This is a genomic window from Streptomyces sp. PA03-3a (genome assembly GCF_033792735.1).
In the GTDB taxonomy this organism is placed as follows: Bacteria; Actinomycetota; Actinomycetes; order Streptomycetales; family Streptomycetaceae; genus Actinacidiphila.
In genome coordinates, this window is sequence record NZ_JARAVM010000001.1 from 456,843 (window position 1) to 507,891 (window position 51,049).

At 72.1% G+C, this 51,049-nt stretch carries 45 protein-coding genes and 2 pseudogenes; 24 read left to right on the forward strand and 23 right to left on the reverse strand.

Going from position 1 to position 51,049, the window contains the following annotated elements; all coding sequences use genetic code 11:
* The first annotated feature begins 70 nt into the window (after positions 1-70).
* The 5 genes from PV342_RS01930 (at position 71) to tatC (ending at position 3,285) form a co-directional block, all read left to right on the forward strand.
* A complete protein-coding gene (locus PV342_RS01930) occupies positions 71-544 on the forward strand; it encodes a VOC family protein (RefSeq protein WP_361007801.1) in 474 nt (157 codons plus the stop codon).
* A 117-nt stretch (positions 545-661) separates the two neighbouring features.
* A complete protein-coding gene (locus tag PV342_RS01935) occupies positions 662-1,771 on the forward strand; it encodes an alpha/beta fold hydrolase (protein WP_400797476.1) in 1,110 nt (369 codons plus the stop codon).
* 51 nt (positions 1,772-1,822) lie between these two features.
* The gene (locus PV342_RS01940; protein ID WP_018562111.1) at positions 1,823-2,062 is read left to right on the forward strand and encodes a twin-arginine translocase TatA/TatE family subunit; all 240 of its coding nucleotides are present in this window, start codon (positions 1,823-1,825) and stop codon (positions 2,060-2,062) included.
* 84 nt (positions 2,063-2,146) lie between these two features.
* Positions 2,147-2,407, forward strand: coding sequence for a Sec-independent protein translocase subunit TatA (tatA, locus tag PV342_RS01945; protein ID WP_361007806.1), 261 nt, complete (start codon positions 2,147-2,149; stop codon positions 2,405-2,407).
* 20 nt (positions 2,408-2,427) lie between these two features.
* The gene (gene tatC / locus PV342_RS01950) at positions 2,428-3,285 is read left to right on the forward strand and encodes a twin-arginine translocase subunit TatC (RefSeq protein ID WP_500315657.1); all 858 of its coding nucleotides are present in this window, start codon (positions 2,428-2,430) and stop codon (positions 3,283-3,285) included.
* 17 nt (positions 3,286-3,302) lie between these two features.
* Here tatC and PV342_RS01955 read toward each other — a convergent pair whose 3' ends face one another.
* A complete protein-coding gene (locus PV342_RS01955; protein ID WP_391578614.1) occupies positions 3,303-3,752 on the reverse strand; it encodes a MarR family winged helix-turn-helix transcriptional regulator in 450 nt (149 codons plus the stop codon).
* A 137-nt stretch (positions 3,753-3,889) separates the two neighbouring features.
* Here PV342_RS01955 and PV342_RS01960 point away from each other — a divergent pair, with 137 nt between their 5' ends.
* Together PV342_RS01960 and PV342_RS01965 are read left to right on the forward strand one after the other, a co-directional pair.
* Entirely contained in the window at positions 3,890-5,362 is a 1,473-nt protein-coding gene (locus PV342_RS01960; protein ID WP_500315658.1) for a dihydrolipoyl dehydrogenase family protein, read from the forward strand.
* Positions 5,363-5,449: 87 nt separating this feature from the next.
* On the forward strand, positions 5,450-5,926 hold the full coding sequence (locus PV342_RS01965; RefSeq protein ID WP_361007813.1) for a MarR family winged helix-turn-helix transcriptional regulator: 477 nt from the start codon (positions 5,450-5,452) through the stop codon (positions 5,924-5,926).
* An 88-nt stretch (positions 5,927-6,014) separates the two neighbouring features.
* On the opposite strand, the gene PV342_RS01970 is transcribed toward PV342_RS01965, so the two are convergent.
* The 6 genes and pseudogenes from PV342_RS01970 to PV342_RS01995 form a co-directional block, all read right to left on the reverse strand.
* Positions 6,015-6,698 (reverse strand): hypothetical protein, encoded by a 684-nt coding sequence (locus tag PV342_RS01970; RefSeq protein ID WP_400796610.1) that lies wholly within the window; start codon positions 6,696-6,698, stop codon positions 6,015-6,017.
* Between the two features lie 100 nt (positions 6,699-6,798).
* Positions 6,799-7,272 (reverse strand): helix-turn-helix domain-containing protein, encoded by a 474-nt coding sequence (locus PV342_RS01975; RefSeq protein WP_500315659.1) that lies wholly within the window; start codon positions 7,270-7,272, stop codon positions 6,799-6,801.
* Between the two features lie 108 nt (positions 7,273-7,380).
* On the reverse strand, positions 7,381-7,992 hold the full coding sequence (locus PV342_RS01980) for a GOLPH3/VPS74 family protein (protein WP_400796607.1): 612 nt from the start codon (positions 7,990-7,992) through the stop codon (positions 7,381-7,383).
* A gap of 112 nt (positions 7,993-8,104) precedes the next feature.
* A pseudogene (locus PV342_RS01985) lies at positions 8,105-8,443 on the reverse strand (RrF2 family transcriptional regulator); the annotation flags it as partial.
* Between the two features lie 41 nt (positions 8,444-8,484).
* Positions 8,485-9,561 (reverse strand): PP2C family protein-serine/threonine phosphatase, encoded by a 1,077-nt coding sequence (locus tag PV342_RS01990; RefSeq protein WP_500315687.1) that lies wholly within the window; start codon positions 9,559-9,561, stop codon positions 8,485-8,487.
* Positions 9,562-9,711: 150 nt separating this feature from the next.
* Complete coding sequence (locus tag PV342_RS01995) at positions 9,712-10,458, reverse strand: hypothetical protein (RefSeq protein ID WP_500315660.1); 747 nt, start codon at positions 10,456-10,458, stop codon at positions 9,712-9,714.
* A 658-nt stretch (positions 10,459-11,116) separates the two neighbouring features.
* On the opposite strand from PV342_RS01995, the gene PV342_RS02000 reads away from it, so the two are divergent.
* Positions 11,117-12,085, forward strand: coding sequence for an esterase-like activity of phytase family protein (locus PV342_RS02000; protein WP_386994308.1), 969 nt, complete (start codon positions 11,117-11,119; stop codon positions 12,083-12,085).
* A 557-nt stretch (positions 12,086-12,642) separates the two neighbouring features.
* Positions 12,643-13,524, forward strand: a complete 882-nt coding sequence (gene sigJ, locus PV342_RS02005) for an RNA polymerase sigma factor SigJ (RefSeq protein WP_400796598.1) — start codon at positions 12,643-12,645, stop codon at positions 13,522-13,524.
* Between the two features lie 113 nt (positions 13,525-13,637).
* On the opposite strand, the gene PV342_RS02010 is transcribed toward sigJ, so the two are convergent.
* Positions 13,638-13,991 (reverse strand): alpha/beta fold hydrolase, encoded by a 354-nt coding sequence (locus PV342_RS02010; RefSeq protein ID WP_500315661.1) that lies wholly within the window; start codon positions 13,989-13,991, stop codon positions 13,638-13,640.
* A 517-nt stretch (positions 13,992-14,508) separates the two neighbouring features.
* On the opposite strand from PV342_RS02010, the gene PV342_RS02015 reads away from it, so the two are divergent.
* The 3 genes from PV342_RS02015 (at position 14,509) to PV342_RS02025 (ending at position 17,639) form a co-directional block, all read left to right on the forward strand.
* Positions 14,509-15,033, forward strand: a complete 525-nt coding sequence (locus tag PV342_RS02015) for a cupin domain-containing protein (RefSeq protein ID WP_018562125.1) — start codon at positions 14,509-14,511, stop codon at positions 15,031-15,033.
* 146 nt (positions 15,034-15,179) lie between these two features.
* Entirely contained in the window at positions 15,180-16,022 is an 843-nt protein-coding gene (locus PV342_RS02020) for an alpha/beta fold hydrolase (protein ID WP_018562126.1), read from the forward strand.
* A 465-nt stretch (positions 16,023-16,487) separates the two neighbouring features.
* Positions 16,488-17,639, forward strand: coding sequence for an amidohydrolase family protein (locus PV342_RS02025; protein ID WP_400796590.1), 1,152 nt, complete (start codon positions 16,488-16,490; stop codon positions 17,637-17,639).
* A 182-nt stretch (positions 17,640-17,821) separates the two neighbouring features.
* On the opposite strand, the gene PV342_RS02030 is transcribed toward PV342_RS02025, so the two are convergent.
* From PV342_RS02030 to PV342_RS02045, 4 genes are all read right to left on the reverse strand, one after another.
* The gene (locus PV342_RS02030) at positions 17,822-19,036 is read right to left on the reverse strand and encodes a WD40 repeat domain-containing protein (protein ID WP_500315662.1); all 1,215 of its coding nucleotides are present in this window, start codon (positions 19,034-19,036) and stop codon (positions 17,822-17,824) included.
* Positions 19,033-19,599: a SigE family RNA polymerase sigma factor gene (locus tag PV342_RS02035; RefSeq protein WP_400796582.1), complete on the reverse strand. Its 567-nt coding sequence runs from the start codon at positions 19,597-19,599 to the stop codon at positions 19,033-19,035. The genes PV342_RS02030 and PV342_RS02035 overlap by 4 nt, the downstream gene beginning before the upstream one ends.
* A 274-nt stretch (positions 19,600-19,873) precedes the next feature.
* On the reverse strand, positions 19,874-20,293 hold the full coding sequence (locus tag PV342_RS02040; protein ID WP_400796577.1) for a hypothetical protein: 420 nt from the start codon (positions 20,291-20,293) through the stop codon (positions 19,874-19,876).
* A gap of 161 nt (positions 20,294-20,454) precedes the next feature.
* The gene (locus PV342_RS02045; protein WP_400796574.1) at positions 20,455-21,399 is read right to left on the reverse strand and encodes a hypothetical protein; all 945 of its coding nucleotides are present in this window, start codon (positions 21,397-21,399) and stop codon (positions 20,455-20,457) included.
* A 190-nt stretch (positions 21,400-21,589) separates the two neighbouring features.
* Between PV342_RS02045 and PV342_RS02050 the strand changes: the two genes are divergently transcribed.
* From PV342_RS02050 to PV342_RS02060, 3 genes are all read left to right on the forward strand, one after another.
* Positions 21,590-22,183, forward strand: a complete 594-nt coding sequence (locus PV342_RS02050) for a DinB family protein (protein ID WP_361007837.1) — start codon at positions 21,590-21,592, stop codon at positions 22,181-22,183.
* A 37-nt stretch (positions 22,184-22,220) separates the two neighbouring features.
* Positions 22,221-23,321 carry a M20 family metallopeptidase gene (locus tag PV342_RS02055; protein ID WP_500315663.1) on the forward strand — a complete coding sequence of 367 codons (1,101 nt, stop codon included), beginning with the start codon at positions 22,221-22,223 and terminating at the stop codon, positions 23,319-23,321.
* A 154-nt stretch (positions 23,322-23,475) separates the two neighbouring features.
* Positions 23,476-24,459 carry an aldo/keto reductase gene (locus PV342_RS02060; protein WP_400796568.1) on the forward strand — a complete coding sequence of 328 codons (984 nt, stop codon included), beginning with the start codon at positions 23,476-23,478 and terminating at the stop codon, positions 24,457-24,459.
* Positions 24,460-24,527: 68 nt separating this feature from the next.
* On the opposite strand, the gene PV342_RS02065 is transcribed toward PV342_RS02060, so the two are convergent.
* Both PV342_RS02065 and PV342_RS02070 read right to left on the reverse strand, forming a co-directional pair.
* On the reverse strand, positions 24,528-27,062 hold the full coding sequence (locus tag PV342_RS02065) for an alkaline phosphatase D family protein (protein ID WP_500315664.1): 2,535 nt from the start codon (positions 27,060-27,062) through the stop codon (positions 24,528-24,530).
* Positions 27,063-27,315: 253 nt separating this feature from the next.
* Positions 27,316-29,808 (reverse strand): SpoIIE family protein phosphatase, encoded by a 2,493-nt coding sequence (locus tag PV342_RS02070; protein ID WP_500315665.1) that lies wholly within the window; start codon positions 29,806-29,808, stop codon positions 27,316-27,318.
* A gap of 436 nt (positions 29,809-30,244) precedes the next feature.
* On the opposite strand from PV342_RS02070, the gene PV342_RS02075 reads away from it, so the two are divergent.
* A complete protein-coding gene (locus tag PV342_RS02075) occupies positions 30,245-30,628 on the forward strand; it encodes a hypothetical protein (protein WP_500315666.1) in 384 nt (127 codons plus the stop codon).
* A gap of 40 nt (positions 30,629-30,668) precedes the next feature.
* Here the strand turns inward: PV342_RS02075 and PV342_RS02080 are convergent, their stop codons facing one another.
* Positions 30,669-31,199: a hypothetical protein gene (locus PV342_RS02080; RefSeq protein WP_500315667.1), complete on the reverse strand. Its 531-nt coding sequence runs from the start codon at positions 31,197-31,199 to the stop codon at positions 30,669-30,671.
* Between the two features lie 515 nt (positions 31,200-31,714).
* Here PV342_RS02080 and PV342_RS02085 point away from each other — a divergent pair.
* Together PV342_RS02085 and PV342_RS02090 are read left to right on the forward strand one after the other, a co-directional pair.
* Entirely contained in the window at positions 31,715-32,029 is a 315-nt protein-coding gene (locus PV342_RS02085; protein WP_500315668.1) for a DUF6416 domain-containing protein, read from the forward strand.
* A gap of 232 nt (positions 32,030-32,261) precedes the next feature.
* Positions 32,262-32,960: an alpha/beta fold hydrolase gene (locus tag PV342_RS02090; protein ID WP_391578631.1), complete on the forward strand. Its 699-nt coding sequence runs from the start codon at positions 32,262-32,264 to the stop codon at positions 32,958-32,960.
* Between the two features lie 51 nt (positions 32,961-33,011).
* On the opposite strand, the gene PV342_RS02095 is transcribed toward PV342_RS02090, so the two are convergent.
* Positions 33,012-33,194, reverse strand: a complete 183-nt coding sequence (locus PV342_RS02095; protein ID WP_500315669.1) for a hypothetical protein — start codon at positions 33,192-33,194, stop codon at positions 33,012-33,014.
* Between the two features lie 493 nt (positions 33,195-33,687).
* Here PV342_RS02095 and PV342_RS02100 point away from each other — a divergent pair, with 493 nt between their 5' ends.
* Both PV342_RS02100 and PV342_RS02105 read left to right on the forward strand, forming a co-directional pair.
* Entirely contained in the window at positions 33,688-33,975 is a 288-nt protein-coding gene (locus PV342_RS02100) for a hypothetical protein (protein WP_500315670.1), read from the forward strand.
* A gap of 175 nt (positions 33,976-34,150) precedes the next feature.
* Positions 34,151-34,415 (forward strand): annotated as a pseudogene (locus PV342_RS02105) (site-specific integrase); the annotation flags it as partial.
* A gap of 650 nt (positions 34,416-35,065) precedes the next feature.
* Here PV342_RS02105 and PV342_RS02110 read toward each other — a convergent pair.
* The 4 genes from PV342_RS02110 to PV342_RS02125 all read right to left on the reverse strand — a co-directional run bounded on the left by PV342_RS02110 (position 35,066) and on the right by PV342_RS02125 (position 40,172).
* Positions 35,066-37,291, reverse strand: a complete 2,226-nt coding sequence (locus tag PV342_RS02110; protein ID WP_500315671.1) for a HEAT repeat domain-containing protein — start codon at positions 37,289-37,291, stop codon at positions 35,066-35,068.
* An 88-nt stretch (positions 37,292-37,379) separates the two neighbouring features.
* A complete protein-coding gene (locus PV342_RS02115) occupies positions 37,380-38,066 on the reverse strand; it encodes an NADPH-dependent F420 reductase (RefSeq protein ID WP_500315672.1) in 687 nt (228 codons plus the stop codon).
* A 32-nt stretch (positions 38,067-38,098) separates the two neighbouring features.
* The gene (locus tag PV342_RS02120; RefSeq protein WP_500315673.1) at positions 38,099-39,130 is read right to left on the reverse strand and encodes an LLM class flavin-dependent oxidoreductase; all 1,032 of its coding nucleotides are present in this window, start codon (positions 39,128-39,130) and stop codon (positions 38,099-38,101) included.
* A complete protein-coding gene (locus PV342_RS02125; protein WP_361013346.1) occupies positions 39,123-40,172 on the reverse strand; it encodes an LLM class flavin-dependent oxidoreductase in 1,050 nt (349 codons plus the stop codon). Before PV342_RS02125 ends, PV342_RS02120 begins: the two co-directional genes overlap by 8 nt.
* A 104-nt stretch (positions 40,173-40,276) precedes the next feature.
* Here PV342_RS02125 and PV342_RS02130 point away from each other — a divergent pair, with 104 nt between their 5' ends.
* Complete coding sequence (locus PV342_RS02130) at positions 40,277-40,753, forward strand: MarR family winged helix-turn-helix transcriptional regulator (protein WP_400796543.1); 477 nt, start codon at positions 40,277-40,279, stop codon at positions 40,751-40,753.
* Positions 40,754-40,809: 56 nt separating this feature from the next.
* Here the strand turns inward: PV342_RS02130 and PV342_RS02135 are convergent, their stop codons facing one another.
* Together PV342_RS02135 and PV342_RS02140 are read right to left on the reverse strand one after the other, a co-directional pair.
* On the reverse strand, positions 40,810-41,619 hold the full coding sequence (locus tag PV342_RS02135) for an SDR family NAD(P)-dependent oxidoreductase (RefSeq protein WP_500315674.1): 810 nt from the start codon (positions 41,617-41,619) through the stop codon (positions 40,810-40,812).
* Positions 41,620-41,750: 131 nt separating this feature from the next.
* The gene (locus tag PV342_RS02140; RefSeq protein ID WP_386994272.1) at positions 41,751-42,596 is read right to left on the reverse strand and encodes a GNAT family N-acetyltransferase; all 846 of its coding nucleotides are present in this window, start codon (positions 42,594-42,596) and stop codon (positions 41,751-41,753) included.
* Positions 42,597-42,748: 152 nt separating this feature from the next.
* On the opposite strand from PV342_RS02140, the gene PV342_RS02145 reads away from it, so the two are divergent.
* Positions 42,749-44,860 carry a HEAT repeat domain-containing protein gene (locus tag PV342_RS02145; RefSeq protein ID WP_500315675.1) on the forward strand — a complete coding sequence of 704 codons (2,112 nt, stop codon included), beginning with the start codon at positions 42,749-42,751 and terminating at the stop codon, positions 44,858-44,860.
* 35 nt (positions 44,861-44,895) lie between these two features.
* Here the strand turns inward: PV342_RS02145 and PV342_RS02150 are convergent, their stop codons facing one another.
* Positions 44,896-45,957 (reverse strand): multicopper oxidase domain-containing protein, encoded by a 1,062-nt coding sequence (locus tag PV342_RS02150; RefSeq protein ID WP_500315688.1) that lies wholly within the window; start codon positions 45,955-45,957, stop codon positions 44,896-44,898.
* Between the two features lie 201 nt (positions 45,958-46,158).
* Between PV342_RS02150 and PV342_RS02155 the strand changes: the two genes are divergently transcribed.
* Positions 46,159-48,639, forward strand: a complete 2,481-nt coding sequence (locus PV342_RS02155; RefSeq protein WP_400796528.1) for a ThuA domain-containing protein — start codon at positions 46,159-46,161, stop codon at positions 48,637-48,639.
* A 47-nt stretch (positions 48,640-48,686) separates the two neighbouring features.
* On the forward strand, positions 48,687-50,855 hold the full coding sequence (locus PV342_RS02160; protein ID WP_400797465.1) for an OmpL47-type beta-barrel domain-containing protein: 2,169 nt from the start codon (positions 48,687-48,689) through the stop codon (positions 50,853-50,855).
* The last annotated feature ends 194 nt before the right edge of the window (positions 50,856-51,049 follow it).

The window sequence follows — 51,049 nt, forward strand, 5'->3', positions numbered from 1 at the left end:
GTCCTCGTCCCTCCGAAACGGTGACCCGCCCGCGTGCGGCGCACCGCCGTCGATCAAGAAGGACCTCCCCATGTACATGAAGCTCGAAGTGGTCATGCTGCCCGTGTCCGACGTCGACCGCGCCAAGGCGTTCTACGAGGCGGCGGGATTCCGCCTGGACCTCGACAAGGCCGTCAGCGCGGACTGGCGCGCGGTGCACCTCACCCCGCCGGGCTCGGAGTGCTCGGTGATGTTCGGCACGGGGCTCACCTCCGCCGAGCCGGGCTCCGCCCAGGGCCTCTACCTGGCCGTTCTCGACATCGAGGAGGCCCGGGCGGAGCTGATCGCCCGTGGCGTCGAGGTGAGCGAGGTGTTCCACGACGCCGGCGGCCTGCTGTTCCACGGCCACGCCGGCGGTGACACCACCCACCTGCTGGAGGGCCAGGGGCGGCTCGCCGGCCTGCACCCCGAGCGCGCCTCGTACGGCTCGTTCGCCACCTTCAGCGACCCGGACGGCAACGGCTGGGTGCTCCAGGAGATCAAGCAGCGCTTCCCCGGCCGCTGACCGGCCTCCGGCGCCGGCTCCCTCCCGCAGGGGCGTAGGGGGCCGTACGGACGCACGGCCCCCTACGCGCCAATACGCGCACATGCTCGTTCATAGCGAAAGGAATCCCCCGTGAACATGCCCCCCGTCGAGCCGCCGGGGCAGGACGGCCCCGCCGCGAAGCCGGCGTCGCACCGTGCCCCGCGCGGACTCTCGCGACGCACCTTCGTCGGCGGCGCGGCCGCCTCCGCCGCCACCGTCGCCGGCCTCTCGCTGGCAGGCGGGCTCCCGTCGGCCTCCGCCACCCCGCCCACGCGGGCGCCGCACGCGTTCGGGACGGTCTCCTCGGCGCCGCGGCTGCCGGCCGGGTTCACCCGGACCTTCAGCAGCCGCTTCGTACGGGCCGGCGGGCTGCGCCAGCACGTCGTCATCGGAGGTGAGGGGCCGCCGCTCCTGCTGGTGCACGGCTGGCCGCAGAACTGGTACGCCTGGCGCATGCTGATGCCGGAACTGGCCCGGCACCACACCGTCGTCGCCGTGGACCAGCGCGGCATGGGGCTGACCGACAAGCCCCGCAGCGGGTACGACACCGGCACCCTCGCGGACGACCTGGTCGCGCTGATGGACGCCCTGGGCCACGAGCGGTTCGCCGTCGTCGGCCACGACACCGGAATGATCACCAGCTACGCGCTGGCGGCCGACCACCCGGAACGGGTCGCCCGCGTCGCCCTCGCCGAAGTTCCCGGCCCCCCGCGGCAGTCCGCGTCACCGCCTCTCTTCCTGGACGAGCGGGACAACAACAGGCTCTGGCACATCCCGTTCAACCGGGTCGACCACGAGCTGATCGAAACGCTGGTCAGGGGCCGCGAAGAGGACTTCTACGGCTACGAGTTCGACATCCAGGGCGGGGAGCGGCTGCCGCGGTACGCACGCGAGTACTACGTGCGCCTCTTCTCCGACCCCGCTACCCTCCGCGGCAGCTTCGGCTTCTACCGCGCGTGGGACGCCACCGCCAAGCAGAACGACAGGCGCGCGGAGAAGAAGCTGACGATGCCGGTCCTGGCGATCGGCGGCTCCGAGAGCTGGGGCGCCGGCGTCGCCGACGCGATGGGGCCCCTCGCCCAGGACGTACGGGGTGTGGTCATCCGTGGGGCCGGCCACTGGGTCGCCGAGCAGGCGCCCGGCGAGATGCTCACGGAACTCGGCACGTTCCTCGCCCCGTACCGCCGCGCCGCCGGCCGCCGGTAACCCTCGGCCGGGGCCCACCCGGGCGATCCCCACCCACAGACGGGAGGCACGGTGTTCTCCGACATCGGCCCGCTGGAAGTACTGACGCTGCTCGTGGTGGCGGTCGTCCTCGTCGGACCGGACAAGCTCCCCGGGCTGGTCTCCGACACCGTGCGTGCCCTGCGCGGGCTCCGTGAGCTCGCGCAGGGCGCCCGGGCGGGCCTGCGGGACGAACTCCCGCCCGACATACGGGACCTGGACCTCACCGACCTCGACCCGCGCGATCCGCCCGCCGGCGGCCGGCGGCCGTGACGGGGCCGTCCTCACCGACCCCGCAGGGGATCGCGGCACCACCTCGGCACCCTGGCACCCTGGCACCTCAGAAAGGAAATCCCCATGTTCGGCAGGCTCGGAGCACCCGAGATCCTTCTCATCCTCGTCGTAGTCCTCCTCCTCTTCGGCGCCAAACGGCTTCCCGACATGGCCCGCTCCTTCGGGCAGTCGCTCCGGATCCTCAGGAGCGAGACCAAGGCCATGCGGGACGACGACGGCGACGGGACGACCGGCCCCGCGCCGGCCCCCGCCCTCGCCGGCGGTGACCGCACCCCCCACGCGGCGCCCGGGGACGCCGTGGCGGACGCGCCCCACCGGCGCTGAAGCGCCCGGACGGACCGGCGATGACCACCGGCACCGCGCAGGGCCCCGACGGGATGACCCTCCGGGAGCACCTGCGCGAACTGCGCAACCGGCTGCTCAAGGCCGTGGGGGCGATCCTGCTCGCCACCGTCGTCGCGGCCCTCTTCCACCGGCAGCTGATCGGCTTCCTGATCGACCCGCTGCCCGGCTGCGCCCCCGGCCGCCTGACCGGCGCCCCAGCGGCGGACGGCGCGGGCCACTGCGGCGTGATCGCCCTCAACGGCCTCCTGTCGCCCTTCAGCCTCGTGCTGAAGGTGTCGATCACCGCCGCCGTGGTGGGCGCGAGCCCGGTGTGGCTGTACCAGCTGTGGGCCTTCCTCGCGCCGGGCCTGCACCACCACGAGAAGAAGTACACGCTGGCCTTCCTCGGCGCCGGCATCCCGCTGTTCCTGACCGGCGCCGCGGTGGCCTACCGGACGCTGCCCACGACCACCCGGGTGCTGATCTCCTTCACCCCCGACGACGCCACCAACATCCTGCCCGTCGACGACTACCTCGACCTGGCCACCCGCATGGTCGTGGTGTTCGGCCTCTCCTTCGAACTCCCGGTGCTCCTCGTGCTGCTGAACCTCGGCGGGGTGATCAGCGCCCGGCGGATGACCGGCTGGTGGCGCGGCATGCTCATGGGAGTCGCCGCCTTCGCCGCGGTCGCCACCCCCAGCACCGACCCGGTCAGCATGCTGCTGCTGGCGACCCCGATCGGCCTGCTGTACGGGGCGGCGTGCGCGATCGCCTGGTGCCACGACCTCCGCCGCCGTCGGCGCGGCGCGTCCGGGCGTACCGACCCGGCCGGTGACGCCGCCGAAAGCCGCGGCGACGCCGTCGTCAGCCGGTCATGAGGTGCCCCGGCGGCGGCTCACTCCGCCCAGGGCTCGAAACCGGTGTCCAGGACGGCCTCGAGGAACCCGCGCAGCCGGGCCGCGTCCTCGGTACCGAAGCGCTCCTCGAACCGGGTCTGCACGTCGTCCCACAGGGGGAGCGCGGACTCCATCCGCGCCAGGCCCTCCGGTGTGATCGTGACGATCCTCGCGCGGCGGTCGGCGGCCGAGGTCTCGACGGTGACCAGACCCTCCCGCGCGAGCGGCTTGAGGTTGGAGGCCATCGTCGTGCGATCCATGGCGATCATGTCGGCGAGAGCGGTGATCGTCAGCTCCCCCCGGGCCCCGAGGTGCTGCAGGATGCTGAACTGCGTCGCGCGGAGGCCGACCGGGGCGAGCGCCTTGTCGTAGGTCGCGCCGAGATATCTGGCCGCCTTGCGCAGCGCCAGGTTGTTGCACAGCGCGGCCTTGGACTCCGCAGCGCTCATGGTCACCTCCCAAACATCCCACCCATGATACGAGCATCTGCTCCCTCACGGGAACGGCGGTCCCCGCCGCGCGGCCGCGAGCCCGTCGCGACGGGCGGCTCCCGTGGCCGAAAGAACACAGAACGACAGGAGAAGTGATGGACACGACGGACACCCAGCAGGCACACCGCACCTACGACGTGGTCGTCATCGGCGGTGGCCCGGTCGGCGAGAACGTCGCCGACCGCGCCGCGGCGGCGGGGCTCAGCGCCGTGATAGTCGAACGCGACCTGCTCGGCGGCGAGTGCTCGTACTGGGCCTGCGAGCCGAGCAAGGCGCTGCTGCGACCGGTGGTGGCGCGGGCCGACGCGCAGCGCGTGCCCGGGCTGGACCACGCGGTGGCCGGTCCGCTGGACGCCGCCGCGGTCCTCGCGCACCGCGACGCGATGGCGGCGTACTGGAAGGACGAGGACCAGGTCGCCTGGCTGGAGTCGGTGGGTGTCGACCTGATCCGCGGCCACGCCCGGCTCGCCGGTACCCGCACGGTGGCCGTGCGCACGCCCGAGGGGGACGGCGTCGAACTGACCGCCCGGCACGCGGTCGCCGTGTGCACCGGCACGGGAGCGGCGCTGCCGGACCTGCCCGGTCTCGACGCCGTCCGTCCGTGGACGAGCCGCGAGGCGACGACCGCCGGCGCGGTGCCCGGGCGGCTGGTCGTGGTCGGCGGGGGAGTGGTGGCCGTCGAGATGGCCACCGCCTGGCAGGGCCTCGGCTCCCGGGTGACCATGCTGGTCCGCGGCGAGGGCGGGCTGCTGCCGAGGATGGAGCCGTTCGCGGGCGACCTGGTCGCCGACCACCTGCGCGAAGCCGGCGCCGACCTCCGGTTCGGGGCCTCCGTGGCCGCGGTGGCCCGTACGGACGGCGAGGTGCGCGTCACCCTCGCCGACGGCGATCACGTGGTGGCGGACGAGATCCTCTTCGCGACCGGCCGCACCCCGCGGACCCGGGACGTAGGCCTGGAGACCGTCGGCCTCACCCCGGGAGACTGGCTGCACGTGGACGACGGCTGCCGTGTGACCGGGGTGGCGGGAGACTGGCTCTACGCCGTGGGCGACGTCAACAACCGTGCCCTGCTGACCCACCAGGGCAAGTACCAGGCCCGGATCGCCGGCGCGGCCATCGCCGCCCGCGCCAGGGGCGAGGCGGTCGACGGCACCCCGTGGGGTGCCCACACCGCGACCGCCGACACGGTCGCCGTCCCCCAGGTCGTCTTCACCCACCCCGAGATAGCCACCGTCGGCCTGACCGCCGGCGAGGCCGAGCGCACCGGGCGGCGGGTCACGGTCGTCGACCACGACCTCTCCCGCCTCGCGGGTACCCACCAGTACGGCGTCGGCTACCGCGGCCGGGCCCGCATGATCGTCGACGAGGACCGCGGCACCGTCGTGGGTGTCACCTTCGCCGGCCCCGGCGTCGCCGAACTGCTCCACTCCGCCACCGTCGCCGTCACCGGGGCGACACCGATCGACAGGCTCTGGCACGCCGTGCCCGCCTTCCCCACGATCAGCGAGGTCTGGCTCCGGCTGCTGGAGAGCTACCGAGACCGTCCGGTGCCGGTGAAAGCGGGATGAAACGCCGCATGATCTCAAATCCGTGAAGATTCCGCTTCCGGTGTTAGGAAGCGTTCACATCCTTCGCAGCGCAAGTAAAGTGGAGGCATGTCAGACGTCAAGCCGCGGCAGGAAGCGGCCCCCGAGGCGACGGTGCCGCTCACTCCCGACGAGGAGGCGGTCGTCCGGTCGCTGAGTCGTGTCATCTACGCCCTGCCCCGCGCCCTGGACACTGACATGGTGCGCGAGCAGCGGCTCCCGCTCATCGAGTACCTGGCCCTGATGTACCTCTCCGAGGTGCCCGAGCGGCAGATGCGCATGAGCGATCTCGCGCGGGCCTGCGAACTGTCGGTGAGCGGGATGACGCGTGTCGTCCACCGGCTGGAGAACGAGGGGCTCGTCCAGCGCGTCAAGTGCACGCAGGACGCCCGCGGCTGGAACGCGGTGCTCACCGACGCCGGCCTCGCCCGGCTGCGGGAGGCGTGGCGGACCAATCTGTCCTCGGTGCGCCGCCACTTCCTCGACCACCTCGAGGGCCTGGACCTCAAGGCGCTCGGGGCGGCACTGAAGAACGTCGCCACCTGACCGCGCCCGGACGGCCGGGGTGGCCACGCCGCCGTGACGCGGCGGCCACCTCGCCGTGGCAGAGGCGTGCCCCTGCCACGGCGCCCGGTCAGGCCTTCGCGGCGACCGGTTCCCCGGCCTCGGACGCCGCCGCGCCCGCACCCTCGCCGACGGCGCCGGCCGACGGCGTGACAGGGGTGTAGAAGACGCTGCCCTGGCGGCGGGACCGCTCGGCGAGCCCCTTCGCGACCAGCGCCTCAAGGGCGTTGCGCACGACGGGGGCGGTCGGTGCGGAGCGGTCCGGGTGCCGCTTGGCGAGCGCGTCGACGAACTCACTGACCATGCGCGGTTCGTCGTCGGCGGCGAGGACGTCGGCGACGAGGCCGCGCAGGGTCGGCTTCTCCTTCTCCTTCTCCGCGGTCGGCGCCGCCTTCTTGGCAGACTTCCGGGACTTGGCCCCTGCGGCGGTCTTCCGCGCGCGTGGCCGTGGGACGGCACGGGCCTTGCCCTCCTGCGGAGCACCGGCCGCGACGGCGGCCGGCGCCTCCACGACCGGCGCCTCCGCCGCCGGTTCCGCCTCGGCCGGTTCCTCGCGCGCCGTGGCGTCCGGTGCACCGGTCGTCACGGTGCCCTCCAGCCGGGTCAGCCAGGCCCGCTCGTCCTCGAGCCGGGTCAGGCGGGCCTGGAGCTCCGCCACCTGCTCCCGTACCGCTGCCTGTTCTCTGGCGTTGCTCTCCAGGTCCTCTGCGAGACGCGTCGCATACCGGTCCTGAATGGTTGTGTTGTGGGACACGACAGCCGCTTTCTCGTGTATCGGATGTTGCTGCCGGATGGTACCGATTCTTTACCCCCCTCGTCCGGAACCGCCCCGTTCTCAGCGAGTTGGGACTTCCTCAACCCCGCTCCTGCGGGCCGAACGCCCCCGCCTGCGCAAGTCCCGGCCCCAGCAGGCTCGCGGACAGTCCGTGCCAGGTGTGCACGTCCCAACCGCTCAGCTCCCGCAGGCGGTTGAGGCGGTACTTCACGGTGTCGGGGTGCAGATGCAGCGCCCGGCCGGTCGCGGTGAGGGAGAAGCCGTTGTCCGCGAACCCCCGTACGGCCAGGATCAGTTCGGGATGAGAAGCGGCGGGCCCGACGGCCGCCTGCGGGAACGGCGTCGCCGCCGGCCACGCCTCGTCGAAGGGGACGGGCGGCCCGTCGTCTCCGCCGCCCTCGGCCTCCGGGACCCGTTCGTCGCCACCGTCCGCACCGGGCGGGAACTCGACGCGGCCCTCGACCGGGCCGCGCGGTACCCCGGCCGCCTGGCCCTCATCGAGGCGGTCACCGGCACCGACGACGTGCCACCGCTGCTCGGCAGCTTCGCGCACTCCCCGAACGACCGGAATCACCACCCCTTCCTGACCGCCGGGCGGGCCGCGGCAAGGGCAGGACGAACCCGCACCGAGGACTTCGGGGTGCCGCGGCGCCGGGCTCGCTCAGGCCCGCCAGATGTTGTCGAAGGCCGCCTGCTCGACGTCCTTGCGCTGCCGTACCGACTGCAGCTCCTCGACGGCGTCGTGGACCGCAGCCAGCACGGTCGCCACGGCGTCGTCGGTGACCTCACCGGCCGACGGCGCGTCCTCGCCGCGGTCCCCGGAGATCCCGGCGGCGGCGGCCAGGGCCGACAGGACCGGCTCCCCGGACGTCCAGCGGGCGAGCGCCTCCTCGCGTGCGGGGGAGTCCAGCAGCACCGGCTCACCCGTCACCCAGGGCCGCCAGCGGGGGCTGTTCACGGCGGTCAGGCCGGTCGCCCGCAGCCCGGCGCGGTAGACAGAGGAGAGGTTGCGGCCCCTGCGCCACAGCCAGTCCTCGACCGACTCGTACGGTGCCTCGTCGGCGAGCGCGGACGCCGCCTGGTCCAGCAGATGGTCACCGGTCACCGGCCTGTCCACCGGGACCAGGCGGTCACCCTCCAGGGTGACGGCCCGCGCACCCAGCAGGTCGATCACCTCGGCTCCGGCGAGCGCGAGCGAGAGGTCGCCCGCCTCGACGGGCGGGCTCGAGGCCACGTCCATGCTGACGATCATCAGGTCCTGCGGCGTGCTCATGGCGGCTCCCGTCGAAGAGATCAACAACGATACGTCGCCCGGCGCCGCGGACCGCCGCTCCCGGCCCACGGCGAGCCGTCCCGCACGGCGCGCACCCGTCCGTCCCGTGTGCTCAGGGGTTCGTCCAGGCGCTCGGGGACTCCGTCAGGGCCGGCACACCGCGCGGCAGTTCGGCCCCCGCGACGTCGGCGAGGGACACACCCTCCAGGATCTCGCGCACGTTGGACCGCAGTGCGATCCACAGCGGCAGCAGCGACTCCGCGGGACCGGTGTACGCCAGGTCCGGAGGGCGCACCCCGCGGACCGACACGAGCGGTCCGTCGACGGCGCGGATGACGTCGGCGATGCTGATCGACGCGGCGGGCCCGGCCAGGCGGTAGCCCCCGTTGCCGCCCCGCCGGCTGACGACCAGACCGGCACGGCGCAGCTCGTTGAGGATGCCCTCGAGGAACTATTTTCGGCGGTGGCTGCGTCGCGGTGCCTCGCGGTGCCTCACTGGGCCTTCGCGGAGGTCTTGCGGATGGCGACGCAGGCGATGTCGTCGTTGAGGCTGCCGTCGCCGTGCCGGAGGAGGGCCTGGTGGAGCAGTTCCAGGAACCCGGCGGGTGACGTGGTGGCGGCCTGCCGGGTCCACGCGGCGAGCGGGAAGAAGGCGCCGTCCGGGTCGCGGGTCTCGCTGACGCCGTCGGTGTAGAGCAGCAGCAGGTCGCCGACGGCCAGGGGGACGCGGTCCACGTGGTAGCCGGAGCCCAGAAGTGCCGCCAGGTTGACCGGCGGTGACGGGGCTGCGGGCTCGACGGCCCGGGTGCGTCCGCCGTGCACCAGCAGCGCCGGCGGATGCCCGCAACTGAGCACGCGGGCGTGGTCGGCGGCCGGCGGGATCTCCACGATGACGGCGGTGGCGAAGCGTTCGCAGTCGTCCTGCGCGGGCACCGCCGCGGTGTACCGGGCCATGGTCGTCTCCAGACGCTCCGCGAGGTGGGCCAGGTCCGGGGCGTCGTAGGCCGCCTCGTGGAAGGAGCCGAGGAGCGCGGCCGAGACGCCGACGGCGGGCAGGCCCTTGCCGCGGACGTCCCCGAGGACGAGGCGCAGACCGTGGGGCGTGTCGGCCGCGGCGTAGAAGTCGCCGCCGATGCGGGCCTGGGGCGCCGCGGCGAGGTAGAGGGTGGCGATCTCCAGATTCCTGATGCGCTGCGGCACCGGCCTGAGAAGGACCTCCTGCGTCGCGTCGGCTACGGCGCGGACCTGGGCGAGGGTGTGTTCGCGCTGCAGGCGCAGATGGCTCGCGTAGGCCGCTGCCAGGCTGACGGCGCCGATCGCGCCCGCGGTGTACAGGGCCGACATGTCGGAGAAGGCCAGGGCGTAGCCGATCACCGGGAGCAGGCAGATCACCCCTAGGGTGAGCGTCGCCCGCACGGACCAGACCGACGCGGCGAGCGCGGGTGCCGCCGGCAGCAGCCGGGTGAAGGGGACGTCCTGGGGGGTGAGGACCGCCAGGACCCCGATGACCGCGGTCAGGACGGCGGGGGACAGCAGAACGGGGTCCCGGCGCCGCAGGTTCGACCACATCGTCCGAAATCGGGCCAGAGCGCTCATGGCTGGATCGTAGGCGATCCTTGATCGTCTCCCGCGGGTGCGACATCTGACGCCGCGTCCGCCCCGGGATGCCCACCGCGGGTCGGCGGACGTCGCGCGTCCTCGGGTCGGTGCCCCCCTGGATCAGAAGGGAGGTTCGAGATCGCCGCGGCCGTCGCTGTGCGGCCCGCAATCCCAGGGTTCCTCCCTGAAGGGTTCGGGGCCGGGAACGTCGTGCCCCCATGCTGCAAGGGCGTCCCAGGCGACGCGACGGTCGGGGCCGTGGCCGCTGGTGTCCAGGACGCGGCGCGCGTGCACGGCGAGGTGATCACGGTGCTCGGCGAGTGCGGGGTGCTCGGCGAGGATGAGCGCGGCCACGACGGCGGCTTCCCGCACGTCCTCGTGGCCGTCCTGCAGGAAGGGCGCGACGGCCCGGTAGAGCGTCGGCCGCAGACCCCGGAAGGCCGCCATGGTGGTGCCGGGAGTGAGGGATCCGGGGAAGTACCGCTCGATGCGGCCGACGGTCTCGTCGCAGGCGTCGTAGGCCACCGACGCCAACCAGTTCAACAGCGCCGCGCGGACGGGGACGTTGCGGTAGGCCCGGAGGTTCGCGGCCGCCGGGTGGGTGAGGATGCCGGCGACGTACAGGGCGGCGGGGGCGGTGGCCTCGTAGATGCTGTTCTGGTGGTTGACCGTCTCAACCAGCTCCGACAGGGCGGCGACCTGGATTGCGGGGTCGGGAGCCAACAGCCGCGCGAGGACCTCGGGAATGTCCTCACCGTTCCCGAAAGGCGTTCGGAGTGAGCCCCAATCGGTCTCCGTCAGGACCGCCTGGTAGGGCGGCAGGTCGGGCTCACAAGGCGCCCCGGCGCCGGAATGGCTTTCGTGCACGGGCCAAACCTAGACCGGCCCTCTGACGCGATGCCCTTGCGGGCCGGTCATCGGGGATCGCTCGGCTCTACCTCCGTGGCCTCAGTCCGGCGAACAGGTCATCGAGTAGGGTTCCGACGCCGTGATCACTTTCAGCCGCATCACGATCGCTCCATGGCGGCCGGCCCCGCCGGAAGGTTCGCCGGGGCTTCCCGTGGAGGGAGGGCGGCTCGATGCTCATGCCGGCGACGCCCGCGCACGGAAGGGAGGTGCTGGAACTGCTCGAGCCTCACTGCACGGACATCCGCGAACATCTTGGTAACGGGCGCGGCCGAGACGTCCGGCGCGGCGTCGGCCGATGGGTGGCCCCCGAGACCAGGGAGCCGGGCGTGGGCCTGGCGCGTCCGTCGGAGCTCTCCCCATGTGCGCTGACCGGTCCGAGGAGAAGGCCGGCTGACGCACGGTGGGCACGTGTCCCGATGCCGCCCCCGGAGTGCGCGATCCTGCGTCCTTGAGAAACCGCCGGTGGCACGCCGGAGAGCACGGGACCTCAGGTCCGATGCGGTTGTGCCAGAACCAAGAAACCAGGAAACCGGGAAAGGCCGACGCGAGATGTCACCCTGCCTGGGATTCCCATCCGTTCGACGTGGTGTGTTCGATTTATGTGAAGGAGTTTGCAATGGCCGCGATTTCTGAGGCCTCGGAGCTGAACGCCCGCTCCGCCTGGGCGGTTGTCGACTGGTTCTCCGACGCCCTGGACAAGACCCGTTTCGAGGGGAGGTTCGTCGGCAACATGTCCGCCCTGGCGGTCGGTCCCGAGGGCCGGGTAGCCGCCCTCGCGGACCGTTCCCTGCTCTTCCACCTGGACGCCGCCACCCACGAGCCCGTCGAAGTCGTGGCGCTGTACGACGAGAACGGGAAGGAGACGGACTTCGAGGCCCTGGTCTTCGACGAGGACGGCACGCTCCTGATCGCGTCCGAGGAACCGGCCGTTCGTCGCTTCACCCGGGAGGGGAAGTTCATCGAGAGTCTGCCGGTCCCGGACAGCCTCCTCGTCGAGCCCAGGGGCCGGGCCGTGGTCAACGAGACCTTCGAGGGCCTCGCGATGCAGCCCGGCGGTCTCACTCTCGTGGCGTCGATGGAGGGCGCCCTGAGGGGTGACGAGAGCGCGTACGTGCGTTTCCAGACCTGGGAACGCGAAAGCGCCGGCGGCGAGTTCCGCACGGGCGTGCAGTGGGGCTACGAGCGCGACGGAGGCCTGTCGCTGTCGGACATATGCGCGTCCGGTGACGGCAGAATTCTCGTTCTGGAGCGAGGCTTCGACAGGAGCGTCGGCAATATCATCCGGCTGTATCTCGCCGACCCGCGCGAGGCGGACGACATCACCGGTGTCGAGAGCCTGTCCGGCCGGGACGGCGTCCGCCTGATGGACAAGACCCTGCTGGTCGACATGGTCGACTGCCCGCCGCTCGGGGCCACGAACAAGCAGTCGCAGGCCAACCCCCTGCTCGGCAACATCGAGGGCATGACGATCACCGAGACCACTCCGGACGGTCGTTTGAAGGTCCTCATGGTCACTGACGACAACCAGAGCGACATGCAGACCACCCGGCTTTACGGGCTGACCATACGGCTGCCCGAGCTCTGAGCCCCGTTGCGCCGTCCTGTGGCCGACGCGGCGATGCGCGGCGAAGGTCGCCCGGTCCGGACCGACCTCCAGTGCCGCCGTCCCGACCGGCCTCGACAGGTCTGCCGGGTTCACACCCCCTCGCTCCGGCCGGGTCGGGGCGCGGGGGTGAGCGCCGCCTCGCGAGTCCGAGCCGGGACGCCTGGTGGTCCCGGTTGCTCGAAGTGGTGGCGGTCACCTCTGTCCGCACCGGCAGCGGCGGCGGCCTCTCGCCTCCCGCCCTCGGGCGTGGGCGTGGGCGTGGCCCGTCTGCCTGAGGGCGGGATCCCGTGCCGGGCACGGCGTGACGCCGCCGCCTGCGGGGCCCCTCCGAATGGGCCACTGCCGGGGCTCGTCGACGGGCTCACCAACAGGAGTATATGCTCTTATTTATGCGGCTCGGCGACATCGCCGGTCGCATCCCGCTCGGCGATCAGGCGGAGGCGGAAGCGCACGCTCCGCCGTGGCGGCGCATGTCGATCTGTACTCCCGGCGCAGGGTGCTCGCCTGAGCGTCGGGAGGCGAAGGAGACCACGGCGATGAACGTGACACGAGCACCCAGGCCGCCTGGGAAGCTCGAGGACGAGTGGGAGACACTCCGGCCCGCCGTCTTCGGAGCGGCGTACCGCTTGCTCGGCAGCGTGGCCGATGCCGAGGACGTGGTCCAGGACGTGTGGCTGCGGGCAGCCACGGCCGACCTGCGAGACGTCCGCGACCTCCGGGCCTGGCTGGTCACGGTGGCGGCGCGACGGTCGTACGACATCCTCAAGTCAGCCCGTGTCCGCAGGGAGACCTATGTGGGGCCGTGGTTGCCGGCGCCCCTGCTGACGGGGCCGGACGCCGCCGAGCCGGTGCTGGTCGACGAATCCGTCGGATCCGCGATGCTCCTGGTGATGGAGGAGCTGAAGCCGCCCGAACGTGTGGCCTTCATCCTGCACGATGTGTTCGGTCTCGAGTTCGGCCACATCGCCGACGTGCTCGATGTCTCCGTGGGGGCCGCCCGCCAACTCGCCTCACGGGCACGACGCAAGGTGGCCGCGGGCAGGCAGTGCACCGTACGCGCCTCGCGGGCGGAGCGTGAGCGCCTGCTCGTGGCTTTCCGCAACGCCTACGAAGCGGGCGACATGGCCGGCCTGGTGCGCCTCCTGCACCCCGACGCCGTCTATGTCACCGACGGTGGCGGCAGGGTCGCCGCGGCGCGCAAGTCCATTCGGGGCGGCGAGCGCGTCGCCATGGTGTTGGTGAGGGCAGGGCGCCTGTTGCGCGCGGACAGCATCGAGGTCGTCGAGGTCGGGGGCGAGCCGGCGCTCCTGCTGCGCCTGGCAGGGCGGCCCGTGTCCGTGGACACGGTGGAGATCGAGGACGGCCGTGTCGTCGCGTACCGCAGGGTCCTCAACCCGGACAAGCTCGCGCACGTGTGACACCTCGCAATGGGCGGGGCACCCCAGGGACGGACGGCGAGCGTCCGCTCGACCAGGCTTCCTGCTTCACTCCGGTTCGTACCGGTACGCGGCTCGCGCGGCTCGTCGCGGCTCTACTGCTGGTCGCGGTCCGAGAGCGCCGCCGCCGTGGCGCCGGCGAACCCTTCCGGGGTGTCCGGCATGACGTTGTGACCGCAGTGCGGGACCGGGACCGCGGCCACCTCCGCCGCGATGAGCGCATCGGTGCCCGGGAGCGGGCCACCGGCCTCGGGCAGCAGGTAGGCGCGGAGGATGCTCAGGTCCAGCAGATGCTCACGCATGGCGGGAGCCGTGTCCCGGGTGAGGTGCACCGCGCGGCGACGCAGGGCCTCCTGGCCCGCCAGGCGCATCGTGGCGTCGATCAGGACCAGGCGGGAGACCGGACGGGCGTGCCGGGCGGCCAGGACGACAACCACCGAGCCACCCATGCTGTCTGCCCCGGCAACTCGACCCGGCGGATCCGGTCGCCCTCGGACGTCACGGCGGCGTTGCGCACGGCCTTCTCCCCTCCGCTCCGGACCGACGGAGAGACGAGGACGGCCACCGGGCCTCGGCGCACCACCACCGCATCCGGCACCGGACCGTGCGCGGACACCGGAAGCCTCGGCCTCGATCCGGACACCACGGCGGATTTCGTTCACACCGCCGGAACTCCCCGGCTGCACCCGTCACATCGGCGCGGGCTGCCTCGTCCACCTGAGGAAGCGGCAGCGGAGCGAGGGTGCATCGCGCGGCTCGGCCATCTCCGTACGACTCCCGGCGGTACGCGCGGGCGGGGTGGCGAAGCCGCCGGGCAACCGCACCGGGCCACCCGTGACGATCGCGGACCGACCGCTCCGCCCTCCCAGCCGACGGAGCGGCCGGTCTCGCGACGCGGCGCGGGCACGAACGGACCGCTGTGACGGCTTTCTTCCCTGTCGATCCAGCCCTGACCTCGAGGAACCGATGACCTTCTCCCTGGCCGAGCTCGACTCGCACGACCCGCACTGGAACAGGCGCGGCGCGATCCATGTGCCGTCAGGTAAAGGCCCGACGGTGTGGGCCGCCGGCGATGTCTACACGATCAAGGCCACCGGCGCGCAGACCAACGGCGGGATGGGCTTCATCGAGGCCACCGTTCCCGCCGGCGGCGGGCCCGTTCCTCACGCGCACCCCGAGCAGGAGGAGACGTTCTACATCCTTGACGGTGAACTGGAGTTCCTCGACGGCGACCACCTCTTCACCGCGGTCGCGGGTGACTTCGTCCACATCCCGCGGGGAGTCCGTCACCGCTTCAAGAACAAGGCCAGCCACGCCGCAAGGATGATCTTCATCTTCACGCCTCCGGGCCTGGAGCAGATCTTCGTCGACCACGCCCTCCCGGCCAGGCCCGGCGAGGCACCCCCATCGGTCATCGACGACGACCAGCTCGCGCGGTTCGACATCATGGCCGGGCTGGCGAAGTCGATCATCCTTCCCGAACCATCCTGAACTCCGTACCGCGCCACGGCCAGGTCCGCGTCACAGCGGCGCCAGGTGGCCGTCGGCCACGGGACATCCGCCGGCAAGGCCGGTGCTCACCCGGTCATGGTCCGCACCCCGGCCACGTGACCGCATCGCACACAGGAGAACCGAGCATGATCGAAGGATTCGAACACGGCTATGCCGAGGTGAACGGCACCCGGCTGCACTACGTCACCGGAGGAGAGGGCGAGCCGCTCGTCCTCATGGACGGATGGCCGCGCACCGTGCACGCGCTGCGCGAGATCCTGCCCCCGCTGGCGCGGCGCTTCCGTGTCATCGCCGTGGACTACCGCGGTCAAGGCGCGTCGGACAAGCCCGCCTGCGGCTACGACAAGAAGAACATGGCCAAGGACGTCCACGAACTGATCCGCGGCCTGGGCCACGAGCAGGTCAACATCGCCGGCGGGGACATCGGGGCGATGGTCGCCTACAGCTTCGCCGCGAACCATCCCCAGGCCACGAAGAAGCTCGCGATCTGGGAGGGAGGACCGTTCTCCCGGATATTCATCGACTTCATCAGCTCCTTTCCGCAGCCGGATCAGCCGAACCCCTGGTGGTACCCCTTGAGCCAGGTCGACGGCCTGCCCGCCAAGCTGCTGGCGGGACGGTTCCGGCACATCATCGACTGGTCGGCCGAGCACCTGGCGCTCCACCCGGAGCGGATCAGTGAGGAGAGCCGGGCCCTGTACGCCGCGGCCTACGACGCACCCGAGGCGGTCGCCGCGGCCTTCGGCGTGTACCGGACGTTCCACCAGGACCTGGCCGACAACAGTTCCTACCCGCCGCTGACCATGCCCGTTCTGGGCCTCGGCGGCCAGTACGTCGCCGTGGTGCAGGCGATGATGGAAGGCAAGGCCGACGACATCCGCTTCGGCACCATCGCCGACTGCGGTCACTACATCGCGGAGGAGCAGCCGGCCGCGCTCGTCTCCGAGTTGGAGAAGTTCTTCGGCTGACGCCGACACACGCACACGGGGAGTCGTCACATCAGTGCGGGCAGCCTCGTTTCCTTGACGAGGGCCGGACCTCACGAGGGTCGGAGGCCCGCCCGGCACCATCCGCGGCGCGTATCGCAGCCGTGAGTCCCTGGTGGAGAAGCATCACCTGACATGGGAGCGGCCCCCACACTGCCGAACGGGGGCCGCCTCCCCGAGTACGGGCCGCGTCCGGGTCACCGTTCGGCCACCGGCGGGCTCCCGTGTGGGCTGCCTCGTCCGGCGGCTGCCTGCGGACGCCCCTTCGACGTGGGCGTGCGTGCCGGGCGGGGCCCGGATCCCGCGTGGCCAGGCTCATTTCGGCGGGTCGGTCAGGCCTGCGCGGCCGGAGCCCCGCGCCGCTGCGGACATGCCGAACAACCGAGTCACCCACGTTTTCCGATCGGAGAAATACCGTTGCGTTCCTTTGCCCTGCACGCCGGATCGATGTTCGACGGATACACCCTGTCGGGTCCGGCCACCGTGTACGTCTCGGGGGACCGGATCGTACGCGTGGACCGAACCGGCGGGCTGCCCGCCGACGGCAGCGAGGTCATCGACTTCGGCGCCTCGGCCTGCCTGCTGCCGGGCCTGATCGACACACACGTCCACCTCGCCTTCGACGCCGGGACGGACCCCGTCACGTCCCTGGCCTCCACATCGGACGGCGACCTGCTCACGCACATGCGGACCGCGGCCCGCTCCGCCCTGCTGGCCGGCATCACCACCGTGCGCGACCTCGGCGACCGCGGCTACCTCCTGCTGGACCTCGTGGAGGAGATGAGCGTGCACCCGGAACTGGGCCCGGAGATCCTGGCCGCCGGCCCTCCACTGACCACACCGGGCGGCCACTGCCACTTCTTCGGCGGCGAGGTCGAGGGCACCGAAGCGCTTCGCGCCGCCGTACGCCGGCGCCATGCCCGCGGCTGCGGCGTCGTCAAGATCATGGCCAGCGGTGGCCACATGACACCCGGTTCGGTACCGCCGCACGCGTCCCAGTACAGCCTGGAGGACCTGCGAACCGTCGTGGACGAAGCACACCGCCTCGGGCTGCCGGTGGCCGCGCACGCCCATGGCGTCCAGGCCATCCGCGACGCCGTGGAAGCGGGCGTCGACAGCGTGGAGCACGTCTCCTTCCTCACCGCGCACGGCATGGCCGCCGACCCCGGCCTCGTCGACGCCATCGTGGCGAAGGGAACCTTCGTCAGCCTGACGCTGGGGCTGGACCCCGAGGAGCACATGCGGCTGCCCAAGCCCCAGGCCGACTACGTCAACGCCGTCATGGACACCTACGGCACGCTGCACAAGCACGGCGCCAACGTCGTCATCGGCTCGGACGCCGGTATCGGGCCCGCGAAGCCCCACGACGTCCTCCCGCACGGCGTGGCCAACCTGGCGCTACTGGGCGTCGCGCCGCTGGACGCGCTCAGGTCCATGACCAGCTCGGCGGCCCGCCTGTGCCGCGTGGAGGGCCGCAAGGGCCGCATCTCCGCCGGCGCCGACGCCGACCTCCTCGTCGTCGACGGCGACCTCGAGCACGACCCTTCGGCCGTCCTCGACGTTCGGGCGGTCTTCCGCGCCGGCACCCGCGTGCGGTGAGCCGACGGGCTTGCGCCGGACCACGCCCCGCAGGGGTCGCTGCACCTCGCCGGCGACAGCGCCCCCTGACCGTCTCCCGCGCCGTGCGGGGCCGCAGCCGACGAACTGCTCGGGCTCCCCGCGGGCCGGGTCGGCGCACCGCTGCGGGCCGCCGGCCGGGAGCGGCCGGCGGGCCCGCCTGGTCAGCGTTCGGCGAAGATCGGCGTCCAACGCCCGGCCGCGCCGTCGTTGCCCTTCCGGAATCCGCTCAGCGGCACGACCTTGTCGCTGCCGATCGTGACGAGCACGAGCCGGTTGTGGAACTCGTTCGATCCCGGGGTGATGTCCCAGGCGATCAGCCGCTTGTCGTCGGCCCAGGCGAGCAGCTGCTGCCCGCGTACTTTGGTGACCGCCTCGCCGGTGTGGGGGTCGAGGAGCACAGAGGCGGTCTGCTTGTCGTCGCCCGCGAAGTCGCCCGCGACGAGCCTGCCGTCCGGGGAGAGCCCTGCTGCGTTGGCCCAGTGCACGTACGCCTCGTCGGCGGGCCTGGCGACCTTCTTGCCCGCGAAGTCGTAGTACTGCATGTGGGGTTCCGTGCTGAGACCGGAATAGACCAGTTTGCCGTCGTGGCTGAAGGCGAAGTCCTGACGTGTGTTCAGCTCGTCGACGTCGGTGACCTCGCTCCATGAGCCCTTTCCGGAGTTCACGTCCAGGACGTAGAAGCCAGTCCGGCTCGACTGGCCCATCTGCGGCATCCAGTCGTTCTTCTCGCCGTCGCCGTCGCTGTCGTAATCCGCCCTGTACCGCAGGTCGGGGTTCTCGTCGTACGTCGTCGCGACGAGCTTGCCGCCGTCGGGCGAGAATGCGACGGACGCGACGCCGCGGTCGAGGGCGATCCAGCGCTCGACCTTGCCGGTGAACAGGTCGAGCAGGCCGATCCGCCTGGCGGGCAGGTCCTTCTCCAGGACGGCGGCGGTCCGCATGCCGGGGGCGACGTCCAGGAAGGACCACTCGGGCGACTCCACGTACGTACCGCTCTTCTGGTCGAGGAGCCGGTAATTGCGGAGGGTGACGGCGCGGTCGTCCGTCTGCTCGACGTTGCTCCAGGTGTAGTACGCGGCCAGCGCGACGTTCCCCGCCGCGATCAGGTTGCGAGGCGGCGTCTGGTCCGGGTGGGCGAGGATGTCGTGTGGGTGCGTCCCGCTCGAGACGTGTACGTGGTCCCTGTCGGCGGCAAGGAGCGGGACGGCCACCGCGATGGCGACCACGGCGGCGGTTGCCGCGGCGGCGCACGCCAACGCCCGGGTCCGACGGCGCCTTCGGGCCGTCAGCACCCGCCCGGCGAAGCCTGGTCCCAGGGGCGGCTGTCCGGCGGCCTGTTCGTGCAGCGAGTCGCGGAGCAGTTCGTCGGCGTTCACGGACGCACCTCCATGGGCGAGAAGTCACGCGACGGCTGCTGCTCGGCGTCCGCGGGGCCGAGTGCGGCCAGTTCCGGGGCCAGCCCCCGTAGCCGGGCCAGTGAACGGTGCGTGGTGGACCGGACCGTCCCGACCGAGCAGCCCAGCAGACGGGCGACGTCGGCCTCGGGCAGGTCCTCGAAGTACCGCAGGACCAGGACGGTGCGCTGACGGGCGGTGAGCCGGGCCAGCGCGGCGCGCATGACGATGCGCAGGTCGGCCGCGCCGGGCCCGTCGTCGGCGCCGTGGCGCACGGGGCTCTCCGGCGGCGCGGCGACGCTCAGTTCGCGCCGCGGCCACTTCAGCCGCCAGCGGCTCACCTGCTGGCGGTAGAGGACCTGCCGTACGTACGGCTCGGGCTCCTCGATGCGGTGCCAGCGACCAGCGGCCTTGATCAGCGCGTTCTGCAGCAGATCCTCGGCCGCGTGCCGGTCGCCGCCGCTGAGCAGGACGGCGGTCTTCAACAGCGCGGAGGACCTGTTCTCCACGAACTCCGTGAAGTTTTCCTGCGCCTCGGCATCCATCGTCACCTTCTCGGGTTGTCCTGGTCGTTCCGGGATCTTCCTCGGCGGGCTTGCTGCCCTTGATGACGTCCGCGGCGGCCCCCTGCTATGCCCCTGTCCGCGCAGGAATCGGGCGGGCGGTCGGCAGGGCCGATCCGGGCCGGCGGCACATCCGGATCGTCAGCCGGTGACGGGCGGTTCCTCACGCCGGCCGTCGAGGACGGCCACAAGGTCCTCAAGGACCCCGACGAACTCCCCGGCCGCGATCTCGGCCACGAAGATCTCGCCCGAATGGTCAGGACGGACGCCCGCGCAGGTGATGCTGTCGCCGGAACCGCAGCGTGATCGCCAAGCGGTCCCCGTCGCGGAACAGGTGGGCCGTCACGTTGTCCGTCGTGGGTCCCCGGCGCAGTGCCGAGAACCGGCTGCGCAGCTCGTATTCGGCTTCGGTCTCGTCGTCATCCCCGGCGTGGAGCATGAGGCGCCTGGGTGCGGTTTCCGGCGACAGGCCGTCGAACGGCGGCGGAGAGCCCCGACCGCAGCGCAGCCGAATGGCCGTGTCCAGTACGGCGAGGCGGAACTGCTCGACGAAGGCCATGTTGTCGTCGCAGGTCAGCCACTGCCCGGCAGCCCAAAGGTCGACTCGGCGCAGCGCGGCGTCCCATTCGCCGACCTCGGCGGCGAACCTGCTCCTGTCTCCGACGACGACGGCCACGGCGCGACTCTCGCAGCCGCCGCCCTTCACCGGCAAGCAGGGGCAGGCGCGGGAGAGACACCGCCGCCCGATCAGCCCCTGCCGCACACGGACCCCGGCCAGAGGAAGGCGTCCGCCGGGCGCCGTGGGCACCCCACGACGCCCGGCGGACGCGAGGGGCGTCATTCCACGAAGTGGCCCGGGCCGACGACCTTCCACTGGCGGGTGTGCCGGTCCTCGATCGAGGCGTAGGGGGCCCTGAAGACCAGCACCTGCTCGGTGGAGCGCTTGATCGTCCACAACTCGGGGGTCCCGCCGGAGCGGTCCCAGGCGATGGCCTGGCCCTCGACGTCGGGCAGCTTGACGGTCGCCACCCAGCGCAGGTCCGAGCCCTCGGACGGGACGTCCATCACATAGGCCTCGTCGTAGTCGTGGCCGGTGATCCACAGCCGGCCGTCGGGGCCCCACGAACCTCCGGAGTTGCTCATCGGCCGGACCTTGTCGAGGAGTTCCTGCGGCAGCGTCCAGGCCTCCACGACCCGGAACCGGTCGTCGAGCTTGACGATCTGCGTGTTGTCGGTGCCGCCGTACGGCTCGGTCGAGCCCGCCGGGGGCTTGTCGTAGTTGGCGAAGGCCGCCCACCACGCCCCGTCGTGCCGGTCCAGCCAGGTCAGCGAGCCGCGGTCGATGCCGAAGCTGAAGGTGTCGATGTGCTTCATCGTCCGGGTGTCGAACACCTCGACGGAGCTCTTCTCGGGCGTGACGTTGTAGTTCGAGGTCGCCGCGTACAGCTTGTCACCGACCACGGTGGCGCTGTCCATGTGGATGATCGGGCCGTCGGGGTCGCCGACGAACTGCAGGAGCGGCCTGCCGGTCTCCTTCTCGTGCTTGGTGATGGTCTGGTTGTTGACGGCGTAGAAGTACTTCCGGTCCACGGCGACACCCTGCCGCGCGTCGAAGGCGGCGAAGGTGTGCCGGAGTTCGGCCGTGTACTGCGCGGGGGCCGCGACGGCCGCCTTCGCGACCGATGGGGTCGAGGCCTCGGCGGATCCGAGGCCGGTGGCCGCCATGAGTGCCGCCGCCAGGCAGGCTGCCGCGGCTGAGGCGATCTTGGTTCGTGCTCGCATGGTTTCCCTCGGTCGATCCGGTGACAGGGCAGGTCTCGACCCTGACGCGGCCGAAGATCGTCCAGGCGAACTCCGGGGGAGCGGCGGGTGAAAGGCAGACCGCCCCGCGCTGCGCCCCGGCAGGCTCCTCCGCGCCCGCGACCGCCCGTGCGAGGGGCCGCTGTCGGTGGCGGGTGGGAGACTGCCCGGCATGATCGAACCGAATCCCAAGGCGGATCTCCTCCGGTACCTGCAGGACGCGCGGGACACCCTGCTGTGGAAGATGGAGGGGCTCTCGGAGTACGACGTCCGCCGCCCCCTGACGCCCACGGGGACCAATCTCCTGGGGTTGGTCAAGCACGCCGCCGGTGTGGAGCTGGGCTACCTGGGCGACACCTTCGGACGGTCGTTCTTCACGGACGAGTGGCCCTCCTGGTACCGGGAGGACGCGGAGGCAAACGCCGACATGTGGGCCACCGCGGACGAGTCGCGCGAGGAGATCACCGGGCTGTACCGCGGCGCCTGGGCTCATGCGAACGCCACGGTCGAGGCGCTGCCTCTCGACGCGGTGGGCCACGTCCCCTGGTGGCCGGAGGAGAGGCGGGAGGTGACCCTGAACCATGTGCTGGTGCGCGTGATCGCGGACACCCAGCGACACGCGGGCCACGCCGACATCCTCCGCGAGTTCATCGACGGCAGCGCCGGCTTCCTGCAGGGCAACGACAGCATCCCGCCGGGCGACGGTGCCTGGTGGGAGGAGTACCGCAACCGGCTCGAGCGCGTGGCCCGCGAGGCCGGTGGGTGACGTGAGCGCGCGGCAGCCAGCTCAGTAGCCTTGCGGCATGACGATGCGCATGACCGGCCCGGTGAGTGTCGACGCGATGATCGAGGACCTCAGGACGCTCGTCGAGGTTGAGTCCCCGTCCCGTGACGTCGACGCCCTGACGGCGTCGGCCAAGGCCGTCGCCGGTGTGCTCGAAAGGCGCCTCGGCGGTCAGGCCGTCTGCGTGGAGAGCCCGGGCGGGCCGCATGTGCGCTGGTCGGGCGGGGGCGAGCCCAGGGTGCTGATCCTCGGGCACCACGACACGGTGTTCCCGCTCGGCACCCTCGCCCGGCGCCCGTTCACCGTCGCCGGCGGCCGCGTCACCGGCCCCGGCGTCTTCGACATGCTGGGCGGTCTTGTCCAGGCCGTCCACGGCGTCGCCCTGCTGGAGGACCGTTCGGGCGTCGAGATCCTCGTGACCTGCGACGAGGAGGTCGGCTCCCCGCACTCGCGGGCCCTGATCGAGGAGCGGGCCCTCGCCTGCGGCGCCGTACTCGTCTTCGAGGGGGCCGCCGAGGGCGGGGCGCTGAAGACGGGCCGCAAGGGGTGTGGCACGTTCGAGGTCACCGTCACCGGCCGGGCCTCGCACGCCGGACTGGAGCCCGAGGCCGGTGTCAACGCGCTCGTCGAGGCCGCGCACCAGGTGCTGGCCGTCGCGGCGCTCGGCCGGCCCGAGGCCGGTACGACCGTCACCCCGACGGTCGCGTCGGCGGGCACCGTCGACAACGTGGTGCCCGCCCGGGCGACCGTCGTCGCCGACGTCCGGGTCGCGAGCGCCGAGGAGAAGGACCGCGTCGAGGCCGGCTTCGCCGCCCTGACCCCGCACGTCGAGGGAGCGCGCATCTCGGTCCGCGGAGGCGTCCACCGGCCCCCGATGCCGGAGTCGGCCTCCGCCGGACTCCTCGCCCTGGCGCGGCGGTTGCACCCGGGCATCGAGGGCAGGGTGGTGGGCGGCGGCAGCGACGGCAACTTCACGGCCGCGCTGGGCGTGCCGACCCTCGACGGCCTCGGAGCGGTCGGGGGCGGGGCGCACGCCGACCACGAGTACCTGGTCGTCGACACCATGGCCGAGCGGGCCACCCTCGTCGCGGGCCTGGTGGACGCCATCCGCAACACCTAGCCACCCGCTCCGGCCCGCTCCCGCCCGGTGCCGGAGCCCGTGTCCGGGCCGGTGTCACGGATACGCGGGCCGGCCGGTCATGGTCGTGGACGACCGCCCGTGCGCTTCGGCGCACCGGGGCGGCGGATCGACACGACTGGGAGAGGGATTCTCGATGCGGACGGTGGACCTCGGCGGTCAGGGACTGCGCGTACCGGTGCAGGGCCTGGGTGCGATGGGGATGAGCGTGGACTACGGTGCGGGCGACGAGCGGGAATCCGTGATCACGCTCAACCGCGCGGTGGACCTGGGCGTCACGTTCATCGACACGGCCGAGTCCTACGGCCCCTTCGAGAACGAGAGGCTGATCGCCCGCGCGCTGGGGCACCGCCGGGACGAGATCATCCTGGCGACGAAGTTCGGCCTCGACTTCGCCGACGACGGCACGCCCGGCCCCCTGGACGGCAGGCCGGAGCACATCCGCCGGGCCGTGGAGCGCTCGCTGCGCCACCTGGGCACCGACGTGATCGACCTCTACTACATGCACCGCGTCGATCCCGGCACGCCGGTGGAGGACACCGTCGGCGCGATGGCCGAGCTGGTCACCGCGGGCAAGGTCCGCTACATCGGGCTGTCCGAGGTCTCCTCGCAGACCATCCGCCGGGCCCACGCCGTCCACCCCCTGACCGCGGTCCAGTCGGAGATGTCGCTGTTCACGCAGGATCTGCTGGACAACGGCCGCAAGGCGACGATGGACGAACTGGGCATCGGCCTGGTCGCCTCCTCGCCCATGGGCCGGGGCTTCCTCAGCGGAGCGATCCGCAGCGTCGACGACCTGGCACCGGACGACGCGCGCCGGGGGCTGCCCCGCTTCTCGCCGGAGAACATCGCCGCGAACCTCGTCCTGGTGGAGCGCGTACGGGAGATCGCGCGGGCGCGCGGCGCGACACCGGGACAGGTCGCGCTCGCCTGGGTCAACGCGCAGGGGGCCGTCGCCATCCCCGGCACGAAGCGGCGGAAGTACCTCGAGGAGAACGCCGCCGCCGCCGACCTCGTCCTGTCGCAGGACGAGCAGGCCGCGCTCGGCGCCGCCGTCCCGGCCGGGGAGGTGAGCGGCGCGCGCTACACCGCGCGGGCGCTGGAGTCCACCAACCGCTGACCGGCGGTGGGCCGCGGCGGCGGCCCCGTGACCGGGGGACCGCCGCCGCGTCGGGCCGGGTGACCGGATCAGAGCCCGGCGAGCACCGCGAACGGGTCGGCCGCGCCGCCGTTGTCGACGGCCGCGATCCGGCGCCGCAGGGTGAACGCGGCGCCCGGTTGGATCGTCACCTGGCGCTGGGTCATCACCCAGATCCCGCAGGCGTACGCGGTGAAGCCCGGCTCGTCGTAGAGCAGGCCGTACGTCTGGCCGTCGGAACCGGTCATGCCGACCCAGGGAGCCGTCGGCTCGAAGTCGGCCGGGGCCGAGGCGGTCACGGTGCCGTACCCGGCGACGCCGCTGCGCTGGCCGGCGCCGTCGTGGTCCAGGACGTCGCCCAGCCAGAAGGCACGGGCCTGCGTCCCGCGGTTGGTGAAGACGCTCTCAGCGGTGACCCAGGGCTCGCCCTCGCCGATCGTGAAGGTCGTGACCACCTCGACGTCGGGGACCTGGGTGGTGGCGCCGGTGGCGCGCGCGGAGGCCACCGGGCCGCCTGCGGAGAGCACCTCCAGGGCCGTGGACCGTACGGTCAGCTGCTGCCAGGCGTTGCTCCCGCGCGGGCGAGCCGTCGAGGCGTACGGCAGGTTCATCCAGTCCAGCTGGTCCAGATGGCCCACGGCCGCCAGGTCCAGCGGCTTGCCCAGGGTCACCGCGGGCAGCTGCGGATCCTGGGAACCCGCCGACACGGCCAGCGACAGCATGCCGTTGGACAGCGTGACGTCCGTGGCCGCCGCCTGCGACTGCGGCCCCGGCACCGGACGGCCGGCGCCGGCCCGTACGGCGGCACGCGTCAGGGCGACGTCGCCCCGGGTCTGCGCCCCCGCGCGCACGACGGCAGTGGCGGTCCCCGGTTCGTAGCCGACGCCGTTGACGGCGACCGTGTACCGGCCGGGCGGCGCGAACGCCAGGTACTCGCCGGTGGTGTCGGTGGTGACGGCCGCGAAGCGGGTGCCGTCCTCCGCCGTGACGGTGACCTGGATGTTGGCGAGCGCCTTCCCGGTCGCCTTGTCGGCGATCCGGCCCACCAGCCCGTCCCCGGCGTCGATCCGCCGGGCCCCGGGCAGCCCGTCGCGGACCTCGAAGGCGGCGATGGTGAAGGCGGGCGAGGCGGCGTCGTCGCCCTTGAGGACGATGCGCAGGTCGGCGCGCCAGCGGTCGGGCGTCACGTCGCACATCACATAGCCGCGGTAGGTGCCGTTGTAGAACTTCACGTGCGGGTTCGCGACGAGGCCCGCGCGGACGTCGGCGTCCCAGCCGGCACCGGAGGAGATCGACGTGCCGACGAACTCGGTGGCGACGACCGGCGCGTGCGGGTCGTCGAAGTCCGTCGTGAGGTCGTTGACCCAGTGCGTGTGCCAGTCGCCGCTCAGGACGACCGGGTTGGCGACGTCGCGGTCGGCGAGGAAGTCGAGGATGCGGGCGCGGGCACCCGCGTACCCGTCCCACTGGTCGAGGTTGACGATCTTCCCCGGGCCGAGGTCGTAGTCGAAGGCGGCCATGATGGTCTGCTGGGCGATGACGTTCCACCGCGCCTTGGAGTGGTCCAGATTGCCGAGCAGCCACTTCTCCTGCTCCGGACCCGTCATCGTGCGCTCCGGGTTCCACACCTCGGGGCCCGGCTCCTTGCGGCCGTCCCCGTACGCCTGGTCGGTGCGGTACTGGCGGGTGTCGAGCACGCTGAACTCGGCGAGCTTCCCGAACCGGACCTGACGGTACATCAGCGCGTCGGGGCCGGTGGGCCGCTGCTCCGGCCGCAGCGGCAGGTGCTCGTAGTACGCCTGGTAGCCGTTGCCGCGGCGCTCCAGGAAGGGACGGCCGTCGCCGGCGCCGCCCGGCACGTCCGCCGCGTAGTTGTTCTGGACCTCGTGGTCGTCCCAGGTGACGAAGAACGGGAACCGGGCGTGGGCCGCGCGCAGTTCGGGCGAGGTCTTGTAGAGAGCGTGCAGCCGGCGGAACTCGGTGAGGCTGCCGGCCGTCGTCTCGTAGATGTAGTCGCCGAGGTGGAGGACGAAGTCGAGGTCCTGCTCCGCCAGATCGCGGTAGGCGGGATAGGCGCCGCCGGTCCACGACTGGCACGAGACGAACGCGAACCGCATCCGGTCGGCCTTCGCCCCGGGCGGCGGCATGGTCCGGGTGCGGCCGGTGCGGCTGCGGACATCGCCGTACTGGAAGCGGTACCAGTACCAGCGGTCGGGGGCCAGGTCTTCCACGACGACGTGCACCGTGTGCGCGGACTCGGGCAGCGCCGTCACCGCGCCGCTCGCGACGACCTTCCTGAAGGACTCGTCCTTCGCCACCTCCCACCGCACCTCGACGGGCGTCGCGGGCATGCCGCCGGTCTCCGCGTCGAGCGGGTCGGGCACCAGACGGGTCCACAGGACGACGCTGTGGTGGTCCGGGTCGCCGGAGGCGACGCCGAGCGAGAAGGGCGCGGGGTCCAGTTCCGCGGCGCGCACGGAGAGCGCCTCGGTCAACTGGCCCGCGGCCAGGACGCCGAAGGTGCCGCCCGCGAGGGCGAGGAACCGGCGGCGGTCGAGGGTGCGCAGAGCGGTGCTGGTAGTCACATCCCAAGATCGTGCAGCGCCCCGCGACCGGGCGGGTGTCTGCGCCGGGAAGGGAGGGTGACCACCACATGTCGGGCAGGGTCGGCCACGTGCCCGGATCAACACCCGCCACCCGAAAGACCGGTTCCGCACCTCCCTGAGACCGGCCACGCCCCCGGGAGGGCGTCGGGCCGTGGACCCCCGAGGAGCGGCCGGAGAACGACATCGCCACCTCGACCGGATCGAGCGACTCCTCCGCGAGGCCGGCGCCCTCTCAGGCGGCCCGCAGACGTGATGGGTCGCCGGAGTCACCGGGCAGGTCCTGCTCGACCCAGACGACCTTGCCGCCCGGCGCAGGCCGGGACCCCCAGCGGCGGGAGAGCTGCGCGATCAGGAACAGGCCGCGGCCGTTCTCGTCCTTGATGCCGGCGTTGCGCACCCGCGGGGCGCAGACGTTGGTGTCGGACACCTCGCAGGTCAGGACGGCGTGCCGCTTCAGGCACAGGGTGACGGCGCCGGATCCGTGGCGCACGGCGTTGGTGACGAGTTCGCTGACGATCAGCTGGGTGGAGTCCATGAGGCCGTCCAGACCCCAGGCGCCCATCTGGCCGGCGACCAACTGCCGGGCCTCGCTCGCGGCATGATCGTCACTTGGCAGTGTCCAGGAGGCCGACCGGCTGGTGCCGAGTGAGCAGGTCCGAACCAGGAGCAGGGTGACGTCGTCGCACGACACCTGCCCGGCGACGGACTGCGTCGCACGGTCGCAGAGGTCCTCCAGGGATCCGTCCGGCTCGGCGAGGGCGTCGCCCAGACTGTTCATCCCCTCCTCGATGTTGTGGTCGCGGGACTCGACCAAGCCGTCGGTGTAGAGGGCGATGAGGCTTCCCTCGGGCAGCTCCAGCTCCACGGACTGGAACGGGTCGCCGAGGCCGAGGCCGAGGCCGAGCGGCGCTCCGGCGGGCAGGTCCGGGAAGGTGACCCGGCCCTGCGGGTCGACGATCGCGGGCGGGGGATGCCCGGCCCGTGCCATCGTGCACACGCGGGTGGCCGGGTCGTAGACGGCGTACAGACACGTGGCCCCCACGACCGCCGCCGTCCCGTTCGCGGGCTCGGTGTCCTCCTCCTCGACCAGTCGCTGGATCGTGTCGTCGAGGCGGGACAGCAGCTCGGCGGGTGGCAGCTCCATGTCGGCCAGGGTGCGGACGGCGGCGCGGAGCGTGCCCATGGTCGCGGCGGCGTGGAGACCGTGCCCGACGACGTCGCCCACGACGAGGGCCACGCGGGCGCCGGAGAGCGGGATGACGTCGAACCAGTCGCCGCCGACCCCGTGGTCCAGGTCCGCCGGGAGGTAGCGCGACGCGGCCTCGACCGCCGTGCCGCCCCGCAGCCTGCGGGGGAGCAGATTGCGCTGCAGGGTCAGGGCCGCGGCCTGCTCGCGCGCGTAATGCCGCGCGACGTCCAGCGCCCGCGCGGCGCGCCCGACCAGCTCTTCGGCCAGCAGCAGGTCACCCTCCTGGAACGGCGTGGGATCCGTGGTGCGGAGGAACAGCGCCACACCCAGGAGGGCGTTCCGCCCCCGGATCGGGACGACCATCAGGGAGTGGACCCCGTGCGCGCGGACCCTGTCCCGAATCGCTGGGACCTGGTCCATCCATATCCCCGGAGCGGTGTCCAGAAGTGGCTCCAGGTGAGTTCTTCCCGTGCTCAGGACCTCGGTGAACGGCGACGACGCCGGCACCGTGACCGGTCCCCCGCGCACCCACGGCGACTCCGGGGTCCCTTCATGGATCGAGGCCAGCCCCGCACGGCGCAGAGCGGGCCGGCGTTCGCCCGCGGCCCCCGTACGGGCGGGCGAGCCGTCACCGGACGGCGCCGACTGCTCCAGATCCACGGCGACGAAGTCGGCGAGCAGCGGTACCGCGATGTCGGCCAGCTCCTGGCTGGTCTGCATCACGTCCAGCGTCCCGCCGAGCCGCGTTCCGGCCCCGCCCACCACGGCGAGGCGCTCCCGCATCAGACGGCTCTCGGCGATGTCGGCACTGACCAGACACACCCCCAGCGATGCACCGTCGGCGCCCTGGAGCCGTTGGAACGAGGCCGCGAGAGGGTAACCATGGCCCTTGCCCACCGGCAGCCATGTCCGGTACTCGTACACCTTCGTGGTGCCGCTCAGCAGCACCTGCTGCGTCATGGCCTCGAGCGCCTCCGCCCGGGGGCCGGGAGCCACCGCGGTCAGCCGGCGTCCGAGCCGCTGGTCGCACGGGATACCGTCATGCTCCGCCATCACGTCATTGGCGAACACGCAGCGCAGTTGCGGGTCGCGTACGGCGACCCCGATCGGCGCGCGGCCCAGAAGCGGTCCACTCACCAGGCTGCTCATCGCGTCACCGGAGAGCGTGCCGGTGTCGACCAGCGAGACGAACCAGCGCACCGCTCCGGCGAGACCGCGCAGCATCGTGATCCGCAGGCATGCCTCGATCACGCGTCCGTCCCGGTGACGCACCGCCGTCGTCCCCGACCAGCCGTTCTGCGCACGGCAGTGCTTGACGAAGTCCGATGTGCGCTGCCGCTCGCCGAACAGCGGCAGCACCAGTGCGGCCGACCGGCCGACCACACATCCGGCCAGGTGCCCGACGAGGTGTTCGGCGGCCTGCGTCCATCCGACGACGGTTCCCTGCTCGTCGAGCATGGCGATCGCCGTGTCGGGTATCTCGAGCCTGTTCGATCGCTTACCGAGCGAGACAGTCTCGAAGCTCTTCGTGGTCATCGAACCGTCGTCCTTGCCTGGGGTGGGGTCGGTCTCGCGGTGGACGGTCAAAAATCCGCCGGTTACTTGACAGACCAAGCAACCGGCTCTTTTGTGACAGAAGCCACATATAGGCACGTTCCCGGCGAGCACCAGGGCGACGGCGAGGTCGTACGCGGAGCGGTTGCCCCGTTCGGCTTTCCCCCGCCGACAATCTGCCTCGTACGTACGATCCGGGGCCTGTCCGACTCCTGGCGTCGACGGCGGCGACGGCCGGGACGGAGACGGTCGCGTATGCCCTGTCCGGCCTGGTCGCCGCGCACCCGGCCGTCCGGAAACCGGTCTGAGGCGTGGCTGCGGCCGGATTGGTCGCCAGCGCCGCATCACAGGCAGCGTTCGCCCCGGTCCGGTGCGGAGCGGCAGATGTCGGTGTTGCGGGTCCGCGTAGTCTCGCGGGGTGCATACACACCGCAGCTTCCGGAACCCTCCCGCGCTGCCTCACGAGGTTGTGGTCGAGACGCTGGAGCGGGCCCTGGGCGACCGCTCGCACGAGACCGAGGCAGCGAGTGTCCTGGTCGGGAGTGCGTTGAACGACGACGACCGGGAGTTCGTCGAGCACTGGTGCACGGAGGTCGGGACGCGGGCTGTGCCGGGCAGTCCGTTGCTCGGGCTGGCGGGCCTGTGCCTGGGCCACACCGCTCGGCGCTTCGGCCGACTCGGCGATGAGGCCCTCGCACTCGCGGCCTCGCTGGCGGCGCGGGCCGAGGGGGACCCGTCGGACGTGGACGGTCGGGCCCTGGACGGCTATGACGACGTGCGGAGCTTCCTGCACCTGGGGTGACGCTGCCTGTCGGGCGGGCAGTCCACTTCATGCCGTCCTCTCAGACGTCCGCGCCGTCGGTGGTCGGCAGGAGTGCGGCCAATTCGGCGGCGTCCGGGCGGTGGGCCGCCTCGGCCGCCTTGCGCAGAATGGCCCGGTCGACCTTGTCCACGTCGGCGATCAGGTGGATCACCACGCCGCCGGCGGGCACCGCGTACTCGTGGCTGTCGCCTGCCGTGCGATACCAGGCGTCGCCGTCCTGCTCACAGGTGACCTGCCTGTCCGACACCTCGCCCAGCGGCTGCTCGGTGCAGCTCTGCGCAGTCAGCGTGCCGCGGCGCACGAAGAGGCCGAACGCGGTGGCACCCTGGTCGGTCCGATACGCGGCGGAGAACTCGTCGTTGTACTCGCCGACCGACTGCTGGAACACGGTGTAGCCGGAGACCTCGGTGACGTAGACGAGTCCCGGCGCGACGCCCCAGACGCCGCGCGGCGGTGTCGAGGTCGGTGCTGTCGGCGGCGGTCCCGCCGCTCTGGTCCGTGGCGCACCCTGTGAGGAGAAGTGGCAGCAGGAGAAGAGGGAGCAGCGCACGCGCGGGTCGCAACATGCGCACATCCTTGTGCATGCGCATGCCACAGGCGCAATCGAGTTTCGGACTCCACCTCGTCCCTGCCCGGGCCGAGAGGGCGGACCCTGCCCGGCGGACCCGGGAGATCGGTGCCGGGTTGGACGGGATGGGCGGGAAGCGGTAGACGCTCGACGCGCACGGCGTGGGGCGAGCCCGCGCCGCGGAGCGCTGGCGTCCCGAGTCCGTGTGAGCGGGCGCAGAGCTTCGACACCGAACCCCCTGAACCCCTCCTTGGGTGACACCATCTCGCCTCCTCTCGACCCGTGTGTTTCCTCAGCTGGACTGCTTGCCGGTAGAAGATCGACACGGATTCGGCACGCAGTGTCCCGGCGGATCTGTACGGTGCGTACGACGCGCACGTACAGGCGAAGTGTTGGGGGCGGGCATGACGGCGTATCTGACTGAGGCTGATCCACGATGGGATAAGCACTCTGGTGAAGCAGGGCACTACCGAGACTCGGAGTGGGGTCCGCAGGACTTGGAGCGCGCCGCGAAGTTCTTGGCCGAACTCGCGCCGCAGGCCTGGCAGGTGTTCCAGTACCTGCTGCGCAACCCTGGTCGCGCGATCCACTGCACGGAGTTGGTGGACAAGGCCCTGGGCGGGCCGAACGAGAGCGATCCGGCTCGGCGCGTGGCGGGGGTGCTGTCCGGGATGAGCAAGGGACACGGCAACAGTGAGCGGCGACTTCCGTTCTACTGGTGGGAGGCTCCGGAGGGGAGCGTGGGTGCAACGTACGCGGTCCGCCCCTCGGTGGCAGCGGTGTTCTTGGCCGCTCAGCTCGACGCCACATGATTTCCACAGCCGTAACCGACGCCCGGTGGCGGTGACCTGCGGTCAGCGGATCGATCACTGCTCTGAGCTGCTGCTGGGCTGTCGGCGGTTGTCGGCTTCGGTCACCAGCGAGTGCCCTTCCACTGCCCGAGGCGGCCCCCGGGAGGGCACTCGGTTGTTGAGGAGGCCCGCTAGGGCGTGCATCGAAGGTATTTCCAGGGCGATCGTCAGGCTGCCCCGCTACGGTGCGGGCATGGCGAATTTCGTGCTGGTTGCAGGTGCGCGGCTCGGGGCGTGGGCGTGGGACGAGGTGGTGCCGTATCTGCGTGCGGCCGGCCACGGCGTTTACCCGTTGACGCTGTCCGGCCTTGCTGACAAGCGGGGTGTGCCGGCAGGGCAGCAGACCCACGTCCAGGACATTGTTGCCGAGGTCGAACGCCAGGGTCTGTGTGACGTCGTCCTGGTCGGTCACAGCTACTCGGGCATCCCGGTCGGTCAGGCCGCGGAGCGGATCGGCGACCGGCTGGCCCGCGTGGTATTCGTCGACTCCAGTGTTCCGACTGATGGCGAGTCCTTTGCCTCCGTCTGGCCGGACGGCGGGGCGGGGGTGAAGGCATCGATCGCCGAAAACGGAGGGTTTTGGCCGCTCGTGCCCGCAGCTCACTACGACGGCGAGGGTCTCACCGATGAGCAGATCGCACGTCTCGTGCGTGGCTCGACGCCGCACCCGGGCGCCACGCTGACCGAGCCCGCCCTGCTGGCAGGGCTGCTCGGTGACCTTCCGGCGACGTACATCCAGTGTCTGCTCGCCGGGGCCGAGCTCGACGACGACGTGGCCGAACTGCTGAACAGCGAGTACTGGCAGCTGGTCAAGATGGACACCGGCCACTGGCCGATGTTCTCCCAGCCGCGCGAGCTGGCACAGATCCTGCTTGACGCAGCCGGGGAGTAACTGCAGGTCCATGCCTGCGCGCTCCCTTTGAGCGGGTATCACATGTGCTGGTCACAGCCATTCGTTGATGGCTGCTACGAGGACCGTGGCCTCGTAGCGGACCTGCAACGTGTCGTAGCGTGTGGCCACGGCCCGATACCTCTTGAGCCGGTTGACGCCGCACTCGACTGCGTGGCGCTCCCGGTAGTCGACCGGGTCGAATGCGGGAGGCCGACCGCCTCGGGATCCTCGCATCGTGCGGTTGGGGGCCTGCTCGGCTTTGCCGGGGATGGTGCAGCGGATGCCGCGCCTGCGCAGGTAGGCCCGGTTGCCACGGGACGCACAGGCCTTGTCCGCCCGTACCCGCCGGGGCCGGGTTCGGGGACTGCCTGGACCAGGGCGGGGAACCCGGACACGCTCCAGGACCGTCCGAAGACACCACCGGGCGGCTCCTTCTGTAGCTTGCCCCATTTGCGGGCTCCTGTCGCGTGTTGATGGGCCCGGCAGACCGTGGAGTCGACGTCGAGGTGACTTGCGTGGATCAACGGCCCTAGAGTGATGCGCGGTTGCCGCATGGCGTGCGTTCCCGGGCCGTTGGGGCGGGCCGTCGGTCGGCATCTGGGGGGATGAAGTGTTCGGTCTGATGATTCTGGCGGTTGTGTCCGCTCTTGTCCTGTGGCTCTCGTGGCGCATCTTCCGGGGAGGCCGCGCATTGCGTTAGCGCGGGGTCCGGACTCAGGCGAAGTGCGTGAACATCGCAGGGGGGCCGAACGGAAACTTCACACTCACGATCAAGTTCACGGCGGACGGCGGCCAGGGCGTACGCACGACGGTTGCCCCGTTCGACGTGCCGCCCGTCCCCCCAGGGGGCCTACTCGGGGTGGTCTACGATCCGCGGGAACCCGTCAACGTGTCGACTCCCGACCGTGTGGGGAACGGCAGGGTCGCCCTCTGTTTCGTGGTTGTCTCGGCAACGGCGCTTCTGCTCACGGCCGGCCTGATCGCACTCAGCGTGCTCGCGCTTGTGCTCGGTTAGGCGTGCCGCGGGAGGGTCCCCAGACCGGGGCGTGTCTGACAAATGGTCACCTGGCTGCCTTGTGCGACCCGCCCGCCATGCGGGGCCTCGGCTTCCGTGCCGGGAGCCGGTACGGCTCTTCCCGCCACTCAAGGCACATGGGCCGTCGACCTCCGGACCGGACGAACATAGAGAGGTCTACGACGACGGTCCCAAGGGCAGCCGCCGCAAGCGGTCGCTTTTCTCGCCGGCGATGTGCGTGGCGCGTTGCGGCGGCAGCGGATGCGTCAGGCGCCCGCGCGGGAGCGTGCGGGGGAGCAGTGGACCGAGAGCGACCACGTCTCACCACCCGCGATGGGTGCCCGGTGGAGCCGCGGAACCCGTCCTGCTCGTTCACGCGCGTGGCGGGAAACGCCGGCCTTCGCCTGATCCGGCTGCGCGACGCCCGGCACGGCCGCGCCATGCGCCGTCATTGGTCAGCCTCGACTTCCGTCAAGCGGCCTCGGACGGCCCACAGACGGCCCGAGCCGCTTCGCTTTCAATACGGGCGACTGCATGACGACGCCACCGGCGAATCACAAGCGCAGCCAAGATCAGTCCCAGGCCCGCCAGAACAGGGCTCCCGCAGCTGATCGTAGCCTGCGGCCTCCGGCACGAGAGTGGTACGGGCTCCGCGCTGGTGAGGCTCTCGATGCGATCCACGGGCATGGCGGTCCCCCGAGGTCTGCTGGGCACGTGGCGAGGACGCCTGAGGCCGCCGGTGGGCAACAGTGGTTGCTGCGGCTGCCGTACTTCACTGCCGTACACGCTTGCCACGCCGGGACTCGCTGCTGTCACCGAGCCAAGCGATCTGTCACAGGCGATCCGGGGTGCCTGTGGACAACCCCGCACTGGCCCAGCGCCTCGACAAGGCGACCTACCACGGTGTCGCGCGGCCCAGGGTCTCGTTGGGCCCCGCTGATGATCGGCGCCGACACGGTCGCCCAGGCCACCCGCACCCGCACGCTCGGCGTCTGCGTCGCGTCGGTCGTCGCCGTCCTGCTCCTCCTGCCGTTGTCGTTGTTCCTGTGAGTCGCGCCATGAGGACCGTGGCCCGACGGGGAAGGGACGTTCAGGGCGTCAGGCCGGCCAGGACGGTACGGGCGGCGGCGCGGAACTCCTCGTCGTCGCGGATGATGTCGGTCTGTATGCCGGATCCCACGATGCGGCTTTCCCCGTCGGCGAGTCGGCGCATCCGCTCGAGTTGGGCGGGGGTGAACGCGGTGGGGCCGAGGGCGGCCAGGGCCTTCAGCGCGGTGAGCGCGGAGTTGAGATACGCGCCCGGCTCCAGCGAGGGGAGGACGCGCTCGGCGAGTTCGGTGAGCGGGACGCCGGCCGGGCGGTCGCTGCCGGGGTGCAGGGCCACCAGGGCGCGCACGGCGGCCGCGGCCGTGTCCGAGTGGTCGAGCATCGCCGTCAACCGCGGTACGGCCGCCCGCGCCGCGGGGCCGACGAGGGCCGCGACCTCCGCTGCCCGCTGGGTGACCCGGTCGCCCCAGGGCTGCTCGGCCCAGGCCAGGCCTTCCAGGACGACGGGCAGCACGCTATCCTGATCCCCCGTCAGTTCCCAGATCACGGTGGCCGCCGTCAGCGCCGCCTCGGCCGCGGGGACGGTGGAGCGGTTCTCCACCGGTTCGGCCAGCAGCGCCCGGAGACGGGGCAGCAGCGGACGCGCCTGTTCGCCGAGCGGTGCGACGGCGCGGAGGCAGTTGTCGCGCGGACCGTTCGGCTCGTCGAGGGCGGTCCCCAGGACCGCGAGCAGCGCGGTCGCGTCGCCCGTCAGCGTGTGGAGCGCGGCCGCGGCCGCCTGCCGGTCCGGCACCGACCCGGTTCCGGTGCGGGCCCTGAGCGCGGCGACCACCTCCGGGTCGCGCCCGGCGTCGGCGACGGCGGCGAGCGTCCGGCCGGTCGTGAACGTGTGATGGGGGAGGGCGGCGATCAGTTCGGGCAGCGCCGCGCGGGCGGACGGGCCCCAACCGGCCAGGAGACCCGCGAGGTGGACCGGTTCGTTGACGTCGGCGAGGCCGCCGGCCACCAGCGACTGCCGCGGGCCGGCCGTCGCGGCGCCGTCCGTCCGGGCCGCGAGCCGGGCCCGGACGGCGTCGAGCAGCGCCTGGGTGCACGGCAGCGGAGCCGGAGGCCTCTGAGTGGTGCGATCGAACGCCGCTTTCAAGGCGCGCGGCCGGTCCTCGATCCCTCGCGCCAGGAGGTCCGCGGCCTCGGGCGCGCCCACCCTCACCAGGGCTGCGAGCGCACGGTCGGCGTGCTCTCCCGCCCCTTCGGCCATGCGGACCAGTGGAGGCACCGACTGCGGCACGGGTACCTCCCAGTCCCGTATCGCGTCGATGACGTCGCCCGCGGTGTCCGGGTGGTCGAGCAGCGGCAGCATCGCGGGCAGCAGCCGTGCCGGGGCGGTCCTCGAGCGCAGCGCGAGGCACTCGGCCGCCCATGTCGCCTCCTGGGCGGCCTCCTTGGGGTGAGCACCGGCGCGAACGGCTTCGGCCGCGCGGCCGAGCGCCGAGACGGCGACGTCGATCGCGGCGTCGGCGTCCCCACGCTCGTGGAGTCCGGTGACCAGGTACTCCAGAGCCTCGCGTTCCCACTGGCCGCCCGCCGTGTGCGGCTCCAGCGGCGACAACTCCGCCACGACGGCGGCCGAGTCGCGATTCCACGGCTGACCTGTGTCCACGATCGCCAGCAGAGCCGCCACCCGCACCTGCGGGGGCTCCGTCGTCCGCCGCGCCGCCGCGCACCATTCCTGCGCCGCGCCCGGGTCGACGGCGGCACACGCGGTCAGCACGTCCGCCCGCACCGTCGGATCGGTCTCCACCGTCCAGCGGGAGCGCAACGCCGCCCGCGCGTCCGCTCCGGCCCCGGACCCGCACTGGGCGACCGCCCAGGCCGCACACTGCCGCACCTCGGGGTCGGCGTCAGACAACAGGGGCAGGAGGAGCGGAAGTTGTGCGATGACCGCCGCACGTGCTGCGCCCGGCCGTTCCGGATCGTGCTCGTCCGTGCTCTCGGCTATGGCGCCCAGCATGCCCAGCAGTTCCGCGCCGCGCACACCCGCCGCCGCGAGGCGCGCCAGGAAGGGCACGGCAGGAACCGTCGCCCGGTACACCGTGCCCTGGTGAACGAGGCTGCTCCACAGCTCCTGCTCGGCCTCCTCCGCGGACTCCTCGTCCGCGGCGGCCAACGCCCGCAGCAGGTCGGGGACATCATCGGCGGGGCCGTAGGCGTGGTGCAGCTCCGGCCAGGCGATCCGGCCGAGACCGGCGAAGACGGTGCCGAGATCCATGCTGAAGATCGTGACACGAGGGTCCGACAACTCCGGGCCCGGGCGGGAGGCGATCGCCTCCCGCCCGGGCCCGGCGGCACTCGGGTGCCTACGCCCGCGCCTCGGCGACGGTCCGTCCGCGGTCGGTCCGCGGGAAGCGGTCGAGCATGGCGCGCAGTTCCGCGCCGTCGACGTTGGCGCCGAAGGGCTCGGTGCCCGGTTCCAGACGGACGCCCTCCGCGAGCGGTCCGGCGACGACGGGGTCGAAGCCGAGCGCGTCCACGAGGCGGGCGACCTCGGCGAGGTCGCCGGGGCCGTCGCCGGCGATGGCGATCGCCTTGCGGCCGGGCGTCCCGGCGGGCCGGGCCCCGTCCTCCAGGTCGTGGTAGCCCATGTGGTTGAAGGCCTTCACCACGCGGGAACCCGGCAGGAAGGCCTGCACGGTCTCGCTCGACGACGTGCGCGGGTCGGTGAGGTCGTCGCGTATGCCGTCGACCTCCCACCAGTAGTTCATCGCGTCGATCACGAGCTTGCCGCGCAGCGCCTCGGCCGGGATGGTGCGGTACTTGCCCAGGGGGAGGGCGAGGACCGCGAGGTCGGCCCGGGCGGCGGCCTCGGCGGCGGTGACGGCGACCGCGCCCGGGGTGAGGACCTCCACCGTGAGCGCGATGGCGGCGGGGTCGCCCGAGCCCGCGATCAGCACGCGGTGGCCCGCGGCCAGGGCCAGCCGGGCCAGCACGGTCCCGACCTTGCCCGCGCCCAGGATGCCGATCGTGCGCACGCCCTCGGTGTCCATCGCTTCTCTCCGTTCCTGCGTCAGCTTCGGCGTCAGCCCGCGAGGATGTCGCGGACCATGGGGATGACCTTCGTGCCGTACAACTCGACGGCACGCATGCGGGCGCCGACCGGCTGGGGGCCCACGGTGTAGATGAGGTCGAACCGGCCGACCCCCAGGTCGCCGACGGCCTGGGCGATCTTGCGGGCGACGGTCTCGGGCGACCCGACGTACATGGAGCCGTGCTCGATCTCGGCGTCGTACTCCTCACGGCGGACCGGGGGCCAGCCGCGCAGCTTGCCGATGCGGTCGCGCATCACCTTGTAGCCGGGCCAGAACCCCTCGCGCGCCTCCTCGTCGGTGTCCGCGACGAAGCCGGGGGAGTGCATCCCCACCTGGTGGGCGGTCGTGCCGAACTGTTCCGCGGCGCGCCGGTACAGGTCGATGTAGGGCGCGAAGCGCGTGGGGGCGCCGCCGATGATGGCGAGCATCAGCGGGAATCCGTAGCGCGCGGTGCGGACGACCGACTGGGGCGAGCCGCCCACGCCGACCCAGGTCTGCAGCCGCCCGGAGTCGGTCTTCGGGAAGACGTCGGCGTCCTGCAGCGGGGCCCGCGTGGTGCCGCTCCAGGTCACCGGCTTCTCGTCGAGGAGCTTCGCGAAGAGCTCGATCTTCTCCTCGAAGAGCACGTCGTAGTCGCTGAGGTCGTACCCGAACAGCGGGAAGGACTCGGTGAAGGACCCGCGGCCCAGGATCACCTCGGCCCGGCCCTGGGAGAGGGCGTCGACGGTCGAGAAGCGCTGGAAGACGCGGACGGGGTCGTCGGAGCTGAGGACGGTGACGCCGGAGCCGAGCTTGATCCGCTCGGTGCGCGTGGCGATGCCGGCGAGCACGGTCTCCGGAGTCGACACCGAGTACTCGGGGCGGTGGTGCTCACCGAGTGCGATGGCGTCGACGCCGATCTGGTCGGCGACGACGGCCTCGTCGAGGACCTGCCGGATGGCGGCCGCGTGGGAGACGGGGGCACCGGTGTCGTCCACCGGTACGTCGCCGAACGTGTCGAGGCCGAAGACGAGGTCAGACATCAGCAGGTTCCTTCGTGAGCAGTTCGCGCACCATCGGCGCCACTTCCCGGCCCAGGAGTTCGATCGTGCGGGCGCGGGCCTGGCGGGGCAGGTGCATGATGTCGTACTTGAGGTCGAAGCGGTTCAGGTGGAGGTCGCGGGCGACCCGGGCGATCTTGTGCGCCACCGTCGCGGGGGAGCCGACGAAGAGCGCGCCGTCGGCGACCTCCGCCAGGTAGCGCTCGTACGAGGGCCGGTAGAAGCCGCGCTCCTCGGAGAGCGCGGTCATGACCGGCTCCCAGTACCGCCACCAGGTCTCGACGGCCTCCTCGTCGGTGTCCGCGACGAGGCCCAGGGAGTGCTGGCCGATGGGCTGGACGGGGTGCCCGGCCTGCTGGAGGCCGCGCCGGAAGAGGTCCACGTGGCCCGCGAAACGCTGCGGGCGGCCGCCGATGATCGCCAGCATCAGCGGCAGCCCGTAGCGGGCGGCGCGCAGGGTGGAGTTGGGGCTGCCGCCGACGCCGATCCAGGTGGGGATGCCGCCCTTGCGCATGCGCGGCCGCAGCAGCTGGCCGGCCAGCGGGGTCCGGACGGTGCCGGACCAGGTGACCTCCTCCTCCCGCTGCAGGCGCATGAAGAGGTCGAGCTTCTCGTCGAAGAGCCGGTCGTAGTCGGAGACGTCGTGGCCGAACAGGGCGAACGACTCGGTGACCGAGGCCCGTCCGAGGACGAGTTGCGCGCGGCCGTCCGACACCGCGTCCAGGGTGGAGAACGCGTGGTAGAGCCGCACGGGGTCGTTGGTGCTGAGCACGGTCACCGAGGTGCCGAGCCTGATGCGCTCGGTGGCGGTGGCCATCGCGGAGAGCAGGACGGGGGTGGCGGTGTCCATGTGTCCGGGCCGGTAGTGCTCGCCGACGCTGAAGACGTCGAGCCCCGCGGCGTCGGCCAGCGCGGCCTCCTCGACGAGCAGCCGTACGGTCTCGGCGTCGCTCAGTGCGCGGCCGTCGTCCGTCGCGATCTCGCCGAACGAGTTCAGGCCCATTTCGAAGGCAGTGGGCGTCATGGTCCCCTCCTGTCGCCTCCGGAACGGCTCCGCGCCCGGCGGCCAAGTGATTGACGTGTCAAGCATGCATCGATATGATTGACGTGTCAAACAGAGGGGTGCTCATGGGACGCAGACACGGGCCGCTGCCCACCACCGAAGAACTCCGGATCTGGCGTGACTTCATCGAGACCACGGAGCGGCTCCGCTCCCATCTCGCGTCGCGCCTGCAGAGCGACTCCGCGCTGTCCCCCGGGGACTACGCGGTCCTGCTCGCGCTGCACGAGGCCGAGGGCCACCGCCTGCGCTCCTCCGAACTCGCGGCGGTGATCGGCTGGGAACGCAGCCGCCTGTCGCACCACCTCGGCCGCATGGAACGGCGCGGGCTGATCCGGCGCGTGGAGTGCGCCACCGACAACCGGGGCGCCGAGGCGGTCCTCACCGACGACGGCGCCCAGGCCTTCCGGCTGGCCACACTGCCGCACCTCGGCGCCGTCCGGGAGATGTTCGTCGACGCCCTCACGCCGGAGCAACTGGCCGCCGCCGGAGCGATCGCCCAGGCGCTGCGCGCCCGGCTGGACACCGCCTCCGGCCCCTCCTGAGGCCGTCGGGGCCTGGCCGGGCCTGGCCGGGCCCGGTCAGGCCCGGTCAGTGCTGGTCAGGGCCGGGCGTAGCGGTCGCTGATGACACCGCGCAGGCCCGCGGCGTTCCGCAGTGCCTGCCCCCGCGCGGCCTCGTCCTCCCAGGCCGTCATGTCGGGGAGGGTGGGGATGCAGACGAGCTCACCCATGTCCAGGCCGGCGAGCGCGGCGCGGACGAGGTCGCCGGCGTCGACGAACGACTCCTGCGGGAACAAGGAGGAGTCCACGCCGGAGGCCTCGAAGAACTCGGTGCGCACGGGGCCCGGCAGCACGACCTGCACGCGGATGCCGCTGCCCTCGACCTCGCGTTGCAGGGCCCGGGAGAAGTGCAGGTCGTAGGCCTTGCTCGCGGCGTACGCGGTGCCGCCGGGCGGTGCGTGGAAGGCGCCGATCGACGACACGTTGATCAACGTGCCCGAGCCGTGCCGGTCGAAGGCGAGCAGCGCCGCCCGGGACAGCCGGGTCAGCGCGAGCACGTTCACCGCGACGAGGCGGTCCAGGTCCCCTGGCGCCGCGTCGCGCAGCGGCCCGAGGGCACCGAGCCCGGCCGCGTTGACGACCACGGCGAGGCTGTCGTGGTCGAGGACGGCCCGTTCCACCCGGGCCAGGTCGTCCGGGTCGGCCAGGTCGGCGGCGAGTACGGTCGCCTCGAGACCGGTCTCCCGGCGGACGGACTCGGCGAGCGCGGCCAGCCGGTCCGCGCGGCGGGCGACGAGGACCGGCGTGTAGCCGCGGCGGGCCAATTGCTCGGCGTAGCAGCGCCCGATTCCCGAGGACGCGCCGGTGATCAGCGCGGCGCGAACGCGGTCTGCGTGTTCATGGGCCATGGGCACCTTCCGGGTCAGGGGCCGGACCCGTCCTGTCGTGCGGACCCGGTCCTCCCATGGTCGGGCCGGGAAGCCCTGCCGCGCCCCGCGGACGGCCTTCGCGTCGCGGCCTCGCGACCGGCCGCGCCGCGTCAGGCCCCGGTCGAGGACCGCCAGACCCAGTTGCGGCGCTCGTACGCCACCTGGAAGCCGAGCCGGAGCATGTTGTGCAGCGAGGAGTTGCGGGTGCCGGGTGCCTCCGCGCCGGTCTCGGCGACCAGCACGCGGCAGCCGAGGTCCCGCGCCCTCAGGGCCCGGGCGGCCAGCAGGGCGGTCTGGCCGCCGCGCTTGCGGGCGTGCGGCAGCACCGCGCCGGCGAAGAACTGTGCCGCGTCGCCATCGGCGTGCATCGTGCCCGTGCCGACGATCTCCCCGTCCAGCAGGGCCGCGAACGGATGCCACCCGCGCCGTCCCACCGAGGCCGCGGTCATCCGGGCGTAGTGCTCCTCGGGCATGCCGAACGCCCGGGTCACCACCGCGCCCCACTCCTGGGCCTGGTCCGCCTCCACCGGGGCGACCCGGATCCCGGCCGGCGGCTCCAGCGCCCGCGCGCGGGCCACGGCCTCCTCGACGGGGCAGACCAGCTTCACCCAGGACGAGCCCGCCGTGATGCCCTCGCGGGCGCGGATGTCGTCCCAGTCCTCCGGGAGGAAGGCGGGCGCGATCTGAAGGACGGCCTGCGACGTCCCCTCCGAACGGTAGAAGTCGCAGACCGCACCGATCACCTCGGCCGTGACCGGGGCGGTGACACCGAAGCCGAGCGCCTTGCTCCAGAAACGGGTGGGGTCGTCGCGCATCGACAGCACGACGCCGCCGCCGATCCGCGCGGCGTTCATCCCGAGCGCCGCCCGGACGGAGTCGGGCACCTCCGTCTCGAACCGGTACAGCGCCTCGGCCTCGGACCGCTCCGCGACCGCCGGGGGGACCACTGCGTTCATGGGAGGCCTGGCTCTCTTCTCTGGTGCGCGTCGCCCGCGGGCCGGAACACTGCCCCACCGGGGAGGGGCCGCGCGGATCATATATCGACAAAGTGACGTACGGGATTCCGGTCCCGGCGCCGGTGTCAGTGGCCTGCGGCAGAGTGCCGCCCATGATCGACGAACGAGCACTCGACGCCATCGACTGGTCCTCCATGCACCACGCCTACGGCGCGGCAGATGAGGTTCCGGTGTGGCTGAGGGACATGGCCTCCCCGGACGCCGAGACCCGCCGGAAAGCCGTGAGCCACTTCTACAGCGCCGTCCACCACCAGGGAGACGTGTACGCCAGCACGACGGCGAGCCTGCCCTTCCTCTTCGCCCTGGCCGACGACCCCGCCACGCCCGACCGGGCCGCGATCGTGCGGCTGCTGGTCAGCATCGGGGCGCACGCGGTCGAGCGCTGCGGGTACGACTACGTGGACGGCCCGGACTACAAGGGCAGCGCGGTCGTGGTGCGCGAGCGCGCGGACGCCTTCGTGTCCTACGCCCGCGACGACGACCGCCTGGTGCGCCGGGCGGCGATCGAGGGGCTGGGGCTGTTCGTCGACGACGCGGCCCGGGCGGCCGCACTGCTGCGCGACCGCCTGCCCGCCGAGGACGGCACCGAGGAGCGGCTGCTCCTCGTCGAGACGACGGCCACGCTGGCGCTGCGACTGCCGGCGGCCCGGGACGCCGCGACCGCCTGGCTCGACGCCGTGGCCTCCGACGAGGCGGTGGACCCGGCGACCCGGCTCGCCGCCCTCGTCCACGGCGCCCGCTGCGCCCCGGAGCGGATCGTCGCCGGCACCATGCCCCGAGCCGTCGGCCTGCTGCGGCTGAGCACGCCCGCCCCTGAGACCGGCACCGGAGACGGGGCCGCCGGCTCCGGCACCGGGGGGTGCCGGTGCACCGCGCCCGAAGAACCCGAAGCGCCCGCGGAGGCGTCGCGGAACGCGCCGCCGCAGGTCGTCGCCGCGTTCGAGGACCTCGACCGGCACAACCGCACGCACTCCCCGCTCACCTCCCTGCTGCGGACCTTCCACAAGGTGCTGGACTTCCGCGTCGCCGATCGCAGCGCGCTCGTCACCGAGCAGATCGCCAGCCCGGATCCGGCCGTCCGCCACGACGCGATCCGTATGGCCAAGGAACTCATGGGCGCCTGGCGCGGGGACCACTCCGCGCTGGTCACGCAGCTCGCCGGCTGCCTGCTCCCCGGCCATTCGTACACCGCCGCCGAAGCGGCCGAGGCCCTCGGCGCCCTGAGCCCGATCGCCGAACCCGCCCGCGAGGCCCTCGCCGCGTACGTCCTCGCCCTGCGCGACGCGCACGGACCGGAGGTCTGGGCCGCGCCCTGCCCACTGCTGCGCCGGGCGCACCAGCAGTCCGTCATGGCCCTCGCCCGCCTCGGTGACATGCGCGCCCTGCCCTGCCTGCTGACGGCACTGGACGGTGGCGTCGACGCCTGGCGCGCCGTGCAGGTGGCAGGACACCTCGCCCCAGCGGCCGACCAGTTGGTGCCGCGACTGTGCCGGCACCTCACCGCCGAGGACCCGTCGTCGGAATGGGCGGACATGAGCACGAACGCCCTGCTCTCCGCCCTCGCCCGGCTGGGGGATCCCGCCGCCGTACCCGCGATCACCGCGATGGCCACGGCCTCGGCGCGCCACGGGCAGTGGCGCACCACCGCCTCCGCTCTCAAGGCACTGGCCGCCTTCGGGACCGGTGCCGCACCCGCCCTCGAAGCGGTGCGGGTGCTGGCGCAGGCCGACGACCCCTCCGTCCGGACGGCCGCCGCGGCCACACTGTGGGCGGCGGAAGGGGATCCGGCCACCGTGGTGCCCCTGCTGGACGGCCTCCTCGACGGTCACGGGAACCGCGAGGCGGCCGACGCGCTCGCCCGGATCGGGCCGCCGGCCGCCCGGGCGCTGCCGCGCCTGCGGAACATGCTGACCGCCGACTACGAGTGGACCCGCGCCCATGCCGCGAGCGCCCTGTGGGACATCGGCGGCCCGGCCGAGGCACCCGTGGTGGTGCGGACCCTCCTCGCCGCCTGGGAGGAGAACGACGCGACCTCGAACCTCGTACTGGCCTGCTTCGACCGGATGGGCCCGGCCGCGGGTGAGGCCCTGCCCCACGTCCGTGAGGAGCTGACCCGCACCCGCCGCAGTGGCCGGTTCCGCGACGTCGGGCACGACGAGGACCTGCAGCGGATGTGCCGCACCGTCCTCGCGCGCCTGTCCTGAGGCCCGGAGAGGGCCTCATCGCCGCGACCCGCGCGTCACCCCATGTTGTGGTGCGCGTGCTCCCCGCCGGAGGGTGTCTCCCCGCCGGAGGGCGTCTTCGCGCCACTCTTCCCGGACTTCGCCGCCCCCGCGGCGTGGTCCGGATGGTGCGGTTCGTAGCCGGGGATCGTGCCGTCGGGCTTCGCTACCAGGAACAGACCGGCCATTCCCATGTCGGAGTGGCTCTGGACGTGGCAGTGGTACATCCACGCGCCGGCGCCGACGTGTTCGCCCGCGATGATCTGGAAGCCGAAGGAGTCCGCGGGCCCGGTGATCTTGTTGTCGATCACCCGGCTGGGGTCGTCGGGGCCGGTCAGCAGGCCCGTCCTGTTGTCGGCCCAGCGGTGACCGTGCATGTGGAACGTGTGGTAGTACTCGCCGTGCGTGATCATGATGATCTCGACGCGATCACCTACCGTCGCCTCGAAGTTCGGGGTGTCGGCGCCGGTTCTGTTGTTGATGGTCATGTCGTTGAAGACGATCGTGAACTGCTTGTCCGGCAGGATGTCGCCCTTCCTGCGCACGACCACCGGCCCGTAGAGGCCCTTGCGGATCCCGCCCGTTCCGTGGTCCGTGCCCACGACGTGGTCGTGGTAGTGCCAGTAGCCCGCGCTGCCCGGCCGCCACGTGCCGTCCTTGCGGCGACCCGGCGCGTGGGTCCGCCAGGTGTACGTCCGCGTGCCGCCCGGCTCGACGTGACTGCGGCTCATCCGGGTGCCGTCGCTGGCGATGTCGTAGTCCATGCCGTGCACATGGAGGCTGGCGTCCACGTCCGAGGCGTTCTCGAACTCGATGTGCAGGGTGTCGCCTTCGACCAGTTCGATCAGCGGGCCGGGCACGGTGGCCCTGCCCTTCTCCAGGCCGTAGCCCATCTGCCCGTTCGGTAGTTGCTCGGCGTAGAGCTTGAGGTGGCGCACCTGGCCTCCGGCCGGTGCGGTGGGCGGGGAGGGCTCCGCGGAGGAAGCCGTGGGGACGGAGGCCACCGCGAGCGAGGCCGTCCCGGTGGCGGCGACCACGCCACCGGCCAGCAGCCGCCGGTTGAAACTCCTTCTGTCCAAAGCCATACCGGTCTCTCCAGTGCCGTGAGGAGACGGTCGGGGCGCGAGGGTCCCCGGGGACGGCCACACGGTAGACCAGTGATCTCCGTTTATCCACAGCCGGGACAAAGTTGGTGAGATCCCGTCCATAGCTATTGGCGGACCGTCAAAAGCGGTCTAGCTTCAGGCGCTGTTGCTGTGACCACGAAGGGTGGGTGAAGCATGCAGAACGCACCACATCACCGGTCGAGATCCCGGCGCGGCACGGCCGCGGCCCTGGTGGCGGGGACCCTGGCGGCATCGCTGCTGGGCGGCACCGCCGCCACCGCCAGACCGTATCCGGAGCCGGTGCCGACAACGTTATCCCTGCCGTCCCCACCGGGCGGCAAGAACGTCAAGGTCCTGGTGTTCCACGCCTCGGCCACCGAGGAGTCCCCGACCGTCGACGCGGGCATCGAGGCGATCGAGGCGATCGGCCTGTCCGGACCTGCCGACCGGCGCTTCAAGACCGTCGCGACGGACGACGCCTCGGTCTTCACCAACGCCAAGCGCCTGGGCACCTTCAACGCGGTCGTCTTCCTGACCGGGGGCGGCGACGTACTCGACCCCGAGCAGGAGGCCGGCCTCGAGGCCTACATGGAAGCCGGCGGCGGCTTCCTCGGCATCCACGACGCCGCGCGCACCGAACCGTACTCCGACTGGTTCGCCGGTCTGATCGGCGCCCGGCCCGCGGCCACCAGCCCGGCCGCCGTCCAGCGCGCCGTCGTCGAGATCCCCGACCGGATCAATCCGGCCACGAAGGACCTGCCGCTGGAGTGGAAGCGGCCCGACAAGTGGATCAACTGGGCGAGCAACCCGACCGGCAAGGTGCACACCGTCGCCAAGGTCCGCGAGAGCAGCTACAAGCCCGGAACCGGCGCCAACGGCGTCGACCACCCCGTCTCCTGGTGCCGCGACTACGACGGCGGCCGGTCCTTCTACACGGGGATGGGCGGTACGGCGGAGTCCTTCGCCGAGACCGACTTCCGCGACCACCTGCGGGGCGCCCTGCAGTGGACGTCCCGGCTCTCGCGCGCCGACTGCAAGGCGACCATCGACGCCAACTACAGTGCGGTGAGGGTCACCCAGCCCAACCAGGCCGGCCAGCAGGACCAGATCGGCGAACCGCACGGCCTGGTCGTGGCGCCGGACGGACGGGTGCTGTACATCGGCCGCGGCGGCGGCGCCAACGGCGCCCCGGTCGTGACCGACTGGAACAACCCCGACATGGGCAAGGGACTCGGCCAGATCCACGTCTACGACCCGGCGACGAAGAAGGTGACCCTCGCGGGCGCCCTGACCGTCTTCGGCAACAAGGGCGGCGGCGACGAGCTCACCAAGGTCGAGGAGGGGCTGCTCGGCATCGAGCTGGACCCCGCCTTCGAGACCAACGGCTGGGTGTACCTCCACTACACCCCGCACTCCGGCCTCGACCGTGACAAGCACGTCGCGGAGCGGCGCGTCTCCCGCTTCACGCTGGACCTCGCCACGAACAGGCTGGACCTCGCCTCCGAGAAGGTCCTGCTCAAGTGGCCGGTGCAGGTCCACAGTTGCTGCCACGCCGGCGGCGGGATGGCCTGGGACTCCAAGGGCAACCTCTACATCGCGACCGGAGACAACAACTCCTCCGGCTTCAGCGGCGGTTACTCGGGCAACAACCCGGAGCCCGACTTCAAAGGCCTGTCCTTCGCGGACGCCCGCCGCACGGCAGGCAACACCAACAACCTCAACGGCAAGATCCTGCGCATCCACCCGGAGCCCGACGGCACCTACACCCTGCCCCCGGGCAACCTCTTCACGGGCGAGGAGCAGGACGAGGGCGGCGACAAGACCCGCGGCGAGATCTACGTCATGGGCGTGCGCAACCCGGCGCGCATCTCCGTCGACAAGAAGACCGACATCCTGTACGCGGGCTGGGTCGGCCCCGACGCCGGCTCACCGAGCACGACCTGGGGACCGGCGAAGTACGACACGTTCGCCGCGATCACCAAGGCCGGCAACCACGGCTGGCCGTTCTGCATGGGCAACAAGCAGCCCTACCGGGACCGCAACCTGCCGGACCCGGACAAGCCGCTGGGCTGGTACGACTGCGACGCCCCGAAGAACGAGTCGCCCAACAACGACGGCCTGGTGAACCTCCCGCCCGTCACCGGCAACACCATCTGGTACTCCCCGCAGGGCGGCGCCCCCGACTTCCCGCGGGACGCGAACGGGGTCCCCAGCTACAAGAACGAGGAGGCCACCTACCTCCTGCCGTGGCTCAAGGGCGGCGGCCAGGCCACCATGGACGGCCCGGTCTACCGCTACGACGCCACGACCGCGGGCGACGGCGCGTGGCCGCGGTACTGGGACGGCAAGTGGTTCGTCGGTGACTTCTACGACGCCGACAACCCGCGCCACGCGGTGCTGACCGACCCCAAGACCGTCGGCAAGGGCGGGCTGCCCGTCACCGCCGAGTCGCTGAAGAAGATCATCCCGGTCGGCCAGGGCGGCATCCGCAACCTCATGGACTGGAAGTTCGCGCCGGACGGCTCGCTCTACGTCCTCGACTACGGGCGCGGCTTCTTCACCTCCGACTCCCAGTCCGCGCTGTGGCGTGTGACGTACAAGGGTGGCGAGGCGACTCCCGCCGCCGCGGATCTGGCCAGGAAGGCGGCACAGTGAGACACCGACCTCTACGCCCGCTGGCGGCCCTGCTGGGCGCACTGCTGATGGTGCTGGGGCTCACCTCGACCGTCGCGTACGGACGCACCGACGACCGTGCGGCGGCCGGCGGGACCACGGCCGCCGCCCAGGTGCTCACCTGGACGGCCAGTTCCCGCACCGACCAGTACGCGAGCTTCCCGACCACGGCGGTGGCCGGCCCGGCGACGCTCGTCTTCGAGAACAGCGCCGCGACCGGCAACGACATCGGCATGCCGCACACGCTCACCTTCGACGTGTCGGACCCCGAGTACAACCACGACGTCCCGCTCAACATCCTGGCCAACCCGGGCGACGACAACGGCGGCAGGCACACCGTCGACGTGACCCTCACCCCCGGCCGGTACCGCTTCTTCTGCAGCATCCCCGGCCACGGCCAGATGCAGGGCATCCTCACCGTGACCGAGGACGGCAGCGGCGACGACACCGCGGCGCCCACCACCGCGGCCGACGTCACGGGCCAGAAGAACGCCGACGGCGCCTTCGTCGGCTCCGCCACGGTCACCGTCACCGCGACCGACGACGGATCCGGTGTGAGGACGGTCGAGTACGCGGTCGGGGAGGACGGCCCGTGGCAGCCGTACACCACGCCCGTGGTCGTCGACCAGGTCGGCTCCCACACCGTCCGCTACCGCGCCACCGACCAGGCGGGCAACGCGGCGGCCGAGAAGTCCGTCGCCTTCGACGTGGTCGCGCCACCGACCGACGACACCACCGCGCCGGAGACCTCCGCGACCGTGAGCGGGGAGAAGGACGCCGACGGCAACTACCTGACGATGGCCACGGTCACCGTCACCGCGTCGGACACCGGCTCGGGCGTCAACACCATCGAGTACGCCATCGGGGCCGACGCCGCCTGGCAGCCGTACACCGCGCCGGTGATGGTGCACCAGGTCGGCTCCCACACCGTCCGCTACCGCGCCACGGACAAGGCGGGCAACGCGGCGGCCGTGAAGTCCGTCGCCTTCACCGTCGTGGCACCGCCCACCCAGGACACCACCGCGCCGGAGACCTCGGCGACGGTGACGGGTACCAGGAACTCCAACGGCGCGTACGTCACCAGCGCCAAGGTGACCGTCACCGCGACCGACGCGGGCTCCGGGGTGGACCGCGTCGAGTACTCCCTCGACGGGGGCCCGTACCTCGCGTACTCCGCTCCCGTCATCGTCGACCGGATCGGCTCGCACACGCTCGCCTACCGTGCCACGGACAAGGCGGGCAACACCTCCCCGGCCCGCGAGGTGACCTTCACCGTCGCGCAGGGCGGAGGCGTCCCGGCGCCCAACTGCCCCGAGTACGACGAGCGGCTGACCGTGATCGTCGGCACCGTGGACTCGGGTGTGCCGAACCGCCTCACCCGCAGCCGCTGCACCATCAACGAACTGATCGAGGACGAGAAGGACTGGTCCTCGCACGCCCTGTTCCTCAAGCACGTCGACGGCGTGCTCGACCGGCTGCTCGCCGACAACGTCATCGACCAGCGCGAGTTCAACAAGATCACCAAGGCCGCCAAGCAGTCGAAGATCGGCAAGCCCGGCCAGACGCAGGGCTACCGGGACCTGTTCGACGGCACCGAGGCGTCCCTCGCCAAGTGGGAGCAGGTGGGCGGCGGGCGCTTCACCCTCTCCGGCGAGGGCGCCATCACCAGCAGCACGACCGTCCCGGGCATGGGCATGCTGTGGTTCCCGGAGCGCAAGTACGGCGACTTCTCGCTCAAGCTGCAGTTCCGCGACGACGCCCCGGGCACGGGCAACGCCAACGGCGGCGTCTTCATCCGCTTCCCGAACGTCCACGACCACCCCGAGGAGTCCCGGCCCGAGTGGGTCGCCATCAACTACGGGCACGAGATCCAGATCCTCGACCGCCCCGACGGCGACATGTACAAGACCGGCTCCGTCTACGGCTTCGACCGCGTGGGCCTCGGCGGCGCCGGCGTGACCCCCAAGGGCACCTGGAACGACTACGAGATCCGCGCCGAGGGCCAGCACTTCACGGTCCTGCGCAACGGCGTCGTCATCAACGAGTTCGACAACGTCGGCGGCCAGGTCTTCAACCCGCCGCGCGCCGGGGACCCGGGCACCGACGGCCGGCGCTACGCCACCGGCTACATCGGCCTCCAGGTCCACAGCACGACGGATGTGATCTCCTACCGCGACATCCGCGTCAAGGAGCTGTGAGCCGGCACTCCTGACCGCCGCGTGGGGCCCCCACCGCATCCGCGGACGCTGTTGGTAAATCCGGGGCATGCGTGACGGCGGCCTGTACTACCCCGTGGGGTTGTGCAGGCCGTCGTCGTGTTTCTGGGGTGGGTTCGTGTCGTTGCGTGGGGTGGAGCTGGCGGAGATCCCGGAGGAGACCGTGCGGGTGGCGC

Bases quoted from the DNA above. Each gene is read 5' to 3' on its own strand.
- PV342_RS01930 (WP_361007801.1), top strand. From the start codon at position 71: ATGTACATGAAGCTCGAAGTGGTCATGCTGCCCGTGTCCGACGTCGAC.
- PV342_RS01935 (WP_400797476.1), top strand. From the start codon at position 662: ATGCCCCCCGTCGAGCCGCCGGGGCAGGACGGCCCCGCCGCGAAGCCG.
- tatA (WP_361007806.1), top strand. From the start codon at position 2,147: ATGTTCGGCAGGCTCGGAGCACCCGAGATCCTTCTCATCCTCGTCGTA.
- tatC (WP_500315657.1), top strand. From the start codon at position 2,428: ATGACCACCGGCACCGCGCAGGGCCCCGACGGGATGACCCTCCGGGAG.
- PV342_RS01955 (WP_391578614.1), bottom strand. From the start codon at position 3,752: ATGAGCGCTGCGGAGTCCAAGGCCGCGCTGTGCAACAACCTGGCGCTG.
- PV342_RS01960 (WP_500315658.1), top strand. From the start codon at position 3,890: ATGGACACGACGGACACCCAGCAGGCACACCGCACCTACGACGTGGTC.
- PV342_RS01965 (WP_361007813.1), top strand. From the start codon at position 5,450: ATGTCAGACGTCAAGCCGCGGCAGGAAGCGGCCCCCGAGGCGACGGTG.
- PV342_RS01980 (WP_400796607.1), bottom strand. From the start codon at position 7,992: ATGAGCACGCCGCAGGACCTGATGATCGTCAGCATGGACGTGGCCTCG.
- PV342_RS01990 (WP_500315687.1), bottom strand. From the start codon at position 9,561: ATGTGGTCGAACCTGCGGCGCCGGGACCCCGTTCTGCTGTCCCCCGCC.
- PV342_RS02000 (WP_386994308.1), top strand. From the start codon at position 11,117: ATGGCCGCGATTTCTGAGGCCTCGGAGCTGAACGCCCGCTCCGCCTGG.
- sigJ (WP_400796598.1), top strand. From the start codon at position 12,643: ATGAACGTGACACGAGCACCCAGGCCGCCTGGGAAGCTCGAGGACGAG.
- PV342_RS02010 (WP_500315661.1), bottom strand. From the start codon at position 13,991: ATGGGTGGCTCGGTGGTTGTCGTCCTGGCCGCCCGGCACGCCCGTCCG.
- PV342_RS02015 (WP_018562125.1), top strand. From the start codon at position 14,509: ATGACCTTCTCCCTGGCCGAGCTCGACTCGCACGACCCGCACTGGAAC.
- PV342_RS02020 (WP_018562126.1), top strand. From the start codon at position 15,180: ATGATCGAAGGATTCGAACACGGCTATGCCGAGGTGAACGGCACCCGG.
- PV342_RS02025 (WP_400796590.1), top strand. From the start codon at position 16,488: ATGTTCGACGGATACACCCTGTCGGGTCCGGCCACCGTGTACGTCTCG.
- PV342_RS02035 (WP_400796582.1), bottom strand. From the start codon at position 19,599: ATGGATGCCGAGGCGCAGGAAAACTTCACGGAGTTCGTGGAGAACAGG.
- PV342_RS02045 (WP_400796574.1), bottom strand. From the start codon at position 21,399: ATGCGAGCACGAACCAAGATCGCCTCAGCCGCGGCAGCCTGCCTGGCG.
- PV342_RS02050 (WP_361007837.1), top strand. From the start codon at position 21,590: ATGATCGAACCGAATCCCAAGGCGGATCTCCTCCGGTACCTGCAGGAC.
- PV342_RS02055 (WP_500315663.1), top strand. From the start codon at position 22,221: ATGACGATGCGCATGACCGGCCCGGTGAGTGTCGACGCGATGATCGAG.
- PV342_RS02060 (WP_400796568.1), top strand. From the start codon at position 23,476: ATGCGGACGGTGGACCTCGGCGGTCAGGGACTGCGCGTACCGGTGCAG.
- PV342_RS02070 (WP_500315665.1), bottom strand. From the start codon at position 29,808: ATGACCACGAAGAGCTTCGAGACTGTCTCGCTCGGTAAGCGATCGAAC.
- PV342_RS02090 (WP_391578631.1), top strand. From the start codon at position 32,262: ATGGCGAATTTCGTGCTGGTTGCAGGTGCGCGGCTCGGGGCGTGGGCG.
- PV342_RS02095 (WP_500315669.1), bottom strand. From the start codon at position 33,194: ATGCGAGGATCCCGAGGCGGTCGGCCTCCCGCATTCGACCCGGTCGAC.
- PV342_RS02110 (WP_500315671.1), bottom strand. From the start codon at position 37,291: ATGGATCTCGGCACCGTCTTCGCCGGTCTCGGCCGGATCGCCTGGCCG.
- PV342_RS02115 (WP_500315672.1), bottom strand. From the start codon at position 38,066: ATGGACACCGAGGGCGTGCGCACGATCGGCATCCTGGGCGCGGGCAAG.
- PV342_RS02120 (WP_500315673.1), bottom strand. From the start codon at position 39,130: ATGTCTGACCTCGTCTTCGGCCTCGACACGTTCGGCGACGTACCGGTG.
- PV342_RS02125 (WP_361013346.1), bottom strand. From the start codon at position 40,172: ATGACGCCCACTGCCTTCGAAATGGGCCTGAACTCGTTCGGCGAGATC.
- PV342_RS02130 (WP_400796543.1), top strand. From the start codon at position 40,277: ATGGGACGCAGACACGGGCCGCTGCCCACCACCGAAGAACTCCGGATC.
- PV342_RS02135 (WP_500315674.1), bottom strand. From the start codon at position 41,619: ATGGCCCATGAACACGCAGACCGCGTTCGCGCCGCGCTGATCACCGGC.
- PV342_RS02140 (WP_386994272.1), bottom strand. From the start codon at position 42,596: ATGAACGCAGTGGTCCCCCCGGCGGTCGCGGAGCGGTCCGAGGCCGAG.
- PV342_RS02145 (WP_500315675.1), top strand. From the start codon at position 42,749: ATGATCGACGAACGAGCACTCGACGCCATCGACTGGTCCTCCATGCAC.
- PV342_RS02155 (WP_400796528.1), top strand. From the start codon at position 46,159: ATGCAGAACGCACCACATCACCGGTCGAGATCCCGGCGCGGCACGGCC.
- PV342_RS02160 (WP_400797465.1), top strand. From the start codon at position 48,687: ATGGTGCTGGGGCTCACCTCGACCGTCGCGTACGGACGCACCGACGAC.